The sequence below is a fragment of the Ruegeria sp. BHSC037 genome, from assembly GCF_059613045.1.
The window spans coordinates 54,003-107,128 of the sequence record NZ_JBXWRT010000014.1 but is presented as its reverse complement, the minus strand read 5'-3'; the positions used below and the strand labels follow the sequence as shown (position 1 = coordinate 107,128).

The 53,126-nt window shown below is 63.4% G+C and carries 58 protein-coding genes, 1 tRNA gene and 1 riboswitch (2 of these 60 cut by a window edge); of the genes, 21 read left to right on the top strand and 38 right to left on the bottom strand.

The genetic code is table 11. The annotated features are described in order from the left end of the window. The 4 genes in view from AC2FMN_RS14490 to cbiE are tightly spaced (each overlapping or abutting the next) and all read right to left on the bottom strand, a layout consistent with a single transcriptional unit that may run on beyond the window. Positions 1-425: the start of a cobyrinic acid a,c-diamide synthase CobB gene (locus AC2FMN_RS14490; protein ID WP_496688987.1), read on the bottom strand. The gene continues 892 nt to the left of window position 1, outside the view; 425 of the gene's 1,317 nt are visible here — the first part of the coding sequence; the start codon lies at positions 423-425; its stop codon lies off the left edge, out of view. Next, complete coding sequence (gene cobM, locus AC2FMN_RS14485) at positions 418-1,212, bottom strand: precorrin-4 C(11)-methyltransferase (RefSeq protein WP_496680192.1); 795 nt, start codon at positions 1,210-1,212, stop codon at positions 418-420. Before cobM ends, AC2FMN_RS14490 begins: the two co-directional genes overlap by 8 nt. Then, positions 1,209-1,577, bottom strand: coding sequence for a cobalamin biosynthesis protein (locus AC2FMN_RS14480; RefSeq protein WP_496689019.1), 369 nt, complete (start codon positions 1,575-1,577; stop codon positions 1,209-1,211). Before AC2FMN_RS14480 ends, cobM begins: the two co-directional genes overlap by 4 nt. After that, positions 1,574-2,773, bottom strand: coding sequence for a precorrin-6y C5,15-methyltransferase (decarboxylating) subunit CbiE (gene cbiE / locus AC2FMN_RS14475; protein WP_496688985.1), 1,200 nt, complete (start codon positions 2,771-2,773; stop codon positions 1,574-1,576). Before cbiE ends, AC2FMN_RS14480 begins: the two co-directional genes overlap by 4 nt. Here cbiE and AC2FMN_RS14470 point away from each other — a divergent pair. Then, the gene (locus tag AC2FMN_RS14470) at positions 2,772-3,521 is read left to right on the top strand and encodes a cobalt-precorrin-6A reductase (RefSeq protein ID WP_496688983.1); all 750 of its coding nucleotides are present in this window, start codon (positions 2,772-2,774) and stop codon (positions 3,519-3,521) included. The two genes, cbiE and AC2FMN_RS14470, sit on opposite strands and share 2 nt — an antisense overlap. Here the strand turns inward: AC2FMN_RS14470 and cobJ are convergent. From cobJ to AC2FMN_RS14430, 8 genes are all read right to left on the bottom strand, one after another. Then, positions 3,494-4,246 (bottom strand): precorrin-3B C(17)-methyltransferase, encoded by a 753-nt coding sequence (gene cobJ / locus AC2FMN_RS14465; RefSeq protein WP_496688981.1) that lies wholly within the window; start codon positions 4,244-4,246, stop codon positions 3,494-3,496. The two genes, AC2FMN_RS14470 and cobJ, sit on opposite strands and share 28 nt — an antisense overlap. Further along, the gene (locus tag AC2FMN_RS14460; RefSeq protein WP_496688980.1) at positions 4,243-4,971 is read right to left on the bottom strand and encodes a precorrin-2 C(20)-methyltransferase; all 729 of its coding nucleotides are present in this window, start codon (positions 4,969-4,971) and stop codon (positions 4,243-4,245) included. Before AC2FMN_RS14460 ends, cobJ begins: the two co-directional genes overlap by 4 nt. Then, entirely contained in the window at positions 4,968-5,597 is a 630-nt protein-coding gene (locus tag AC2FMN_RS14455; RefSeq protein WP_496688978.1) for a precorrin-8X methylmutase, read from the bottom strand. Before AC2FMN_RS14455 ends, AC2FMN_RS14460 begins: the two co-directional genes overlap by 4 nt. Then, positions 5,597-6,724, bottom strand: a complete 1,128-nt coding sequence (gene cobG / locus AC2FMN_RS14450) for a precorrin-3B synthase (protein ID WP_496688976.1) — start codon at positions 6,722-6,724, stop codon at positions 5,597-5,599. The genes AC2FMN_RS14455 and cobG overlap by 1 nt, the downstream gene beginning before the upstream one ends. Continuing rightward, a complete protein-coding gene (cobN, locus tag AC2FMN_RS14445) occupies positions 6,721-10,014 on the bottom strand; it encodes a cobaltochelatase subunit CobN (protein WP_496688974.1) in 3,294 nt (1,097 codons plus the stop codon). Before cobN ends, cobG begins: the two co-directional genes overlap by 4 nt. Positions 10,015-10,020: 6 nt before the next feature. Beyond that, positions 10,021-11,076 carry a cobalamin biosynthesis protein CobW gene (gene cobW, locus AC2FMN_RS14440; protein WP_496688972.1) on the bottom strand — a complete coding sequence of 352 codons (1,056 nt, stop codon included), beginning with the start codon at positions 11,074-11,076 and terminating at the stop codon, positions 10,021-10,023. 2 nt (positions 11,077-11,078) lie between these two features. Continuing rightward, positions 11,079-11,462, bottom strand: coding sequence for a DUF1636 family protein (locus AC2FMN_RS14435; RefSeq protein ID WP_496688970.1), 384 nt, complete (start codon positions 11,460-11,462; stop codon positions 11,079-11,081). A gap of 82 nt (positions 11,463-11,544) precedes the next feature. Next, a riboswitch (cobalamin riboswitch) is annotated at positions 11,545-11,749 on the bottom strand. Between the two features lie 72 nt (positions 11,750-11,821). Further along, positions 11,822-12,697 carry a LysR substrate-binding domain-containing protein gene (locus AC2FMN_RS14430; protein WP_496688969.1) on the bottom strand — a complete coding sequence of 292 codons (876 nt, stop codon included), beginning with the start codon at positions 12,695-12,697 and terminating at the stop codon, positions 11,822-11,824. A 108-nt stretch (positions 12,698-12,805) separates the two neighbouring features. On the opposite strand from AC2FMN_RS14430, the gene AC2FMN_RS14425 reads away from it, so the two are divergent. Continuing rightward, entirely contained in the window at positions 12,806-13,762 is a 957-nt protein-coding gene (locus tag AC2FMN_RS14425) for an NAD(P)-dependent oxidoreductase (RefSeq protein ID WP_496680206.1), read from the top strand. A gap of 142 nt (positions 13,763-13,904) precedes the next feature. Here AC2FMN_RS14425 and AC2FMN_RS14420 read toward each other — a convergent pair. Beyond that, positions 13,905-13,978 (bottom strand) — tRNA-Cys (locus AC2FMN_RS14420). A 226-nt stretch (positions 13,979-14,204) separates the two neighbouring features. Between AC2FMN_RS14420 and AC2FMN_RS14415 the strand changes: the two genes are divergently transcribed. The 3 genes from AC2FMN_RS14415 (at position 14,205) to AC2FMN_RS14405 (ending at position 17,256) form a co-directional block, all read left to right on the top strand. Then, entirely contained in the window at positions 14,205-14,858 is a 654-nt protein-coding gene (locus tag AC2FMN_RS14415; protein WP_496688965.1) for a protein-L-isoaspartate O-methyltransferase family protein, read from the top strand. A 95-nt stretch (positions 14,859-14,953) separates the two neighbouring features. Next, positions 14,954-16,372: a TolC family outer membrane protein gene (locus AC2FMN_RS14410; RefSeq protein ID WP_496688960.1), complete on the top strand. Its 1,419-nt coding sequence runs from the start codon at positions 14,954-14,956 to the stop codon at positions 16,370-16,372. 302 nt (positions 16,373-16,674) lie between these two features. Then, the gene (locus tag AC2FMN_RS14405) at positions 16,675-17,256 is read left to right on the top strand and encodes a hypothetical protein (protein ID WP_496688958.1); all 582 of its coding nucleotides are present in this window, start codon (positions 16,675-16,677) and stop codon (positions 17,254-17,256) included. Positions 17,257-17,259: 3 nt separating this feature from the next. Here AC2FMN_RS14405 and AC2FMN_RS14400 read toward each other — a convergent pair whose 3' ends face one another. Continuing rightward, positions 17,260-18,717, bottom strand: a complete 1,458-nt coding sequence (locus AC2FMN_RS14400) for a cobyric acid synthase (protein WP_496688956.1) — start codon at positions 18,715-18,717, stop codon at positions 17,260-17,262. 155 nt (positions 18,718-18,872) lie between these two features. After that, positions 18,873-19,193 (bottom strand): DUF6280 family protein, encoded by a 321-nt coding sequence (locus AC2FMN_RS14395; RefSeq protein ID WP_005982071.1) that lies wholly within the window; start codon positions 19,191-19,193, stop codon positions 18,873-18,875. Between the two features lie 216 nt (positions 19,194-19,409). On the opposite strand from AC2FMN_RS14395, the gene efp reads away from it, so the two are divergent. Then, complete coding sequence (efp, locus tag AC2FMN_RS14390; protein ID WP_490361604.1) at positions 19,410-19,973, top strand: elongation factor P; 564 nt, start codon at positions 19,410-19,412, stop codon at positions 19,971-19,973. A 73-nt stretch (positions 19,974-20,046) separates the two neighbouring features. Here the strand turns inward: efp and AC2FMN_RS14385 are convergent, their stop codons facing one another. From AC2FMN_RS14385 to AC2FMN_RS14355, 7 genes are all read right to left on the bottom strand, one after another. Continuing rightward, a complete protein-coding gene (locus tag AC2FMN_RS14385) occupies positions 20,047-20,973 on the bottom strand; it encodes an ABC transporter transmembrane domain-containing protein (protein WP_496688954.1) in 927 nt (308 codons plus the stop codon). Positions 20,974-21,079: 106 nt separating this feature from the next. Beyond that, positions 21,080-21,817 carry a CAF17-like 4Fe-4S cluster assembly/insertion protein YgfZ gene (ygfZ, locus tag AC2FMN_RS14380; RefSeq protein ID WP_496688952.1) on the bottom strand — a complete coding sequence of 246 codons (738 nt, stop codon included), beginning with the start codon at positions 21,815-21,817 and terminating at the stop codon, positions 21,080-21,082. An 86-nt stretch (positions 21,818-21,903) separates the two neighbouring features. Further along, on the bottom strand, positions 21,904-22,677 hold the full coding sequence (locus AC2FMN_RS14375) for a hypothetical protein (protein ID WP_496688950.1): 774 nt from the start codon (positions 22,675-22,677) through the stop codon (positions 21,904-21,906). Positions 22,678-22,855: 178 nt separating this feature from the next. After that, positions 22,856-23,323, bottom strand: coding sequence for a hypothetical protein (locus tag AC2FMN_RS14370; RefSeq protein ID WP_496688949.1), 468 nt, complete (start codon positions 23,321-23,323; stop codon positions 22,856-22,858). A gap of 42 nt (positions 23,324-23,365) precedes the next feature. Next, positions 23,366-23,791 (bottom strand): hypothetical protein, encoded by a 426-nt coding sequence (locus tag AC2FMN_RS14365; RefSeq protein ID WP_496688948.1) that lies wholly within the window; start codon positions 23,789-23,791, stop codon positions 23,366-23,368. Positions 23,792-23,794: 3 nt separating this feature from the next. Next, positions 23,795-25,753 carry a DNA topoisomerase IV subunit B gene (gene parE / locus AC2FMN_RS14360; protein ID WP_496688946.1) on the bottom strand — a complete coding sequence of 653 codons (1,959 nt, stop codon included), beginning with the start codon at positions 25,751-25,753 and terminating at the stop codon, positions 23,795-23,797. A gap of 166 nt (positions 25,754-25,919) precedes the next feature. Further along, a complete protein-coding gene (locus tag AC2FMN_RS14355) occupies positions 25,920-26,798 on the bottom strand; it encodes an alpha/beta fold hydrolase (protein ID WP_496688944.1) in 879 nt (292 codons plus the stop codon). 133 nt (positions 26,799-26,931) lie between these two features. On the opposite strand from AC2FMN_RS14355, the gene ppk2 reads away from it, so the two are divergent. Further along, complete coding sequence (ppk2, locus tag AC2FMN_RS14350; protein WP_496680221.1) at positions 26,932-27,861, top strand: polyphosphate kinase 2; 930 nt, start codon at positions 26,932-26,934, stop codon at positions 27,859-27,861. Between the two features lie 80 nt (positions 27,862-27,941). Next, positions 27,942-29,306 (top strand): MATE family efflux transporter, encoded by a 1,365-nt coding sequence (locus tag AC2FMN_RS14345; RefSeq protein WP_496688942.1) that lies wholly within the window; start codon positions 27,942-27,944, stop codon positions 29,304-29,306. A 4-nt stretch (positions 29,307-29,310) separates the two neighbouring features. On the opposite strand, the gene AC2FMN_RS14340 is transcribed toward AC2FMN_RS14345, so the two are convergent. Continuing rightward, positions 29,311-29,712, bottom strand: coding sequence for a hypothetical protein (locus AC2FMN_RS14340; RefSeq protein ID WP_496680225.1), 402 nt, complete (start codon positions 29,710-29,712; stop codon positions 29,311-29,313). A 13-nt stretch (positions 29,713-29,725) separates the two neighbouring features. Continuing rightward, on the bottom strand, positions 29,726-30,928 hold the full coding sequence (locus tag AC2FMN_RS14335) for a pyridoxal phosphate-dependent aminotransferase (protein ID WP_496688940.1): 1,203 nt from the start codon (positions 30,926-30,928) through the stop codon (positions 29,726-29,728). A 91-nt stretch (positions 30,929-31,019) separates the two neighbouring features. On the opposite strand from AC2FMN_RS14335, the gene AC2FMN_RS14330 reads away from it, so the two are divergent. The 3 genes from AC2FMN_RS14330 (at position 31,020) to AC2FMN_RS14320 (ending at position 32,239) form a co-directional block, all read left to right on the top strand. Beyond that, positions 31,020-31,409: a helix-turn-helix domain-containing protein gene (locus tag AC2FMN_RS14330; protein WP_496680228.1), complete on the top strand. Its 390-nt coding sequence runs from the start codon at positions 31,020-31,022 to the stop codon at positions 31,407-31,409. After that, positions 31,406-31,663 (top strand): succinate dehydrogenase assembly factor 2, encoded by a 258-nt coding sequence (locus AC2FMN_RS14325; protein WP_496680230.1) that lies wholly within the window; start codon positions 31,406-31,408, stop codon positions 31,661-31,663. Before AC2FMN_RS14330 ends, AC2FMN_RS14325 begins: the two co-directional genes overlap by 4 nt. A 78-nt stretch (positions 31,664-31,741) precedes the next feature. Next, positions 31,742-32,239 carry a MarR family winged helix-turn-helix transcriptional regulator gene (locus AC2FMN_RS14320; protein ID WP_496688938.1) on the top strand — a complete coding sequence of 166 codons (498 nt, stop codon included), beginning with the start codon at positions 31,742-31,744 and terminating at the stop codon, positions 32,237-32,239. Here AC2FMN_RS14320 and AC2FMN_RS14315 read toward each other — a convergent pair. The 3 genes from AC2FMN_RS14315 to AC2FMN_RS14305 are packed head-to-tail and all read right to left on the bottom strand — an operon-like array spanning position 32,233 to position 34,081. Then, positions 32,233-32,958, bottom strand: a complete 726-nt coding sequence (locus tag AC2FMN_RS14315; RefSeq protein WP_496688936.1) for a DUF1194 domain-containing protein — start codon at positions 32,956-32,958, stop codon at positions 32,233-32,235. The genes AC2FMN_RS14320 and AC2FMN_RS14315 overlap by 7 nt on opposite strands. Then, positions 32,955-33,656: a DUF1194 domain-containing protein gene (locus tag AC2FMN_RS14310; RefSeq protein WP_496680236.1), complete on the bottom strand. Its 702-nt coding sequence runs from the start codon at positions 33,654-33,656 to the stop codon at positions 32,955-32,957. The genes AC2FMN_RS14315 and AC2FMN_RS14310 overlap by 4 nt, the downstream gene beginning before the upstream one ends. After that, the gene (locus AC2FMN_RS14305; RefSeq protein WP_496688934.1) at positions 33,653-34,081 is read right to left on the bottom strand and encodes a VOC family protein; all 429 of its coding nucleotides are present in this window, start codon (positions 34,079-34,081) and stop codon (positions 33,653-33,655) included. Before AC2FMN_RS14305 ends, AC2FMN_RS14310 begins: the two co-directional genes overlap by 4 nt. Before the next feature lie 175 nt (positions 34,082-34,256). On the opposite strand from AC2FMN_RS14305, the gene thyX reads away from it, so the two are divergent. Continuing rightward, complete coding sequence (gene thyX, locus AC2FMN_RS14300; RefSeq protein ID WP_496688932.1) at positions 34,257-35,168, top strand: FAD-dependent thymidylate synthase; 912 nt, start codon at positions 34,257-34,259, stop codon at positions 35,166-35,168. 156 nt (positions 35,169-35,324) lie between these two features. Here thyX and AC2FMN_RS14295 read toward each other — a convergent pair whose 3' ends face one another. Then, entirely contained in the window at positions 35,325-35,531 is a 207-nt protein-coding gene (locus AC2FMN_RS14295; RefSeq protein WP_496680240.1) for a cold-shock protein, read from the bottom strand. A gap of 214 nt (positions 35,532-35,745) precedes the next feature. On the opposite strand from AC2FMN_RS14295, the gene AC2FMN_RS14290 reads away from it, so the two are divergent. Together AC2FMN_RS14290 and AC2FMN_RS14285 are read left to right on the top strand one after the other, a co-directional pair. Continuing rightward, positions 35,746-36,063: an ArsC/Spx/MgsR family protein gene (locus AC2FMN_RS14290; RefSeq protein ID WP_496688930.1), complete on the top strand. Its 318-nt coding sequence runs from the start codon at positions 35,746-35,748 to the stop codon at positions 36,061-36,063. 42 nt (positions 36,064-36,105) lie between these two features. Further along, positions 36,106-36,474, top strand: a complete 369-nt coding sequence (locus tag AC2FMN_RS14285; RefSeq protein WP_496688928.1) for a hypothetical protein — start codon at positions 36,106-36,108, stop codon at positions 36,472-36,474. 1 nt (position 36,475) lies between these two features. On the opposite strand, the gene AC2FMN_RS14280 is transcribed toward AC2FMN_RS14285, so the two are convergent. The 5 genes from AC2FMN_RS14280 to thrS all read right to left on the bottom strand — a co-directional run bounded on the left by AC2FMN_RS14280 (position 36,476) and on the right by thrS (position 41,176). Further along, a complete protein-coding gene (locus AC2FMN_RS14280; protein WP_496688926.1) occupies positions 36,476-37,003 on the bottom strand; it encodes a DoxX family protein in 528 nt (175 codons plus the stop codon). After that, positions 37,000-37,764, bottom strand: coding sequence for an HvfC/BufC family peptide modification chaperone (locus AC2FMN_RS14275; RefSeq protein WP_496688924.1), 765 nt, complete (start codon positions 37,762-37,764; stop codon positions 37,000-37,002). The genes AC2FMN_RS14280 and AC2FMN_RS14275 overlap by 4 nt, the downstream gene beginning before the upstream one ends. Continuing rightward, positions 37,761-38,597, bottom strand: coding sequence for an MNIO family bufferin maturase (bufB, locus tag AC2FMN_RS14270; protein ID WP_496689017.1), 837 nt, complete (start codon positions 38,595-38,597; stop codon positions 37,761-37,763). The genes AC2FMN_RS14275 and bufB overlap by 4 nt, the downstream gene beginning before the upstream one ends. A gap of 95 nt (positions 38,598-38,692) precedes the next feature. Continuing rightward, positions 38,693-38,995, bottom strand: a complete 303-nt coding sequence (locus tag AC2FMN_RS14265; protein WP_496680247.1) for a BufA1 family periplasmic bufferin-type metallophore — start codon at positions 38,993-38,995, stop codon at positions 38,693-38,695. A gap of 222 nt (positions 38,996-39,217) precedes the next feature. Further along, entirely contained in the window at positions 39,218-41,176 is a 1,959-nt protein-coding gene (gene thrS / locus AC2FMN_RS14260) for a threonine--tRNA ligase (protein ID WP_496688923.1), read from the bottom strand. 219 nt (positions 41,177-41,395) lie between these two features. Between thrS and AC2FMN_RS14255 the strand changes: the two genes are divergently transcribed. From AC2FMN_RS14255 to AC2FMN_RS14240, 4 genes are all read left to right on the top strand, one after another. Next, positions 41,396-42,145, top strand: a complete 750-nt coding sequence (locus AC2FMN_RS14255; protein ID WP_496688921.1) for an alpha/beta fold hydrolase — start codon at positions 41,396-41,398, stop codon at positions 42,143-42,145. After that, positions 42,145-43,137: an alpha/beta hydrolase gene (locus tag AC2FMN_RS14250; protein WP_496688919.1), complete on the top strand. Its 993-nt coding sequence runs from the start codon at positions 42,145-42,147 to the stop codon at positions 43,135-43,137. The genes AC2FMN_RS14255 and AC2FMN_RS14250 overlap by 1 nt, the downstream gene beginning before the upstream one ends. A gap of 46 nt (positions 43,138-43,183) precedes the next feature. Beyond that, positions 43,184-43,798 carry a hypothetical protein gene (locus tag AC2FMN_RS14245; protein ID WP_496689015.1) on the top strand — a complete coding sequence of 205 codons (615 nt, stop codon included), beginning with the start codon at positions 43,184-43,186 and terminating at the stop codon, positions 43,796-43,798. An 81-nt stretch (positions 43,799-43,879) separates the two neighbouring features. After that, the gene (locus AC2FMN_RS14240) at positions 43,880-44,590 is read left to right on the top strand and encodes an alpha/beta fold hydrolase (RefSeq protein ID WP_496688917.1); all 711 of its coding nucleotides are present in this window, start codon (positions 43,880-43,882) and stop codon (positions 44,588-44,590) included. Here AC2FMN_RS14240 and AC2FMN_RS14235 read toward each other — a convergent pair. Both AC2FMN_RS14235 and phaZ read right to left on the bottom strand, forming a co-directional pair. Continuing rightward, complete coding sequence (locus AC2FMN_RS14235; protein ID WP_496688915.1) at positions 44,587-45,174, bottom strand: DUF6151 family protein; 588 nt, start codon at positions 45,172-45,174, stop codon at positions 44,587-44,589. The two genes, AC2FMN_RS14240 and AC2FMN_RS14235, sit on opposite strands and share 4 nt — an antisense overlap. Then, positions 45,171-46,442, bottom strand: coding sequence for a polyhydroxyalkanoate depolymerase (phaZ, locus tag AC2FMN_RS14230; protein WP_496688913.1), 1,272 nt, complete (start codon positions 46,440-46,442; stop codon positions 45,171-45,173). The genes AC2FMN_RS14235 and phaZ overlap by 4 nt, the downstream gene beginning before the upstream one ends. A 111-nt stretch (positions 46,443-46,553) precedes the next feature. Between phaZ and AC2FMN_RS14225 the strand changes: the two genes are divergently transcribed. The 3 genes from AC2FMN_RS14225 to phaR all read left to right on the top strand — a co-directional run bounded on the left by AC2FMN_RS14225 (position 46,554) and on the right by phaR (position 49,623). Further along, on the top strand, positions 46,554-48,356 hold the full coding sequence (locus tag AC2FMN_RS14225) for a PHA/PHB synthase family protein (protein WP_496688911.1): 1,803 nt from the start codon (positions 46,554-46,556) through the stop codon (positions 48,354-48,356). 130 nt (positions 48,357-48,486) lie between these two features. Beyond that, positions 48,487-48,933 carry a phasin, PhaP gene (locus tag AC2FMN_RS14220; RefSeq protein WP_490361999.1) on the top strand — a complete coding sequence of 149 codons (447 nt, stop codon included), beginning with the start codon at positions 48,487-48,489 and terminating at the stop codon, positions 48,931-48,933. A 135-nt stretch (positions 48,934-49,068) separates the two neighbouring features. Further along, positions 49,069-49,623, top strand: a complete 555-nt coding sequence (gene phaR, locus AC2FMN_RS14215; protein WP_496680260.1) for a polyhydroxyalkanoate synthesis repressor PhaR — start codon at positions 49,069-49,071, stop codon at positions 49,621-49,623. Between the two features lie 48 nt (positions 49,624-49,671). Here phaR and AC2FMN_RS14210 read toward each other — a convergent pair whose 3' ends face one another. The 3 genes from AC2FMN_RS14210 to AC2FMN_RS14200 all read right to left on the bottom strand — a co-directional run. Further along, positions 49,672-50,886, bottom strand: coding sequence for a DegT/DnrJ/EryC1/StrS family aminotransferase (locus AC2FMN_RS14210; RefSeq protein ID WP_496688909.1), 1,215 nt, complete (start codon positions 50,884-50,886; stop codon positions 49,672-49,674). A gap of 111 nt (positions 50,887-50,997) precedes the next feature. Continuing rightward, positions 50,998-52,302 carry an NAD(P)/FAD-dependent oxidoreductase gene (locus AC2FMN_RS14205; RefSeq protein WP_496688907.1) on the bottom strand — a complete coding sequence of 435 codons (1,305 nt, stop codon included), beginning with the start codon at positions 52,300-52,302 and terminating at the stop codon, positions 50,998-51,000. Positions 52,303-52,314: 12 nt separating this feature from the next. Next, positions 52,315-53,126, bottom strand: the 3' portion of a protein-coding gene (locus AC2FMN_RS14200; protein ID WP_496688905.1) for a glutamine synthetase family protein. Its footprint extends 547 nt past the window's final position; only the last 812 of its 1,359 coding nucleotides appear in the window; its start codon lies beyond the right edge, outside the window — the gene reads right to left on this strand; its stop codon occupies positions 52,315-52,317.

Genomic DNA, 53,126 nt, shown 5'->3' with positions numbered 1-53,126 from the left:
TACATCCGAAACCCCAGCGCCGTGGCCGCAGCCGACTGAGCCTGACCGCCCACATCCAGCACCAGAATCACGGGCCAACCCATGCGCAGCGCGGTTTCGGCGCTGGACCCATGGCCCAGTTCGCCCGGCTTGGCGACGCCATCGAACAGGCCCATCGATCCTTCGGCGACAACGATGTCGGCGCCTTTGGCCTGCGCTGCAATCGCGCCTAGTAATGGCGCGCCCATCGCCCAGCTGTCCAGGTTGAACGAGGCCCGCCCCGCCGCCGCCCGGTGAAAGGCCGGGTCGATGTAGTCGGGACCGCTCTTGAAGGGTTGCACTGTCAGCCCGTCCTCGGCCAGCGCGCGCAGCAGGCCCAGCATCACCGTGGTCTTGCCCGTCCCCGAGGATGGGGCCGAGATCAGCAGTCCGGGCGGGTTAGTCATCTCCGTGACTCCAGCTCGACCACGGGCTGTCGGCGCTTTGTGGGCGGTAACGGCGGTCATAGGTCTTTGAATACAAACAGCTTTCGTCGAATCCTTCACCGGCCAGCGCCGGCCCGACCAGGATCAGCGCGGTGCGCGAGATGCGCTCGTCCAGCGATTCCTTCAACGTGCCCAGGGTGGCGCGGACGATCCGCTCGTCCGGCCAGCTGGCGCGGTACACCACGGCCACGGGGCAATCGGCGCCATATGCGGGGGTCAGGTCAGCCACTACCTTGTCCAGATTGCCGATCGACAGGTGGATGGCCAGTGTGGCGCCAGTGCGGGCGAAGTTTTCCAGCGTTTCGCCCTCGGGCATGGACGAGGCGCGCCCCGGGGTCCGCGTCAGCACCACCGATTGTGCCAGCCCGGGCAGGGTCAGTTCGGTGCCCAAAGCGGCCGCGGCAGCGGCAAATGACGGAACGCCGGGGGTCACGCTGACGGGAATGCCCATCTGTTTCAGGCGTCGGATCTGTTCGCCCATCGCCGACCAGACCGACAGGTCGCCCGAATGCAGGCGGGCCACGTCCTGACCGGCGTCATGGGCGGTTTTGATTTCAGCCATGATCTGATCCAGATCCATCGGCGCGGTGTTCACGATGCGCGCGCCTTCGGGGCAGTGCGCCAGGATCTCCTCGGGCACAAGCGACCCGGCATACAGGCACACCGGGCAAGCGGCGATGATGTCGCGTCCGCGCAGGGTCAGAAGGTCGGCGGCGCCCGGTCCGGCGCCGATGAAATGAACGGTCATGTCTGTCCTCCGATGGCGACCGCGCAGGTGGCAAGCCGGTCGTCCGAGATCTGTCGGGGTGAAAGCAGCCGCGCGCCCGGTCCGGCGGCGGCAAGGGCGGAAGCTTCGGCCACGCTGCCGGTGCCATGACTGGCGCGGCTGCGGGGCGAGCAGGTGAGCGTGCGTTGCCCGGCCAGATCGGCCGGGTTCGCGAAATGCAGGGGCAGGGCGCAGGCGGCGGCAAATTCGGCCAGCGCCGGATGGCCGGCCTTGTCAGCGGCGGTGGCCAGCGCGTCCACCGCCTGCCCGGCAGTGGCGCGGTCGAACGCGGCGCGCAGGCTGGCGCAGGTCGCGGTGGACGAAAACCCAAGCCCGGCCACGATCATAGGGTCACGCTCCACTGAACGACCGGATAGGCCGATTTCCAGCCACGCCGCGGGCCGAGGTCGCCGGCCTGCGCCAGCTCGATCCGCAGCAGGTCGCCGCCCAGCTTGGCGTGCCATCGGCTCAGCACTGCTTCGCTTTCCAATGTCACGGCGTTGGCCACCAGCCGGGTGCCCGAGGGCAGGTTGGCCGCAAGCCAGTCCAGCAGCGCGTCGCTCAGCCCGCCGCCGATGAACACCACGTCAGGCAAGGGTAGGCCGTCCAGCGCGTCAGGCGCCCGGCCATGGATGATCTGCAACCGATCCTGTCCCAGCGCGTCGGCATTGGTGCGGATGCGCGCGGCGCGGTCTGCGCGCGGCTCGATCGTGGTGGCGGTCAGGGACGGGTCGCACATCAGCCACTCGATGCCGATCGAGCCGCTGCCGCCGCCGATGTCCCACAGATGCTCGCCCCGAGCGGGCGCCAGCGCCGACAAGGTCAGCGCGCGCACCGGCCGTTTGGTGATCTGCCCATCGGTTTCGAAGATCTCGTCGGGTTTGCCCGAGGCCAACGGCAGCGCACGCCCGTCGCCCGAAACCTCGAGCGCAACGCAGACCGGATGCTCGAACGAACCCAGCAGGGCTTCGGTCAGGGACATGCTGCGCGCGCGTTCCCGAGGGCCGCCGAGGGCCTCCATCACGTGCATGGTCGTATCGCCGAATCCGGTCTCGGTCAGATAGCGGGCCAACTCGGCCACCGCGGCACCGTCGCGCAGCAGGATGATGGCGCGCAGGCCGCGGGACAGATGCGGACGCAGGCGGGTCAGGGGGGCGGCGTGCAGACCGAAGGTGGCAGTGCTTTCCAACGGCCAGCCCAACCGCGCGGCCGCCAGCGAGAAGGTCGACTGCCCCGGCCGTGCCACCCAGTCTTCGGGGGCGAAATTGCGCGCGATCACCGACCCGGAGCCAAACCAGAACGGATCACCCGAGGCCAGCACCACCGTGCGCCGGCCCTTCAGCCCCTGCAGAAAGGGCAGCCCGTCGGCGAACGGCACCGGCCATTCGATGCGTTCGGCTCCGGTTTCGGGAACCAGTGACAGGTGCCGGGGCGGGCCCATGATGACCTCGGCACGCTCCAACTCTTGACGGCTTGCGGCCGACAGGCCATCCAGTCCATCCTCGCCCAGGCCCAGGATGGTCAGCCACGGAGTTTCAGACATGCCCAACCTCCTGATCCTTGGCGGCACGACCGAGGCCAACGCATTGGCCCGCGCCGTGGCGGATTTGGGTGTGGCGGCAACCTATTCCTATGCGGGCCGGGTCGACAACCCGCGGCCGCAACCGCTGCCCACGCGCGTGGGTGGCTTTGGCGGGCCCGAGGGTCTGGCGCGTCATATCCGCGACACCGGCGTGACCCATGTGATCGACGCGACCCATCCCTTTGCCGCGCAGATGAGCCGCAATGCCATCGCCGCCTGCCAGCAGACGCAGACGCCGCTGGCCGCGCTGACCCGCGCGGAATGGACGGCCGCACCCGGCGACCGGTGGCAGCGCGTGCCCGACATCGCCAGCGCCGTTGCCGCGCTGGCCGGGCCGCCGCGTCGGGTGTTCCTTGCGGTCGGGCGCATGCATCTTGAGGATTTCGCGGCGCAGCCCCAGCATCACTATCTTCTGCGGCTGGTCGATGAACCCGGCCCGCTGCCCTTCGCCGATTGCGACGTGGTCGTGTCGCGCGGGCCGTTTTCGATTGACGACGACACGGCGCTGATGCGCTGGCACCGAACCGAACTGGTGGTGTCTAAGAACGCTGGCGGCACCGGGGCACGCGCCAAGCTGGACGCCGCGCGAGCGTTGGGCATCCCGGTGCTGATGATCGACCGGCCCAGGCTGCCCCGCCGGGTCGAGTTGACAAGCGTGCCGCAGGTTCTGGACTGGCTGGCTCATTCCGGCGTGGACCTTGGAGTATAGACGATGGGGCCGATGGGCCGGTCGATGACGCGGGTCAGCGACGAGCCGACGATCACCACCGTCTGCATGTCGGCCATGTCGGGCGTTGCCTCGGCCAGGGTCGCGATGCGGATTGCCTCATCTGGGCGCGATACGGCGCGAGCGAACAGGATCAGACGCTCGGGCTCGCATTCCTGCCGCAGGATTTCCAGCGTCTTTACAAAGCCTTCAGGCCGCGACTTCGAGCGCGGGTTGTAAAAGGCCATTGCGAAATCGGCCTGCGCGGCCAGCCGCAGGCGTTTCTCGATTACGGCCCAGGGCTTGAGGTTGTCGCTGAGGTTGATGGCGCAGAAATCATGGCCCAGGGGCGCGCCCGCCCGGGCTGCGGCGGCCAGCATGGCGGTGATGCCGGGCAGAACCTCGACAGGGATCTCGTGCCAGGTGTCGGGGCCGTTTTCCAGCGCCTCGAACACGGCGGCAGCCATGGCAAAAACGCCCGGGTCGCCCGACGAGACCACGACCACCCGCTTGCCCTCGGCCGCCATGCGCAGCGCGTGCTGCGAGCGGTCGATCTCGACCCGGTTGTCGCTGGCGTGCAGGGTCAGGCCCGGCCGTTCGGCCACCCGCGCGACGTAGGGAATATAGCCCACCACATCGGTCGCATCGGCCAAGGCGGCGGTCACCTCGGGGGTCACCAGCGCCTCGTTTCCGGGGCCAAGCCCGGCGATCTTGACCCAGCCGTTCATGGCCGCCGCCCCTGTCCGTGCACGATGATGATCGAGAAATAGGGCGTGACCTCGGTGCAGGCGTCGCTCAGCTTGCGAACGGTCTGGTTGGGCATCTGCGCGTATTCCACGATCCAGGCCCGGTCGAACAGGCCCGCCGTTTTCAGCGCGCGTTTCACCTTGTCGATGTTGCGGCCGATCTTCATCACCACCAGCGCGTCGGTGCGCGCCATGCGGTCGGCCAGAACCTCTTCGGGCAGGGTGCCCATCAGCACCGTGAGGATGTCGTCGCCCCAGGTGATCGGATCACCCGAGGCCGTCCAAGCGCCCGACATGCCGGTGATCGCCGGCACCACCTCGACGGGCACCACGTCGCGCAGGCGGCTGTAGAGATGCATGAACGAGCCATAAAAGAACGGGTCTCCCTCGCACAACACCACCACGTCCTCGCCCTGATCGGCCAGTTCTTTCAAGCGCGCGGTGCAGCGTTCGTAGAACTCGGCCAGAAGCGCGTTGTAGCGCGGATCGGTGACCGGGATCTCGGTTGTGACTGGGTATTCCATGGGAAACTCGACCGCATCGTTGCGGATCATCCCGTTGACGATCTTGCGCGCCTGCCCGCTTCGGCCGGGCTTGCGGAAATAGGCCACGTGTTTCGCGTTGCGCAACAGGCGGTCGGCCCGGACGCTCATCAAATCGGGATCGCCTGGGCCGAGGCCCACGCCATAGATCGTGCCCATGGTCATTCCGCCCGGCTTGCGATGGCGTTGATCGCGGCGACGGTGATGGCGCTGCCGCCCAAGCGGCCCTTGACGATGCAGCAGGGCACCGGCTGCGCCTCCCACAGGGCGTCCTTGCTTTCGACTGCGCCGACAAAGCCCACGGGGCAGCCGATGATGGCGGCGGGCCGCGGGCAGTCGGGGTCCTCGAGCATGTTCAGCAGGTGAAACAGCGCCGTGGGCGCGTTGCCGATGGCCACCAGCGCGCCCTCAAGGTGCGGGCGCCACAGTTCCAGCGCGGCGGCGGATCGGGTGTTGCCCATCTTCTCGGCCAGCGGGCGCACGCGCTCGTCCTGCAGGGTGCAGATCACCTCGTTCTCGGCGGGCAGGCGAAAGCGGGTGACGCCTTCGGACACCATCCGCGCGTCGCACAGGATCGGCGCGCCGTTCTCCAGCGCCGCGCGCGCGGTGCGCACGAAGCCGGGTGAGAAATGGATGAACTCTTCCAGACCGACCATCCCGGCGGCATGGATCATGCGGACGGCGACCTGCTCTTCGTCGGGGTCGAAACGGGCCAGATCGGCCTCGGCCCGGATCGTGGCGAAGGATTGCTTGTAGATCGCCGCGCCGTCGGTTTCGTATTCATAGGGCATCAAGTCAGGTCCATGGTCTTCAGTGTTTCGGGGTCCAGCCCGCGCTGCAGGGGCTCATCTCCCGCGCGGCCGTGTTTTACAAGATCAAAGCGCCCGTCGCGGCCCACCAGCGTCAGATCGGCTGCCCCCATGCGCGCGCAGCCTTTTGCGCAGCCCGAGACATGCAGGCTGCCGGACACACGCGGGGCCAGCGCGCGGGCGATGGCGCGGGTCTCGGCCTGCGCCTGCGGGCAGAATGGCGCGCCGGGGCAGGCGTCGGTGGTAAGCAGAGGGTCGGCGCCGTCGGTCACGAAGGCCGGGGCGGGGATCGCCGCCCCGCCTTCCAGCAAGAACAACCGCCAGGGTGTTACGCGCAGGGCGGTGGCGCCCGAGGCCTCGACCAACGCGCGCAGGTCGTCGGCGGGCAGTTGCCCGAAGGCCGCGCCGTAGATCGGGCCGATTGCGCTATTGCCGGGTTGCAGCGGGTGGGCCGTGGGTCCGGGGGCGTGGCCCTGCCATTCCTTGGGCAGCTCCTGCGCTGCGATCAGACGGGTCATGCGGCGGGTGTCAGAAGTGAAGCGCTCGGCGAACCACTGGGCCAGTTCGATCACGCAGTCGATCGCCGCGTCCTCGGTCACCAAACGGCCGGTCTCGGCCCCGTTGGCGCGAAGGATCAGGCCCGAAGGTCCTCGCTCCAGCCGAATATCGGCCGAGTCCCCGGCCAGCAGCCGCGCCTGGTCGGTATCCACCGCAAAGCCGAACTTGGCGGGCAGGGCGGGCAGGTCGCCCAGCCGGTCGACCAATGCCTGTGTCAGGCGCGTGGTCAGGTCGCCCGGTTGATACAGCGGAGCCACAAGGATGTTGCGCCGGGTCTCAAGCCCCGGTTCAGGATCCAGAAGGTTCAGCGCCGACAGCTCGGCCAGCAGCGCATGATGGTCCGTCTCGGCCACGCCGCGCAGTTGCAGGTTGGCGCGGTTGGTCAGGTCGATGGTCCCGTTGCCGAACCGCAGGGCCAGATCACACAGCCCCAGCGTCTGCGCGGCGCTCAGCCGGGCCAGACGCGGGCGCACCCGCACGACCAGCCCGTCTCCGGACATCATCGGGCGATGCGCGCCGGGGCACCAGCCCTGAACGACCGGGGCGCTCATCCCAGCCCCTCCAGATCGGCGCGGATCGAGTTGCGGCGGGTGTTCCACAGCCCGGCCTCGTACAGCGCGCGGAACCGGTCCTTCATGGCTTGATGGGCCTGCGGATTGGCCTGCTGCAGGAACGCGTCCACCTCGGGGTTGCCCAGGGTCGCATCGTGGTAGAGGTCGAACAGATGCGGGGCGACGCTGCCTGACAAATGCGCGAAAGACGCCATGTGGTCGAGCGTTGCCGCGATCTCGGCTGCGCCGCGGAAGCCGTGGCTCTGCATCCCGGCGATCCAGTCAGGATTGGCGGCGCGCGCATGGACCACGCGGCTGATTTCCTCGGGCAGAGTGCGGGCGCGGGGTGTTTCAGGGCGCGTATTGTCCAGATGATACAACTGCGCCTGCCCGCCGGTCAGCTTTTTAGCGGCGGCAAATCCGGCCTCGTGCGTGGCATAGTCGTTTGCCAACAAAAGGTCGGTCTCGGTCAGGTCCTGCAGGTGCACGAAGCTGTCGGCCTGCGCCACTCGCTGGGTGATCCCGTCGGGGTCGTGGGCGATGTGCTCGCCCTCGAAGGCAAAGGCGCTGGCGTCCAGCCAGGCCTGACCGGCCTGCGCGCGCGCCTCGTCTGTATAGGTTTCCGACAGGTGGGTCATGTTCAGCCCATAGCTGCCTGGCGCCGGGCCATAGACGCGGGCGGTGGGCGGCTGACCCGCATAGGGGTTCCAGTCGGGCGCCTCGTCGCGTTCCGACAGCGCCCGGACCGCCTGTCCGAACAGCGCCGAGAGGGTGGGGAACACGTCGCGGAACAGGCCCGAGACGCGCAGGGTCACGTCCAGCCGGGGGCGCTCCAGATCGGTGATCGGCAGAACCTCGATCCCGCTCACGCGCTCCGACCCCGGATCCCAGACCGGTTTGACGCCCAGCAGGTGCAGCGCCATGGCGAATTCCTCGCCCGCCGTACGCATCGTGGCAGAGCCCCACAGATCGACGATCAGGCCCTTGGGATAGTCGCCTTCCTCCTGCAGGTGGCGGCGCACCAGTTCTTCGGCCAGTTTCACCCCCTGCGCATAGGCCGCGCGGGTCGGGACGGAGCGCGGATCGGTGGTGAACAGGTTGCGGCCCGTGGGCAGCACGTCGGTGCGCCCGCGATAGGGCGAGCCGGACGGCCCGGCCTCGATCCGTTTGCCGGCCAAAGCATCCAGCAGGGCTTGCCGTTCGGCCTGTGCCGACGCGGCAGTGTCGAAATTGCCCGCACTCTGCGGCGCGCGGCCAAAGACATGCAGCCCGTCGCCGAACTGGCTTTCCTTGATGTCACAGACGAAACGGTCGATGCGGGTAATCGCCTCGGCGGTGCTGGTGGCCTGATCCAGCCCCAGATCGGCCTCGAGCCCGATGGCGCGGGCCTCGTCACGGATATCGGCCTGCAGCCGGTCGCGCCGCTTGGGGTCCAGCCCGTCGGCGTTCGAGAACTCGTCCAGCAGCGATTCCAACCGCACCATGCGGTCGGGCGTGCTGCTCTGCTTCATCGGCGGCGGGATGTGGCCCAGCGTGACGGCCCCGATCCGGCGCTTGGCCTGCGCGGCTTCGCCCGGATCGTTCACGATGAACGGGTAGATCACCGGCAGATCGCCGATCAGCGCCTCGGGCCAGCATTCCGCCGAGAGCGCCACCGATTTGCCCGGCAGCCATTCCAACGTTCCGTGTGCGCCGATATGAATCAGCGCATCCGTCCCCAACCCGTGCCTCAGCCACAGGTAAAAGGCCACATAGCCGTGCCGGGGCGTGCGCGACAGGTCGTGATATTCGTCGTCCCGCAATTCCGGCGTGCCGCGTTCGGGCTGCAGCGCCACCAGCGCCTTGCCGCGCCGAAGCGCGGTGAAGTGGAAGGCCCCATCGGCGCAGCCCGGGTCATCCTCGGGCGCACCCCAGGCGGTTTCCAGATCGGCGCGCAACGCTTCTGGCAGTTGCGCAAGTGCGGCGCGGTATGCCGAGACCGGCCATGAAATCCGGGCGTCCAGCAGCGTGTCGGCAATCGGCTCGGCGGGGGCGGTGTCATACCCTGCGCCCTGCAGGTCGGACAGGATCGCCTCGGCCGAGGCCAGCGCGTCCAGCCCCACCGCATGGGCCATCTGCCAGTCCTTGCCGGGATAGGTGGACAGGACCAGTGCGGGGACCTGTTGCGCCTTTGGTTTCTCGGCCAGGTTCACCCAGGCCATCGCCCGGTCGACGATGGCGGCAATCCGGTCGGGCTCGGGGCGGTGGGCGAAGCGGGAATATTCCAAGTGTGGGTCGCGCCTGCCCGGTTCCTTGAACGAGGCGACACCGGCCGAGATGCGCCCGTCCACCTCGGGCAGCACAACATGCATGGCCAGATCGGCAGGCGACAGGCCGCGCTCGGCCTCAGCCCAGGCCTTGCGGCGCGAAGTGGCCAGAGCGACCTGAAACACCGGCACGCCCGCCACGTCCAAGGGCGATGTGCCCGACGCGCCCTTGCCCGAAAACGAGGTGGCATTGATGATGGCAGAGGGCGCCATCGCTGGGATATTCTCAGCCAGCCATTGCGCCGCCGCAGGCGCCTTGAGCGAGGGTGCGAACAGCCCAACTGCCTGATGGCCTCGCGCGCGGACTTCCCGGATCAGGGCCGCGACCGACGCGGTATCGGCCGAAGTCAGATAGGCGCGGTAGAAGGTTACGATAATGCGCCGGCCTTCGCCTGCGAACGCGTCCTCGGGCGCGATTACGCCGCGATCCGGGCACCACGCTCCGCATTCGGGCAGGGTCTTGGCCCCCATCACGGGCCCGGCATAGAGCCCCGCCGCCAGCGCCATCTGCGCCAGTGCGGCTTGGGCCGCGACCTCGCCACCGGTGTCGCACAGATGCGCCAGTCGCCGTAGGGTCGAGACCGGCAGGGTCGAATAATCGTCCAGCCGCGTATCCTCGCGCCCGTCGGCGGGCAGCACCGCCAGCGCGATGCCCTTGGCCTGCGCCAGCGCCAGCACCTGCTGCAACCCGTAGGACCAGTAGGGCACGCCGCCGATCAGGCGGATCAGGATACCCTTGGCGCCCTCCAGCGTCTGCTCGACATAGGTATCGACCGATAGTGGATGTTTCAGCGCCGTCAGGTTCGCCAGCCGCAACGAGGGCATCCGCCCCTCGGGCCCGCCGCCGCGATGCCAGCCGGCCGCGAAAGCACCCAGATCGCTATCCGAAAAGGACAACACCACCAGATCCGCCGGGCTCTGGCCCAGATCGGTCGGGGTCTCGGTTTCTTCGAGCCCGTGGCTTTCGCGGAAGACGACGTGCATCGGTGCTTACTCGGCGGCCTCGGTGACACCGGTCAGGATGCCGCGGATCGCGGCTTCGTCGATGTCGTCATGCTCGGCGATGACCACAAGGCGCGAGCGGCGCTCTTCGTCCGGTTTCCACGGGCGGTCATACTGGTGCCGGACCCGCGCGCCGACCGCCTGAACCAGCAGGCGCATCGGCTTGCCCTGAACGGCGGCATAGCCCTTGACCCGCAGGATGTTCAGCTCGTTCGCCAGACGTTCGATATTGGCGACCAACTGCGCCGGGTCGGTCTGTTCGGGCAGTTCGACCACGATGCTTTCGAAATCGTCATGTTCATGGTCGTCATGGCCATCGTGATGCGAGGGGCGGGCGTCCATGTCGTCCTCGGCCGCGGCGCCTAGCCCCAGCACCACGCGCACGTCTACCGCACCTTCGGCCACTTCGACCACGGGCAGGGGGCGGGGCGCCTCGGCGGCGATGATCTCGCGCGCTTTGGCCACGCCTTCGGGGCCGGCCAGGTCGGGCTTGGTCAGCAGGATGATGTCGGCGCACGAGATCTGGTCCTCGAACACCTCGGACAGGGGTGTTTCGTGGTCGATCGAGTCATCGGCCATGCGCTGGGCGTCCACCGCCGCGACATTCGGGGCAAAGCGGCCTGCGGCCACGGCCTCGGCATCGGCCAGGGCGATCACGCCGTCCACGGTGATCTTGGAACGGATATCGGGCCAGTCGAACGCCTTGAGCAGCGGTTTCGGCAAGGCCAGACCGCTGGTTTCGATCAGGATGTGATCAGGGCGCGGGTCCAGCGCCATCAGCGCCTCGATCGTGGGGATGAAGTCATCGGCCACGGTGCAGCAGATGCAGCCATTGGCCAGTTCCATGATGTTTTCCGCCGGGCATTCGGGGATGGCGCAGCTCTTCAGGATTTCGCCATCGACACCCACATCGCCGAATTCGTTGACCACCACGGCCAGGCGCTTGCCCTGCGGGTTCTGCATCAGGTGGCGGATCAGCGTGGTCTTGCCCGAGCCGAGAAAGCCGGTGATGACGGTGACGGGAAGTTTTTCGAGGGTGCTCATGCTCAGGCTCCAATCGGGGGAATGCGGGCGGCGCAGTTCTTGCGGAAATGTTCAGGGCGGTCACGCCATCTCACAAGGCCATCTTCGGTGGCCAGGTACTTGGTGGCGCCTTCGACGATGATTTCGACATGGTCGGATTCGTTCAGGTTCTCATAGACGAAGGTCCAGCGAGACGGCCCGCCTCGCAAAACGATCGAGCAGCCCTGATCGCAGTTTGACAGGCATTCGACCGGCTTCAGGTTGATGCCTTCGGGCAGGTCGGCTGCGGCCAGCGCCTTGTGCAGCAGCGTGCCGGGGCGCTGGGCGTCATCCTCGATGGGCAGCCCGCGTCGGCAGGTGGTGCAGACCAGCAGCTCGACTGGTGCGGTCTCGGTCACGTCTCTCATCCCCCCTCAATTGGTTGTCGGGGGACGGGGTATGCGCGGGCCACGTTGCCGACATGGGCCCGACACCGGAACACCCCGTCCGGTTTGTCTTCGGGCGTTGGCAGGTCTCCCGGCTTGCGGATGTCAGAGCGGTGCTCTGTCGGATGTCCCGCCTTCCCGGCCTGCGGCCAGTGGCATTTGGGCACCCTCTCCGGTCACGGTCGCGGGGGCGGCTGCGTTTGACGGAAAACCGCTGACGCATTCCCTTTTCATCTGCTTGCACAGACACCAACTCAAGCGACATGCGGCACGGGCAGGGGGGTTGTCAAGCGCGCGGGGCCAAGTGCCTTGCCTCGGATCGAAAAAGCGACTTGCCGGGATCAATCCGCGGCATCGCTGGCCAGGCAGTCGCGCAGCCAGGCCAGGAACAACTGGGCAGGGATGGACGGAGGCGCCGCGCTGACGCTGCGGATCAGGTAATGCGACTGGGCAAAGGGAATCGCCGGCCCCGCAATCCGGATCGGCGCACCCTGGGCGATGGCGTTGCGCGCGAACCGCTCCAGAACGGTGGCGTAGCCCGCGCCGGCCATCACCAGTTGCAGCGCCGTGACGGTCGTATCCGCCGAATGGCGCGCGGGGCGGTCGGGCAGGTCGATGCCCGTGGCCTCGAAGTACCGCGCCCAGTTGTCCTCGTACCCCAGAATGTGGATCAACGGGCCGTTTTGCAGGTCTGGCGCCGAGTCCTGCGCCCGGCAGACGGGCACCAGCCGTTCCGAGCACAGCCGGTCCGCCGCAACACCGGGCCAGTCGCCATAGCCCAGCCGGATTTCCACGTCTACATCCGCGGGCGCGGCCGAGTCGTTCCAGATATGCGAAACCAGCCGCACCGGGATCTCGGGGTGCTGGGCGCTGAACGCGGGCAGCTCGGCCGCGATCCAGTAGGTCATCGTCGATATCGCCGCCCGGATGGTCAGCGCCTGTCGCGAGGCGGGGCCGAACAAGCTGTTGGTGGACAGCGCGATATCCGACAGCGCCCGGCGCACGGTCAGCGCATAGGACTGGCCCAGCTCGGTCAGCGACAGGTGTCGCGCGTTGCGGGCAAAAAGCGGCTGCCCGAGGTCCGCCTCGAGCGAGCGGATATGCAGCGATACCGCCGTCTGGGTCAGGCCCAATTCTTGCGCGGCGGTGGTGAAATTCAGGTGGCGGGCGGCGGCCTCGAAGCTACGCAGCCACGCCGGATTGGGCAGGCGGTCCATTTAGCACCAAAATAATTTTTGTATAGATAGCTTTATTATTCGTTTCTTTTGTCGATGGGCAACGGAAATAATCGGGCCAACGAAAACGCGCCTGCGGGAGGGCAGAACATGAAGGTCGGGTTCATCGGTTTGGGCAATGTGGGGGGCAAGCTGTCGGGGTCGCTGCTGCGCAACGGTATCGACCTGACGGTGTACGACCTGAACCCCGATCTTGTGGCGGAATTCGCGGCCAAGGGGGCCAAGGCCGGCGAAAGCCCGGCCCAGATGATGCGCGATTGCGATGCGGTCATCACCTGCCTGCCGTCGCCCGCTGCCTCGGACGCGGTGATGCAGCAGATGCTGCCCGAGGTGAGCCAGGGCAAGATCTGGATGGAGATGTCCACCACCGATGAGGCCGAGGTCAAACGGCTTGGGGCCATGGTGATCGAACGCGGCGGCGCGGCGGTGGACTGCCCGGTTTCGGGCGGGTGCCACCGGGCGGCCACGGGCAATATCTCGATCTTCGCGGGCTGCGACCGGGCCACGTTCGAGCGGATTCTGCCGTTCCTGACGACGATGGGCCGGCGCATCCTGCATACCGGCGATCTGGGCACTGCCTCGGTTCTGAAGGTGTTGACCAACTATCTGGCCACAGCCAACCTGATCACCTGCGCCGAGGCGCTGGTGACCGCCAAGGCCGCCGGGATGGACCTGAACACCACCTACGAGGCGATCAAGATCTCGTCCGGTACGTCCTTCGTGCATGAGACCGAAAGCCAAGTGATCCTGAACGGCTCGCGCGACATTTCCTTCACCATGGACCTGGTGAAAAAGGATATCGGCCTGTTCCAGGAGGTCGCAGACCGCGCCGGCGTGCCGTTGGAGATGAACCCGTTGATGATCAAGATTTTCGACGACGCCATCGCCCGCTATGGCGCGCGCGAGCTGTCGCCCAACGTCATTCGACGGCTCGAGGATGCAACCGGGCTGAGCATTACCGCGCCCGGTTTTCCGGCCGAGATGCAGGATGATGAACCGGAAGAGCCGGGGTACGAGGTGATTCCGCAAGGCCGAAGCACGGTCTGAACCGACGGTCAGCAAAACGGCGGCCTTCGGGGGGCGTCTTGCGTGAAACCCAAGGTGGCGGTGTCCCCTTGCGCGGCCAAGAACAGTTCGAGCTGGATTTCGACCAATCGGAAGGCAGCGACGCGGAACCAAGTCGGAGCAGTGGAGGCGAGTACCGGAATCGAACCGGTGTACACGGATTTGCAATCCGCTGCGTCACCACTCCGCCAACTCGCCTTTTCAAGCAATATCAATTACTTGCCGTGGTGCAGCAGCGGTTCTAGCAGCTTTCCCGCGCGGCGTCCAGAGGGCGCGCAAAGAATCTGCACGGGAAATGGCCGTCACCGGTATTCGAGACGCAACGCCAATTGTCGCGGGCCGGAATTTGCGTGCAAGGGCCGTTGCCGGGGCGCGTGCATTGTGGCAAAAGCCATCCGAACCAGGGAAATGATTGAGCGGTCACATGACGGATTTCGCAGCCCGACGCCAAACGATGGTCGATACCCAGATTCGGCCGTCCGATGTCACAAAGTTTCCGATTATCGATGCCATGCTGAAAATCCGGCGGGAAGATTTCGTGCCGGATTCCCAGCGCGAGGTGGCCTATGTCGGCGATTTGATCGATCTGGGGGGCGGTCGGTGCCTGCTGGAGCCGCGGACCCTGGCCAAAATGCTGGACGCGCTGAATATTTCCAATGACGAGGTCGTGCTGGATATCGGTCCGGCCTATGGCTATTCGACGGCCGTCGCCGCGCGCATGGCGCAACTGGTGGTGGGCGTCGAGGAAGACGAGTCAACGGCCGCCGAGGCGCAGGCCAATCTCAGCCAGGCCGATATTGACAATGCGATCATCCATGTCGGCCCATTGGTGCAAGGGGCCGCCGAGCATGGCCCCTATGACGTGATCATGGTTCAGGGCGGGGTTGAACGGGTTCTGGACGCGTTGCTGGACCAGCTCAAGGAACATGGCCGCATTGCCTGCCTGTTCGTTGATGGCAATCTGGGCACCGTCCGGATCGGTCGCAAGGTCGGCGGGCGCGTGACTTGGCGCCACGCGTTCAATGCCGCGGCGCCGGTCTTGCCGGGATTTGCGAAAGAACGGGCATTTTCGCTATAGTTCGGAAACACTTTTCCGTTCCCTATTGATTAGTTGAGAATCTGGCCGCAAACTGTTCCGAAATCAGAACAAATTTTGGTTTACGGGGTTGGATTATGCGTGGGACATCAGCAGCGAAACTGATCAAGGGGTTGGTGTTTTCAGCCTGCCTTGCACTGAATGTAGCGTCCGAGCGGACGGCTTGGGCAGACAACCTGACCGATGCGTTCATCGGGGCCTACAACTCCAGCGGCCTGCTGGAGCAGAACCGCGCGCTTTTGCGGGCCGCTGATGAAGACGTCGCGATCGCGCTTTCGGCCCTGCGCCCGATCATCAACTGGACCGTTCGGGTCAGTCAGGATTACACCAAGAACCGGATCAGAACGACGGTAACATCGGTCGAACCCTCGCGATTCTTTTCGGGGATAACGCTCAGCCAACTGCTGTACGACGGCGGCGCATCCTTGCTGGGCAAGCAGTCGGCGCAGGAAACCGTTCTGGCCACCCGGCAGGCGCTGATCGATATCGAGCAGCAGGTGCTGTTCCGAGCCGCAACGGCCTATCTGGGTGTTTTGTTGGAAGAAGAGCGGGTCCGAATCCGGCAAAACAACGTAAACCTGTCGGGTGAGGAGCTTCGCGCGACCCAGGACCGCTTCGAGGTGGGTGAAGTGACCCGCACGGACGTGGCCCTGTCCGAGTCGCAACTGGCCAGCTCGCAGGCCGATCTTGCCGATGCGCGCGGCAACCTCAGCACGGCGCAGGCTGAATATGTCAATGCGGTGGGCAAGACTCCGGGTCGCACTGCGGGGCAGCCCAGTCTGCCGGCACTGCCGCGATCTGCGGACGAGGCTATCAGCCTGGCCATGCGGAACCACCCGGCCATTCTGTCCGCACAGCATCAGGTGCGCGCCCTCGATCTGGTGGTTCAGCAGCAACGCGCGGGTCTTGGCCCGAATGTCAGCCTGAATGCCGATGTCGGGATTACCGAGAGCTACGACAACGACGACTACACCAACGACGCGTCGATCTCTCTGAATCTGAACCAGCCCATCTATGCGGGCGGCCGTCTGGCGGCAAACGTTCGCCGCGCCATGGCGCAGCGGGATGCCGCGCGGGCCAATCTGCTGAACGTGCAGAAAGACATCACGCAGGGGGTGACCAACGCCTATGTCCGCTTCCAGACCGCGACGGCCAGCCTGCGCGCGTCCGAAGAGCGGGTCCGGGCCTCTCAGGTCGCCTTTGACGGCATCCGCGAAGAGGCCACCTTGGGCGCGCGCACCACGCTGGATGTTCTGACCGCACAGCAAGACCTGCTCGATGCGCAACTGGCCGAGATCGCATCGCGGACCGAACGCTCGCTGGCCGCCTACCAGTTGCTTCAGGCGCAGGGGCTTTTGACCGCTGAACGTCTTGGTTTGGCCGTCCAGATCTATGACCCGACGCTATACTACAACCTGGTCAAGAAAGCTCCGGCGCAGATCAGCAAGCAAAGCCGGGATCTGGATCGTGTGCTCAAGGCGTTGCGTCGCGAGTGATCGCGCGCACTATCTGTTGTTCCGCACCGATTGTTTGGTTACACTTGATCAAAAGGCCAGATCGGTAGAGAGCCATGTCGGATAGCAGTGTCACAGCAGGTGTCGAGGACGTTTTAGCGTCGATCAAGCGACTTGTCGGCGATCAGGGGCGCAAGGCTGAGCCAGGCGCCGGCTCCCGGCCGAAACCGGGGCGGCTGGTTTTGTCCCAGTCGCTGCGAGTCTCGGACGCACCCGATCCGCCTTCGCAGAGTGGGACCGGGTTGTCGAGCCTTGCACGGGACTTCTCGGTTGACGCCTTTCTGATGAAGGACGCCGAGTTCGCGAGCATTCATCCCGCAAACCAGAAGCCCGAGCCGATGGTTCTCAGTGCGTCCGACCGGGTCTATCCGACCGCCACCGAAACGACGGCAGAAAAGGCTGGCGCTCTGCCAAAAGAGAATCAGACCGGTCCACGGGATCTTGCCGGCAGTCTGAGTGCCAAGATTGAAGCCTTGGAGGCGGCAATCGCTCGGACAGAAGATCAATGGGAACCCGATGGAAACAGTGGCGACGAATATGCGGGAACCCGCACTCGGCGCATCCACTGGGATCTCGAAGCCGGCGGGGGCGCCACAACGGCAGCCGAGACCGAACGCGACGAGTCTTTGCAAGCGCAGCAGCCGCAGACGACTGCGCAATTCGTGCGGGATCGCGGGGCGGTCGAGCCCGTCGCGACCGATGCAGAGGCCACCGCGACGATGGAGGTCGATGAACTGAAGGCGTTGATCGCCCAGGTCGTGCGCGAAGAACTGCAAGGCGCACTGGGCGAGCGGATCACCCGAAACATTCGCAAGCTGGTCCGGCGCGAAATCAACCGCGCATTGGATGCAAGAGAGCTCGAGTAGTCCTTAGCCGCGCTGCGGTTTCGCCGCCAATGACAGCAGAAAATCCAGATCCATGTGCTCTTCAAGGTGATCGGCCAGGGCATCGAGGGTCTGTTCGACGCCGTCCTCATAGGCCAGGTCGGATTTGACGCCCAACTGCCGCAGATAGCGCGCCCGAAAGGCATCCGAGGAAAATACCCCATGCAGATAGCTGCCGCGGACCCGGTCGCTGGCGTTGGCTGCGCCTTCGGCACGGCCCTCGACCTCGAGCCAGGCGCGTGCGCAATCGGGGCCGTCGGTGCGCCCCATGTGGATTTCATATCCGCTGACGGGTTCGCCGCCGGGCCGTGCTTTGGCCCTGCGCAGGCGGACTTGCTTGTCCTTGGCCATGACCGTTTCGACATCCAGCAGGCCCAGGCCTTCGACCGTACCCGGCCGCCCGTCGACGCCGTCGGGGTCCGAGATGGTCTTTCCCAGCATCTGATAACCGCCGCACAGGCCCAGAACATGGCCGCCGCGGCGCACATGCGCGTACAGGTCGATATCCCAACCCTGACGGCGCAAGAATGCAAGATCGCCGATGGTGGATTTGCTGCCCGGCAGCAGCACCAGATCGGCATCGCCAGGCAGGGCGCGGCCGGCGGGAACGATTTCGACCGTGACACCGGGTTCGGCTGACAGCGGATCGAGATCGTCGAAATTCGCCATCCGCTCAAGCTGTGGCACGGCCACTTTGACCGCTCCGCCCGGGGCCGAACGGATGTCCATCATGTCCTCGGCGGGCAGTTTCCACGCGTCGTCGAACCAGGGCACCACGCCCAGACAGGGCCACCCGGTGCGGGCCACGATGTCATCGCGGCCATCATCGAACAGGCTGACGTCTCCCTTGAAGCGATTGACCGCAAAGCCCCGGATCATCGCCAGATCGCCCGCTTCCAGAACCGCCTGCGTTCCCACGATCTGCGCGATCACGCCGCCCCGGTGGATGTCGCCCACCAGGATCACGGGAACACCGGCGGCACAGGCAAAGCCCATATTGGCGATGTCGCCACTCCGCAGATTGGTCTCGGCCGGGCTGCCCGCGCCTTCCACCAGAACCAGATCGGCATCGGCGCACAGTCTGTCAAAGCTCTCAAGCGCGGCGGCCAGCAAGCGCGACTTGTCTTTGCGGTAATCCTTGGCCCGCATAGTTCCGGCGCGCTGGCCCTGTACGATGACCTGGGCGCCGGTGTCGGTCTCTGGCTTCAGCAAGATCGGGTTCATGTCGGTATGTGGGGCGCGGCCTGCGGCGCGGGCTTGAAGGGCCTGTGCGCGGCCGATTTCGCCGCCGTCTTCGGTGACGGCCGCGTTGTTCGACATGTTCTGCGGCTTGAACGGCGCCACCCGAAGGCCGCGCCGGGCAAAGGCCCGCGCCATGCCGGCCACCAGAACCGATTTCCCGACATTGCTGCCGGTGCCTTGAATCATGATCGCGCGCACCATTCATGCCTCCTGCGGTTGGTGGCAGATGAGCTTATTTGAGCGGCCAAGGAAAGCGCGGAACGGGCGAATGGCGCGCTGAATCCGACATCAGGTGTCCGGGCAACAAAAAAGCGCGCCGCAATCGCGGGCGCGCCTTTTTGAGATACCGCAAAGCCTCAGGCGGCTTCGGCCTGCTGTGCAGCGTTGCGACGCTCGCTTTCTTCGCGCGACAGGGCAACCGAGGTCCGCACACCGCGGCCCACGAATTCCATCAGGCCTTTGACGACACGTTCGTTCGGGTCGATACCGGCACAGGTCAGCACCTCACGACCATCGCGCGAGCGGGCCCAGCGGGCAATCTGTTCCGGGCCGTTGCCGTATTTCTTGTCATCGGCAATGGCGTCGTCCAGGGCAGCCAGTACAACAGCCGCGAAAAGTTTGCGGGCACGGTTGCCTTGTTCATTGTTAAAGGCGGTGCCGTCAACGAAATCTCTCATCTCGTCTTCCTTGTTCTTGCTCTTGTAATTTTCGGCGTGGCGGTCCTTATGACCGATTTAGTGCGATTCGGATACACCTATTTTGCATGGTTGCGTTGCGTCATTTGCATAGCTCTCTGCGGGTGCAGCACTAGGTTTCGTTGTCTTGCATGGAATGTTCCCGCCAGATATAGGGACGGCAACGAACGCATCAACCTTGTGTGAAGGATTTATCTCATGCCCAAGATCAACGGGAACGAAATTCGTCCGGGCAACGTGCTGGAGCACAACGGCGGCCTGTGGGCAGCGGTCAAGGTCGAGCATGTCAAACCCGGCAAGGGCGGCGCCTTTGCTCAGGTCGAACTGCGCAACCTGCGCAACGGCACCAAGCTGAACGAACGGTTCCGCTCGGCGGACAAGGTCGAGCGGGTGCGGCTGGAACAGAAGGACCAGCAATTCCTGTACGAGAACGACGGCATGCTGGTATTCATGGATGCCGAAACCTATGAACAGATTGAATTGCCTGCCGATTTGCTGGGCGAGCGCCGGCCGTTTCTACAGGACGGCATGACCATCGTCGTCGAATTTTATGAAAACGAGGCGTTGAACGCGACGCTGCCGCAAAAGGTCACTTGCAAGGTCGTCGAGACCGAGCCGGTCGTCAAGGGCCAGACAGCGGCGAACTCGTTCAAGCCGGCGGTTCTGGACAATGGCGTCAAGGTCATGGTTCCGCCCTTTATCGCGCAGGACGAGATGATCGTGGTGAATACCGAAACCATGGAATATTCCGAGCGCGCGTAACGTCGCGTCACGGATACGGATCAGGGCCGCGCCGGAAGACCCGGGGCGGCCTGTTTCATGCCCGTGCATCGGGCTAGCGGTATCGCTCGCGGTCGGGGCCGAACAGTTCCAGCATCAGTTCGAATTTGATGCGATTGGCGCTGACCTGCCGATAGAAGGCGATCAGGAACGCGGTGGGGCCCTGGATGCGGGCCAGCCCGCTGGTGGCCGCCACCACGGTGCCCACGTCGGTTTTTCCGTTCAGGACAAGCCATCCCCCCAGCATCAGTACGGCCACCGTACCTGCGCCGTTGATCACGCTCAGGGCAAATTTGGCGGACAGTTTCCACAAAAACATGCGGCGCCGCGTCTCATAGATGGCGTCGAACTGGTCGTGGATGTCCTGGGTGACCCGTTGCAGGTCGTCGCTGGTCAGATGGTCGGTGGCGTTTCGCAGGATGCGCACGCGCTCGGCGACGAAGCGGTTTACCTTGCGCTGGGAAATCAGCACGATGGCGATCTGCGGTGCGATCATCGACAAGGCGATCAGACCCAGCCAGGGCTGGGTGGACGAAATGTAGGCGATCACACTGACCAATGTGCCGATCTGCACGACCGGATCGGTGAAGGCGCCGCCGGCAAATTTGCCAAGCTCTTCGGCCTCGGCGGAAATGGCCGTTGTCAGCGTGCCTTTCCCGACATCCTCGTCGGCCTCGTCAACATCTTTTGCGCGCGCCAGAAGCAAGCGGCGGATCCGGCGGATCATGTCCTCGCCCAGCGTGCCAGCGCGATATCCAAGCAACCATTTCAGGGCGAGGCTCAGCAGGATGACGCCCATCATGCCGGCACTCATCCAGATCAGTTGGGCCTTTTCGACCGCATCCGAGGTCAGGTGGTTGATGATGTCACGCTGAAATTCCAGCGGCGCAGCGGCCAGCGCAGCAACTGCAAGAGACAGCAGGATCAGTATGACCTGCCGCTTGGCGCTGGCGCGCCAGATGGTTGCGTACAGTCTCAGCATCCCTCGGCCCGTTCAATTCGTGCCTGCCTGTTCTACTCCGGGTACCGCACCAGAGGAATGCCCTGCGCAAGCCCCGTGCAGGGTCGTGCCGGTTGAGCAACAGAGGTCAGTCGATCAGCCACAGCCGCGCATCCGCGGCCTGCATGTCCGCGCCTGCGCGGTCCAGCCGCAAATGAGCGATGGCCTTGCCCCCCGATTGAGTGAACAGGGTGCCCGCTGGTTTGCCTTCGGACGTGATCTGGGTGCCGACCGGGGCGGCGCCTTCGATTCCAACCACCTGCAATCCCTTGCGCAGCTGGGTCTTGTGCTTCATGCGGGCGGTGACTTCCTGTCCGACATAGCAGCCTTTTTTGAAATCCACGCCGTGCAGCCGCTCGAACCCGGCCTCGAGGATATAGGTGTCGGGTGTCAGTTCGATCCCGCTTTCGGGAATGCAATGGGCGACTCGGATCGCGTCCCAGTCGGTTCCGTCATCGGCCTCGGCGGCGGGCGAATAGGCGCGCCATCCCAAATCCGGATGACGCGGGTCGGACAGGGCGCCTTGGGGCGCCGGGCCGGTTCCGCGCTGCAGATGCAGCTCGGTTTCGCCGATCGTCACGTCCGCGCGCAGTTTGTACATGCTCAGCCGTTTGATCAGCATGTCTGCCAGATCCTCGGCCACGTCCAGCAGAACGCTGTCGCCATCGCGTTTCAGGAAAAAGTCCGCGATGTATTTTCCCTGCGGCGTCAGCAACGCGGCATAGACCAGCCCGTTGTCCAGCCCGCGGATGTCATTGGTGACCAGACCTTGCAGAAAGCTGTCGGTATCCGCGCCGGTCAGGCGCACAATGCGGCGGGTGCTCATCTTTGGGTCCTCGTGCAATCGGTGCGGCTGTTCATATAAGCGAATGGACCGGCAAAGCCAGAGGTTTCGCTACGGGGCGCATGCGGTCAGGCACTCAGGCTGCTGCGCAGCTCGACCACCGATTTTCCCAGACGGAACGGGGCGGCAAAACTGACAAGGCACAGCGCGATGATCTGCAGAACCAGAATATGCGCGTTGGCCTGCAGGTATTCCCATTCATCCTTCAGCTTCCCCACCTGTTCGATCAGGTCGTCATAGCTTTGGGCCAGAATGATGTAGTCGCCGGCGATGGCCGGAACCTTGCGGCGCATGTTGTCGATCGCCTCCTGAGTTTTGTCGTCAAGCGTGGTGAAGACGAGGAACTGCTCGATGTCGAAGGCATCGGCCCGGGCGGCCTTTTCGTGCATCTCGTCCATCTGCGCGCGACTGCGGCCGCCCAGCAGAAAGTGCAGGCCCTGCAGCGGCGCGACCTCGTTGGTGACCGCGATGAACAGGGGCAGGTCGGCATTGTTGGCGGTCGAGGCCGAGAGGAACTCGACCTTTTCGCACAGCACGGCGGTGTCGGGGTCATAGGGCGGGTCACAAAAGCGCAGCCGGAACCGCGCGGCGTCGCGGTCAAAGGCCCGAGAGGCGGCATAGGCCACGTCGATCTGCCGATCCAGGCGCGAGCTGTCGGTGGTGTAGAGCCCCGCCAGCACGGCCACCAGCGCGCCCAGCCCGCCCAGCACGACCCAGACCAGATCGGCCAGCTTCCACGCCCGGTGCCCGGCGGGTTTGCGGAACAGAAAGGCGGTGCCCACCAGCCCGGCGGCAAAGAACAGCAACAGCAACAGAAGCTGTTGGTCAGTAATGAAACTCATGCCGGGAGTTTAAGGGGCCGGGTGGCGCAGGCAATGGGGCTCACGAAGATGTAGGGTGGGGTGATTTGGGGAGGGGCGCGCCCACCGGCAGCGCGGGGTTTGTGGTTGGGGTAGGGTGGGGTTTTACCCCACTGTTGCGAGGTGATTTGTCGGAGGGGAGGTGGGTTGGAAACCCACCCTACGGCTTGCTGAAGTCCCAATCAGATTTGCGAAGATCGCCGGTTTGGTGAAAGTGCCGCACGACTTTGATGTATTGACGGAAATCAGAATTTTCCTGCACTAGTCTGTCGGCGCTGAGCCAATCGACCGACTGTCTCTCTCTGGCAGGGATCAAAATTTGGCTGTCGCTGGGCGATGAAGGGTTCAACTCCATCACTCCGATACCGTGCACTCCGGATAGGGTCCGAAGTTCCTGCATGGTCAATCTGCCTTCAATCTCAGCAGCCACAAGGTATCCAAGGTTGGCCCACGACGAATTACTCACGGTTTGGAAATATGCTTCCCTTACATTGGTTGAATTAAGATGAAGCTTCACCTCGAAAGACCAAAGCTTGGCCCTCGTGTCCCCAAACTCTTTCACGCAGTCTTTGGTTTCGCGGTCCCACGTGGCGCTTAGATCCTCAAGTCCCACAAGATCGGGAAACAACCACCGATTTCCATTTTGCCCTCTGCGATTGGTGGCGCGTTTTTAATCGATGCGCACCGAAAAAACATCCAATTCATCTCTAAGGTAATTGGACAATAGAGGGTAAAGATCGGACTCTCGGATTTGGTTCGATGCCAAGGTGGTCTTGTCAGACAGATTGGCCGAGCCGACTTCATCGTCCTCGCTTAGTTCAGAATAATAGAATTTCCGGGGTCGACCTTCTGTCGCGCGAATTTTCGGGTTTCGCGTAATCGACCGCCTCTGCGATCCAATTTCAGCAACGAGTTGTTGGATGAGTGCGTCATCCGTGTCCAAGGGGATTTTCTTCGCCCTGCTGCGTGCACGTTTTTCTTCACAGTCTTGGCGGTAGTTTTCGAATATCCACGTCGCGATCTCTCGCGCCGTGAAGCGCTTTTCTGGATTGCTCGAAAGGAATTCTGGAACGACCTTAGTGATGCTCAGGGCCATACGTCAAACATCCAACTCCTCCACAAACCGCGCGTTCTCCTGAATGTACTGGAACCGCAGTTCGGGTTTCTTGCCCATCAGGCGCTCGACCAGGTCTCCGGTCTCGCCGGGTTCGTCCTCGTCGATGGTCACGCGGATCAGTTTGCGCGACTTGGGGTCCATCGTGGTTTCCTTGAGGTCCTTGGCGTCCATCTCGCCCAGACCCTTGAAGCGGCTGACGTCGATCTTGCCTTTACCGCCCAGGCCTTTCTCCAGCCACATGTCGCGTTCGGCCTCGTCCAGGCAGTAGACGCGTTTCGCGCCTTGGGTCAGGCGGTAGAGGGGCGGGCAGGCCAGGTACAGGTGGCCCGCGTCGATCATTGGGCGCATCTGGGTGAAGAAGAAGGTCATCAAGAGCGAGGCGATATGCGCGCCGTCCACGTCGGCGTCGGTCATGATGATGACCTTGTCATAGCGCAGATCGTCGAGGTTGAACTTGCTGCCCAGCCCCACGCCAAGCGCCTGCGTCAGGTCGTTGATCTCGGCGTTCGAGCCCAGTTTCGATGAGGCCGCGCCCAGCACGTTCAGGATCTTGCCGCGCAGGGGCAGCAGGGCCTGGGTTTTGCGGTCGCGGGCCATCTTGGCGGACCCGCCGGCCGAGTCGCCCTCGACGATGAACAGCTCGGTGCCCTCGCGGTTGGTGGCCGAGCAATCGACCAGCTTGCCGGGCAGGCGCAGTTTCTTGGTGGCGGTCTTGCGGGCGGTTTCCTTTTCCTGCCGACGGCGCAGGCGTTCCTCGGCCCGCAGGATCAGGAAGTCGAGGATGGCGCCGGCGGATTTGGTGTCGGCGGCCAGCCAGTTGTCGAAATGGTCGCGGACCGAGTTTTCGACCAGCCGCTGCGCCTCGACCGTGGCGAGGCGGTCCTTGGTCTGGCCGACGAATTCCGGCTCGCGAATGAAGCACGAGACCAGCGCGCAGCCCCCGGTGATGAGGTCTTCGCGGGTGATCTGGGCGGCCTTCTTGTTGTTGATCAACTCGCCGTAAGCCTTGATGCCCTTGAGGATCGCCGCCCAGAAGCCCGCCACATGGGTGCCGCCCTCGGGCGTCGGCACGGTGTTGCAGTAGGACTGGATGAACCCGTCGCGCGAGGGCGTCCAGTTGATCGCCCATTCGACCTTGCCCGGGGTGCCGAACTTCTCGTTGAAATCGACGGTGCCGGCAAAGGGCTGGTCGGCATAGGTCGAGGAGCCGTTCATCGTCTCTTTGAGATAGTCCGACAGGCCGCCGGGGAAGTGGAAGGTGGCCTCGGTGGGGGTTTCGCCGTCGTCGATGGCGGATTTCCAGCGAATCTCGACGCCCGAGAACAGGTAGGCCTTGGAGCGGATCGACTTGAACAGGCGCGCGGGTTTGAACCGGTGGTGGCCGAAGATCTGGTCGTCGGCGTGGAAGGTGACGGTGGTGCCGCGCCGGTTGGGGGCGGCACCGACTTTCTCGACCGGGCCCAGCGGGATGCCGCGCGAGAATCGCTGTTCGTAGAGTTCCTTGTTGCGGGCCACCTGCACGACCATCGAATCCGACAGCGCGTTGACCACCGAGGCACCCACGCCGTGCAGGCCGCCCGAGGTCTGGTAGGCCTTGCCCGAGAACTTGCCGCCCGCGTGCAGGGTGCACAGGATCACCTCGAGCGCGGATTTGTCGGGGAATTTCGGGTGCGGGTCGATCGGGATGCCGCGGCCGTTGTCGCGGATGGTGACCGCGTAATCCTCGTGCAGTTCCACCTCGATACGGTTGGCGTGGCCGGCGACGGCCTCGTCCATCGAGTTGTCGAGGATCTCGGCCACCATGTGGTGCAGCGCCCGTTCGTCGGTGCCGCCGATATACATGCCCGGTCGCTTGCGGACGGGCTCCAGACCTTCGAGGACCTCGATCGAGGAGGCGTCGTAGGTGGTGGCGGATTCGGGCGTCAACAGGTCGTCGGGCATGGGGGCTGCTCTTGTTCTTGGGTTTGGGCCCATTATGGCAGGTGATGTGGGTCTGGGAAAGAGGGGGGCGAGGTGTTGTGGGTAAAGTCGGGGGCGGGCGTTGTGCGAGCGAGGGGCGCTGCCCCTCGCGCTCCCCGGGATATTTGAGGCCAGATGAAGGGTCGGGTCAGGTCTTGTCGGTCCAGTCGAGGATGGCTTGCGCGACCTTCTGGGGGTGCTGGTGGTGCAGCCAGTGGTCGGCGCCGGGGATGGTGACGCGGGTGAGGTCGGGGGCGAAATCCTCGAGCCCTTCGGTGGTTTCCGGCAGCAGGGCCTTGTCCTCGGGGCCCCAGATCAGCAGGTGCGGGCAGGTTACGCGCAGCCGCTCGGTCGGCAGTTGCGGTGGGTCGGCCAGCGGCTTGCCGGGGTCGGCGACCTGCAGGGGAGAGGCGCGGTACCAGTTCAGCATGGCGTCGAGGCGGCCGGGGCGGGCCCATTCCGTGCGATAGGATTGCATCTGGTCGGGCGTCAGCCAGTCGGTGCCCATGCCGTGCCGGAAGAACTGTTCGAGTTTGGCGAAATTGTCCGCGGACAGCCAGTCGGCCGAGTTGGGTGCGCGGAGCTGGTTGATGTATTGCGAGGCTTGGGATTGCGCGCCGCCCTTGGCCATCTCGCGCTGGAAGGGGTAGGGGTGGACGCCATTGGCGATGATCAGGCGGCTGACGAGTCCAGGGCGGAACATTGCGAGGCCGTATGCCACCGATGCCCCCCAGTCGTGGCCCAGAACGGTGATCGGCGCGCCGATCTGTTCGATCAGGGCGGCCATGTCCGAGACGAGCTGTGAGAGGACGTAATGCTCGGTGCCTTCGGGCGCCCAGCTTTGGCCACAGCCGCGCTGGTCGGGGGCGATGCAGTGGAAATGGTCCGCCAGGTGCGGGGCAAGGTCGGACCAGGCACCCCCGTATTCCGGGAAGCCGTGCAGCATCAGCAATGGTGGAAGGTCTGCATTGCCCCAGCGACGGACGAAGAACGGCTGGCCGTTCAGGTCGAGATATTCGGTTTTCATGCACAATTCCTGGGTGATGCCGCTTGGCCCAGCATTTTCGGACCTGAGAGCGAAGTCAACTTGATACGGATCAACGCGAAAAAGATACAAATTTGCTAGGTGTTTCGGTGAACAGCAAAACCGGAGTGATCGCATGGATGCAGTGACCCAGCAGAAACCGAACTCAACGCCCGAGGCCGCCGCGGCCAAGCCGAAGGCGGATCCGGAGGCGCCGACCCGCGAAAAGATCCGGCAGGCTTTCGAAAGCGGCGAATACCCCTATCGCACCAAGCTGTCCCGCTCGGTCTATGAAAAGCAAAAGGCCCAATTGCAGGCCGAGTTGCTGAAGGTGCAGCTGTGGGCACAGGAGACCGGGCAGAAGTTCGTTCTGCTGTTCGAGGGTCGTGATGCCGCTGGAAAGGGCGGCACGATCAAGCGGTTCATGGAGCATCTGAACCCACGTCAGGCCCGCGTGGTCGCGCTGAACAAACCGACCTGGGAGGAGAAGGGCCAGTGGTATTATCAGCGCTACATTCAGGAATTGCCCACGGTCGGCGAAATGGTGTTCTACGATCGATCCTGGTACAACCGGGCTGGAGTCGAGCGGGTGATGGGGTTCTGCACCCCCAACGAATACCTCGAGTTCATGCGCCAGACGCCCGAGTTGGAGCGCATGTTGGTGCGGTCCGGGATCCAACTTTACAAGTATTGGTTCTCGGTCACGCGGGACGAACAGCTTCGCCGTTTCAAGAGCCGCGAGACCGACCCGCTGAAGCAGTGGAAGCTGTCGCCCATCGACAAGGCCAGTCTGGACAAATGGGACGACTACACCGAGGCGAAAGAGGCAATGTTCTTCTATACCGACACCGCCGACGCGCCCTGGACCATCGTCAAGTCGAACGACAAGAAACGCGCCCGGCTGAACTGCATGCGGCATTTCCTGTCGACGCTGGATTATCCGGACAAGGATCATGACGTCGTGGGCCAGCCCGATCCGTTGATCGTGGGTCAGGCGCATCATGTGGTCCACCGGTCGGATCACATCCTGGGCACGGCCCTGCATCCTGATGCCCGGGCGAGCTGATCGGCGGGCAGCTGGTCTCGGATCGAGATTTTCCAGATGAGCCCTTGCCCCGTGTCGGGGCCGGGCATAAGGCTGGCGGGATGAGCAAGGTGATGACTTATCCTGCCCATGTCCGGGCGATTGCGGTGCTGGGGCTGCCCTTGATCGGTGGTCATCTGGCCCAGTTTGCCATCGGCCTGACCGATACGATCATGTTGGGCCGGTACGATGTCGAGGCGCTGGCCGCGGTGACGCTGGCCGGCAGTTTCTATTTCGTGCTGTTCCTGTTCGGGGGCGGATTCGGCTTGGCGGTGATGCCGATGGTTGCCACCTCGGCTGCCGAGGAGGATGAAACCAGCATTCGCCGCAGCACCCGCATGGGTCTGTGGTTGTCGCTGCTGTATGGCATGCTGGTGATGCCGCTGCTGTGGTGGTCCTACCCGATTCTGATCGCCACGGATCAGGATCCGCAAGTGGCGCAGACCGCGTCCGAGTATCTGAGGGTCGCCGGCTGGGGTCTGTTTCCGGCGCTGGTGGTGATGGTGCTGAAATCCTATCTGGCCGCGCTTGAGCGCACGCAGATCGTGCTGTGGATCACCGTCGCGGCGGCAGTGGTCAACGGCCTGACCAACTATGCGCTGATCTTCGGCAATTGGGGCGCGCCGGAACTGGGCGTGATGGGGGCGGCGATCGCCTCGGTGGTGACCCAGACCGTGTCCCTGGTGGCGGTCATCATCTACGCGGTGAAGGTCCTGCCGGAACACAGTCTGTTCCAGCGGTTCTGGCGCCCGGACTGGGAGATGTTCTTCAGCGTGCTGAAGCTTGGCGTGCCGATTGGTCTGACCCTTCTGGCAGAGGTGTCGCTGTTTGCGACCTCGGCCTTCATGATGGGCTGGATCGGGCAGGTGCCGCTGGCGGCGCATGGGATCGCGCTGAACCTGGCCTCGGCCACCTTTATGGTGCATCTGGGCCTGTCCAACGCGGCGACGATCCGGGCCGGCAATGCGCTGGGCCGGAAGGACCGCGCGCATCTGGAAAAAGGCGCAATCGCGGTCACGGGCATGTCGCTGGTGGTTTCGGTGATGACGATCATCCTGTTCCTGACCTGCGCCGAGCCGCTGATCTCGGTATTCGTCGAATCGGACGACCCGCAGCGCCCGCAGATCCTGGCGATCGGGGCCGGGCTGTTGGCTATGGCCGCGCTGTTCCAACTGGTGGATGGGGCGCAGGTAATCGCGCTGGGCCTGCTGCGCGGGCTGCAGGACGCCAAGGTGCCGATGGTGATGGCCGGGCTCAGCTATTGGGTCGTGGGGATCCCGGCTTCGTACTATTTCGGCTTCATCCGCGGGATGGACGGTATCGGAGTCTGGTTGGGGCTGGTGCTGGGGCTGGCTTCGGCCGCCGTCCTGCTGATGACACGGTTCTGGACGCGCTCGGTCAAGGCGGTGGGCGTGCCGGCCGAATAGCCTCTCAGCTCTTGGGCTGGCGGTCGGCCTTCTTGCGCACCAAGACCGAACGCAAGTCATGCATCGCCAGCAGCAGCCGGTCGGTGACCTGTTCCAACTGGTTGTCAGTCGCCTTGGACTGGGCCCATTGCGCCGTCAGGTTCAGATGGTCGATGGTTCGGTGGATGTCGTCGATGTCACGCTGCGCCAACAGCGCCTTGCGGTCCTCCATCCAGCGGGCGATCTCGGCCTTGTCGGCCTCGGTCAGAGTGCGCTGGCCGTGTGGCTTGACCTCGCCATTGCGGATGTTGACGACCGCGATCTGATCCATCTCGATCCGGCGCTGTCGGTTTTCCGTGTCGATCCGATAGACTGCGGCGCCGTTCTCGCGGACGCGGAAATAGTATTCGGGTAGGGTCGCGGACATGGGGGTCTCGGGTTTATTTCAGGGAAGCGCAGAACCGCTGGATGCGGGTGCAGGCCTCGGTCAAGGCCTCGTCCGAGGTCGCGTAGCTGACGCGGAAATTCGGCGACAGGCCGAAAGCCGCGCCAAACACCACGGCCACATCGGCCTCTTCCAGCAAGGCCGTTGCAAATGCCTCGTCGCTGTCGATGACCGTCCCGGCGGGCGTGGTCTTGCCGATCAGCCCGGCGATCGAGGGGTAGACGTAGAACGCGCCCTCGGGGGTGGGGCAGGTGATGCCCTCGATCTGGTTCAGCATGTCCACGACCAGATCGCGGCGGCGTTTGAACATCCCGTTATTCGGCGCAAGAAATTCCTGCGTGCCGTTCAGTGCCTCGACCGCGGCCCACTGGCTGATCGAGCAGGGGTTCGAGGTCGATTGCGACTGGATCTTGCGCATCGCCGCGATCAGCTCGACGGGGCCCGCGGCATAGCCGATGCGCCAGCCGGTCATGGCATAGGCCTTAGAGACCCCATTGCAGGTGAGCGTGCGGTCATAGAGCCCCGGTTCGACCTGCGCGGGCGTGCAGAACTGAAACCCGTCATAGGCCAGATGTTCGTACATGTCGTCGGACATGACCCAGACATGGGGGTGACGCATCAGAACATCAGTCAGTGCCTTGAGCTCGTCCCACGAATAGCCCGCGCCGGTGGGGTTCGAGGGCGAGTTGAAGATGAACCACTTGGTCTTGGGCGTGATCGCGGCCTCGAGCTGTTCGGCGGTCAGCTTGAAGCGGTTTTCCAGCGTGGTTTCCACCGGCACCGGGGTGCCCCCGGCCAGCAGCACCATGTCGGGATAGCTGACCCAGTAGGGGGCGGGGATGATCACCTCGTCGCCCGGGTTCAGCGTGGCCATCAGCGCGTTGTAGAGCGTCTGCTTGCCGCCCGTGCCGACCGAGACCTGCGCGGGCGTGTAGTCCAGCCCATTGTCGCGCTTGAATTTGGCGCAGATGGCCTGTTTCAACTCGGGGATGCCGTCGGGGGCGGTGTATTTGGTCTTGCCCGCGGCGATGGCGGCGACGGCGGCGTCCTTGATGTTCTGCGGGGTGTCGAAATCGGGCTCGCCCGCGCTCAGGCCGATGACGTCGCGCCCGGCGGCCCGCAACTCGGCGGCCTTGGCCGTCATGGCGATGGTGGGCGAAGGTTTGACGCGCGACAGTGTCGCAGACAGAAAGCTCATGGACGGCCCCGTTTGTATGTTGGTCCCGACTGTCATAGGGTGCGCCCGAAACACGATCAAGCGATATGCATTTGCAGAACTGGAGAGTTTGATGAGCGACGAAACCGACTGGTTCGGACCCGAGGCGGCGACGTTCGGAGATCGTCTGGCCGGCGCACGCGAAGCCGCCGGCATGACCCAAGCCCAACTGGCGCGGAGATTGGGTGTCAAGAAGGCCACCGTGGTCGGGTGGGAAAACGACATGTCCGAGCCGCGGGCAAACAAGCTGTCGATGATGGCGGGGATGCTGAACGTGTCGATCATGTGGTTGCTGACCGGCGAAGGCGAGGGCGCGGGCGTGCCCGATCTTGTAGAAGGAGATGCCGAGCTGGCTCCGCTGGTTGCCGAGCTGCGTGCGATCCGCGGTGAGATGCGCGCCAGTTCCGAGCGGCTAGCGCGGGTGGAAAAGGCCTTGCGTTTGAAGCTGGAGAAAGGCGAATGACCGAAACGCGCGAAACCCGGATCAAACGGATGAAGATGCGGTCGATGCGACGTGGCATCAAAGAGATGGACATCATCCTGCAGGCCTATGCCGAGCGCAATCTGGATGCGATGGACGATGCTGGGCTGGACCGGTACGACGCGCTGCTGCATGAGAACGATCAGGATCTCTATCAGTGGGTTACCGGACAGGTTGCGCCGCCCGCTCCGTTTGAGGATTTGATCTCGGAAATCGCGCAAACCTTTCAAAAATGAGGAAAATCCGGATTTAACCGATTATTCGGGATTTCGCGCCAAAGTTTCGAGAACAGCGCGACTGAATCGGAGGATCGGATGAGTTTGGAAATGCAGGTCTCCGCGCCGGGGGCCAAGGGGTTCATGTCCAGCTATCTGGAGGCGCTGGCCCTGGTCGAACGCCTGCATCGGCTGCTGCTGGATGTCATCAAGGACGAGTTCGAGCGGGTCGGTGTGCTGGAGATCAACGCCGTACAGGCTCTACTGTTGTTCAACATCGGCGATCACGAGGTGACAGCGGGTGAACTCAAAAGCCGCGGCTATTACCAAGGCAGCAATGTCAGCTACAACCTCAAGAAACTGGTCGAGATGGGGTATATGCACCATCAGCGTTGCGAGATCGATCGGCGCTCGGTCCGGGTTCGGCTGACCGAACGCGGGCGCGAGATTCGCGATATCGTGGCCGACCTGTTTGCACGCCACGCGGACGGGCTGCAGAGCAAAGGTGTCTTGGGCGCGGACGGAATCGAAGACATCACCAGCGCGCTGCGCCGGGTTGAGCGGTACTGGACGGACCAGATCCGCTATATCTACTGATCGGTGGCGGGCAGGCCCTGCGACATCACCAGCGCGTCAAGCTCGCGGATCAGCTTACGGGTCATGGCGTCCTCGTAGGCTTCGAACCCCAGCGCCGTTTCTACGAACGCGCCGGGGCCCAGGATGACCCAGGCATTGTAATAGGCTGAAAGCTCTCCGATCTGGACAAAGCGAGCGTCGCCGTTGCCGGGATCGTCGGCGCCGATCACCAAACCGTTGATCGTGAGGCCAGCGCTGCGCAGCGCTGACTTGGCCGTTCGCGGATGTGGGCCGACATTGTGCTTGCCGTCCCCCGACAGATCAAGCGTGCGCTTCCAGCAATCCGCTTGCCCAGCCAGAAGCCCGGCGCCGAACTGCATCGCAGCCCCCACCGCGGTGCCTTGTGGCGCCGACGAGCGGCGGGTGGCTTTCAGGCGTTCGGCGATGGCCTGCAGGTCGGATGAACTGCGCAGAGTGGTCCAGTCGATGAGCACGCGTTGAAAGCTGGTTTCGCTCCATTCGAAGACGGCAAGCCGGATCGGTGTGCTCGGGTCCGAAAGGATGAGGTCTTGCACTTCGGGCCGCTGCAGGGCTGCCGCCAGCCCGTCCAGTTGCAATCGGTACTCACGGCTGTCGACCGAGCCCGAAACATCCAGCCCCAGCGCCAGTGCCTGTCGGCATTGGGCGGCAAGCGGGGTCGCGACCAGGCACATCAACAACGCCAGCGCTCGGACGATCATCGGACGGCCCTCTCCAGCGCGCCGATCTGCAGGCTGGTCAACTCGCGCTCCAGTTTGCGGCGCATGGCGCGTTCGAAGTCCTCGAATCCCTGGGCGATTTCCAGAAAGGCTCCGGGGCCGTGCAGGACGTTGTTTTCAAAGAACGGGATCAGGAACAGCTCGCCTTCGAAATCTGCGGCGTTGATGACCAACCCGTTGACCGTGACGTTTTCAAAGGGGAAATGGCGATAGGCGATCTGCGGGCCGTAGCCGTCATTGTTCGATCCGTCCCCCGACAGATCAATGGTCTGGAACAGGCAGGGCGGGGCTTGGCGCATCAAGGTTGCACCGTACCCCAGCGCGTGGCCCATGGCTGTGGCGGACCCGGCATCGGAGCGGGTGGAACGACCGATGCGCCGGGCCACATCAAGCAGATCGGCCCGGGTTTCGATCATCTGCCAGGGCAGGATGACATGCTGCGTGTTTCGCCCGCTCCACTCATAGGCGGCCAAGGCCACGGGCATGGGCGACGAAAAGAACGCCCGTTCAACCTCGGGCGCAACCAGAGCGGCGGCCAAGCCCTGACGCTGCAGCGCGTCCTCGGTTGCATCGACCGATACCGAGATGTCGAGTGCAAGCAGCAGTGCCAGGCGGCATTGCTCGGCCTGAACGGGGCCGGCCAAGGCGGCCAACCCCAGGGCTGTCAACCAGCGGATCACCAGTGGCCGGTGTTTTCCATGCTGACCCACGGCTCGGCCGGGGGCAGCGGTTCGCCGTTCTGCAACAGTTCGATCGAGATGTTGTCCGGTGAGCGCACAAAGGCCATGCGCCCGTCGCGCGGCGGGCGGTTGATGACGACGCCGTTGTCGGCGAGGTGCTGGCAGGTTTCATAGATATTGTCGACGCTATAGGCGATGTGCCCGAAATGGCGGCTGTCGCTGGGCAGACCATCATCGCCGTCCCAGTTGTAGGTCAGTTCAATCGGTGCGTCCTCCTGCCCCGGAGGTGCCATGAAAATCAACGAGAACCGCCCCTCTTCGCTGTCATAACGGCGGGTTTCCTGCAACCCCAGCAGCTTGTAGAACGCCATGGATTTGTCCAGGTCCTTCACCCGAACCATCGTGTGGAGGTATTTCAGCCCCATCGTGTTTTCCTTTTTTCAAGATAATCTGCGTCAGCTTAGCGCGCTGTCGGTGGGTGTCGAGGGGCGGGCAGGGCTCCATCCGAAAAATGCACAAAGCGCCGTACATATCGCGGTTTCGATGCCAGTGCTGCCGATATATAGTGTTAGACGACTCAATGCTGGAGAGGGAAATTTCATGCCGCTGTCTGCCGAACAACTGGCCGAAATCGAAGAACAACGCGCCCAGACGCAGCCGACCCGTCGAGTCGTGGCGCCCGGCATGGAAGAGCATCTGTACACCGCACACTCGGTTCTGGACCACGGTTTCGTGCGGGTGATCGACTATATGGGCGACGACGCGGCGATCTGCCAGGCGGCGCGGGTCTCGTACGGCAAGGGCACCAAATCGGTGCAGAATGACGAGGGGTTGATCCGCTATCTGATGCGGCACTGGCACTCGACCCCGTTCGAGATGTGCGAGGTCAAGCTGCATGTCAAACTGCCGGTCTTCGTAGCACGACAGTGGATCCGGCACCGCACGGCGAATGTAAATGAATACTCCGCCCGCTATTCGATCCTTGACCGGGAATTCTACATCCCCGCGCCGGATCAATTGGCGGCGCAGTCGGCGGTCAACAATCAGGGCCGGGGAGAGGCGTTGCAGGGTGAAGAAGCTGCCCGCGTGCTGGACATTCTCAAGGCCGACAGCGCCCGCTGCTACGACAATTACGAAGCGATGATCAGTCAGGACGGCCAGCAGGGGCTGGCGCGCGAACTGGCGCGGATGAACCTGCCGGCCAACATCTATACGCAGTGGTACTGGAAGGTGGACTTGCATAACTTGTTCCATTTCCTGCGGTTGCGGGCCGACCCGCATGCGCAATACGAAATCCGGGTCTATGCCGAAACCATGTGCAAAATCGTGGCTGACTGGGTTCCGTTCGCCTACAAGGCGTTCGAGGACTACCGCCTGGGTGCGGTCAACTTGTCAGCGCAGATGGTCGAAGCACTGCGGCGCATGCTGCAAGGTGAGGCGGTGACACAGGAGAACTCGGGCATGACCGCGCGCGAGTGGCGGGAGTTCGAGGCGGTGATCCGCAACACCTAGCCACGCAGCCTGTCTGGGCAACGTCATGACCGCTTCTCAAACAGCCGACCCGGTCAAAAACCGGCGCAGGGGATAGGGGGCGGTAGGGGAGCGGTCGACGGCCCGCAAATTGGCCGTCGACCTTGTTTCAGGGCGCCACCCGGACGGGCGGACCGATTACATGGGCTTCAAATCACCCGCCATTTGGCGGCCGTCGCGTCCGTCCTGCAACTCGTACGAGACTTTCTGATTGTCGGCGAGTCCGGTCAGGCCGGATCGTTCTACGGCCGAGATATGAACAAACACATCCTTGCCACCCTCATCAGGGGCAATAAAACCATAGCCTTTGGTCGTATTGAACCACTTCACGGTGCCGGTAGGCATAATTCCGTGTCTCCTTCTCCTTGCGCGTCACCCTGCGAAATGACAGGGCATAGTCAAAGCGACCACCAATCGACGCAGTTCCGAGCGAACGAGACGGCGTAAATTATGTGTTTCGCCTTTTTCAACATTGCACGGTGCGGTAAAAAATCAAGGAATACTGGGCCAGGCACTGCGTTTTGCCCGAAATTGGATCAAAAACCAAAGAGGACCGGCCATGCGCCTTTATGGTCTCAAGACCTGTGACACTTGCCGCAAGGCGTTGAAATCGCTTCCGGATGCCGAGTTTGTAGATGTGCGCTCGCAAGGCGTGCCGGCCGATGTACTGGCGCGGGCATTTGCGCGTTTCGGCGACACCTTGCTCAACACCCGTTCAACGACCTGGCGCGGATTGGACGCGGCCGCGCGCGCGCGTCCGGTTCTGGAACTGCTGGCTGACCACCCCACACTGATGAAGCGGCCGCTGATCGAAAACGGGGCCGAGATGTATCTGGGCTGGACCCCGCAGACCCAAGCCGGCCTTGGCATTGTCTGAAAGGGTGCCTATCTGTCACGACGCAATAGCAAGGAAGACAGCATGCGAAACGCAGCCATGATCCTGGGGGTCATCGCCGGGCTGGTCGGAATGATCGTCGGGTTTTTCGGATACGGGTTCGTCGAATTGGTGAATCGCTATGGCGAGATTGAAGGTCTGGCCGAGCAGGTGGAGAACCCGGAACTGATCAAGACGGCCTCGATCTTTGCGCCGATGCTGGCGATTGCCGGGGGTGCGATGGCGCACGCCCGGGCTTTGGTGGCGGGGGTCTTGCTGCTGATTTCCGCGGCGGGAATGTACTACGCCTTTGGCTTTGGCGTGTTTACCATGTTCCCCATTGCCTTCGCCGGCGTCGCGGGGCTGCTTGGGATCGCCGCGGGCAAGCCGGACGAACCCAAGGCGCATTTCTAGGTCATTTCAGGCGCAGAACCCGATCGAGCGAGAGCGGGCCCGCGCCGTTGATCACGATAACCACGAACAGGAAGGTCCACATAACCCGCTGATCCATCAGGGTGATGGTGTTGTCGAACAGACTGCCCAGCTTGACCCCATGCCCGGTGACATCGGTGAATGTCTGCACCCAGACGAACCCGATCATGCCCAGGGCGGCAAGGCGAGTGAACAGCCCCACCAGCAGCAATGCTGGCAGGATGAACTCGGCCCACGTGCCGGCGACGGCAACGGGCCAGGTAAAGAACCCAAGCTGCGAGCTGTCATAGCCGACGGCCTCCATCGCCTTGGGGAAGATCTGCACATAGGCCCCGTCCGAAGGGAAAAGGAACCCCAAAAAGCCGCTGCCCAGCTTGGTCATGGCCGAGTTCCAGTAATAGACCAGAAGAACCGCAGCAAAGGTCAGCCGCGCCACTGTCGGCGTCAGCCAGCTCGAGGCGTGGTCCAGCTTACCGAATGCGGAATTGTGCAGAGAAATCAGGGCAGTCATGTTTCCGGCCTTTCGATGGTGACAGAAGTGATCGCATTGCCCTGCAGCAGCAGTGCCAGGGTGGCACCCAGGTCGAATGCGGGCGTCCGAGCGGTGGTTGCCTCGAAGGCCTGGCCAATGGTCCGGCCGGCCTGAATGGCGGTGATCCAGTCGAGCCCGCCGGGGGGCAGCAGGTGCGGCGACGGGTCGAATTCAGCGCGCGTGATCAGCACGTCCTGCGCACCGGGCTCGGGCTTTGGCGCGCCGTCTTCGGTGTTGAACAACCAGATGGCGTAAATGGGCCAGTCGGACCGGATCAGCTGCATGGCCGGGGCAATTCCCAGCCGGGCCTGCATCAAGTCCTGGGGCGGCAGGGTGGCCAGCACGTCGGGCGCGATCGGCTGGCTGTCGGCGGCGTGGTACGACCGGCGCAGGGCGAGCTCCAGCCGCGCCACGTCAGGCAGATAGCCCAGATGCGCCAGTTGCTTGGTGTCGGCGAGAAATTCGGGGAAGCTCTCGCCATAGAACATCATCAGCGGGGAGGTCGGCGGGTGCTGACGCAGATAGATCCCGGCCAGACCGTCCATGTTCTGCGGACCCAGCAGCTTGGTTATGACCGGAAATGCCTGGTGCATGGCTTCGGTCAGCGACACGGCTACGTTGTTGCGATAGACGTTGAAGCGGCGTCCGGCGGGGCGGGCCTGGTCGTCCAGCAACCCGTCGGGCACGGGGGCTGCCGGGTCCAGCAAGGCCGCCCGGAATTCCGATTGCGAAACGCTCATGCCGGGATCCGGTCCAGCGCGGATTGCGCGCGTTCAGCCTCGGCGCGCAGGGTGGGCCAGTCGGGCACGTCATTGTCCCATTCGATCAGCACGGGTTTGGGGCCTGATTGGTCGAGCACATAATCCAGCAAAGCCCAAACCGGGTCGACGACGGCGCGGCCGTGGCTGTCGATCAGCAGGGGTTTCCCATGGTCGTCCTCGTCCTCGTCGTGGCCACCCAGGTGGATCTCGCCAACCTGGTCCACAGGGTAGGCGTCGATATAGGCCTGCAGGCTGCAATTCAGATTGGTGGCCGAGACGAAAACATTGTTGACGTCCAGCAGCAGGCCACATCCGGTCCGGCGTGCGACCTCGCGCAAGAAGTCGGGTTCAGACCGAGTGCTTTCGGCAAAAGCGAGATAGCTGGACGGATTTTCCAGCAGCATCTGCCGGCCCACCGTCTCTTGTACCTGATCGATATGATCGCAGATGCGCGCCAGTGTGGCGTCTGTATAGGGCAGGGGCAGCAGATCGTTCAGGAACTGGCTGTCATGGGTGGACCATGCCAGATGTTCTGAAAAGCTGGCCGGGTTCAGCCAGCCCACAAGGTGTTTCAATCGCTCCAGGTGCTCGGCGTCCAGCGGTCCTTCGCCGCCGATCGACAGGCCCACGCCATGCACCGAGATGGGAAACCGTTCGGCAAGGTGACGCAGTTGCGCCAGGGGGCGACCGCCGTCGCCCATGTAGTTTTCGGCGTGAATTTCCAGCCAGCCGACTGGGCCGGACTGCGCCAGAAGGTCGGCAAAGTGCTGAGGCTTGTAGCCAACACCCGGCGCGGCGGGCAAATGGTTTATTTTACGGGCGTCATCTAACAAGGGCCTGATCCTTTCCGGCAAAAAAGAGGGCGGGCAATTTGAAAACGCCCGCCCTTGTAAACCGTCAGGCAGTCTTATGCGGGCAGGTCACGCTCGAGCGGTTCCAGTGAGCCCTTGCGGGGTGTTCCGTCCGCAGCTTTTGGCAGTTCGATATCGGTGCAGGTGCCTGCATCGACCAGCGTCCAGGCATTGCCCTGGTAATCGACGGTCGAGGTGCCGGCGCAAGTGGTGCCCGGACCAGCGGCACAGTCATTCTGACCGGCCTTCGAGATGCCATAGCACTTTTCCTTGGCCTGTGCGGCTGCGGTGGTGGCAGTGCCGGCAACGGCTGCTGCAACGGCGCTTGCGATTACGAGGGTTTTGGCGGTGTTCGACATCTCAGGTAATCCTTTTCGTGATTGCGTATGTCTGCTTGTGACATTGACAAAGGTAACGGCTGACACCTCTCTGTTGAATTCACGAGCCCGTGTCTCACGGCTGTGTCAGGGAACGTTAATGCCCCTTGCAAGTTAACGCACTGTAATAAATTAGGAAATCCAAAAATGTTTCAGTCCGGCCCCGTGCTGAGGGCCGGATTTTCTGCAAGGCGGAGCCGATTGTTACAGAAGATCGGGCGGCGTGGCCGCGCGCGCCAGCTCTTTTGTTACATCCTCGAGCGACTGGACACGGGTCTGCTTCTCGCCCAGGCGGCGGACGCTGACGGTACGCTCTTCGACCTCGCGGTGGCCCACGGCCAGGATCACCGGGACCTTGCCGACCGAATGCTCGCGGACCTTGTAGTTGATCTTCTCGTTGCGGATGTCGGCCTCGGCGCGGACACCGGCGGCCTTGAGCGTTTTGACCACTTCCAGAACGTAGTCATCGGCCTCGGAGGTGATCGAGGCGACGACGACCTGCCGGGGCGCCAGCCAGAAGGGCAGCTTGCCGGCGTGTTCCTCGATCAGGATGCCGATGAACCGTTCGAACGAACCCAAACAGGCGCGGTGCAGCATCACCGGACGGTGCTTGGCCCCGTCGGCGCCGATATAGGTCGCGTCCAGCCGTTCGGGCAGCACGAAATCGACCTGGAAGGTGCCGCATTGCCAATCACGCCCGATCGCGTCGGTCAGCACGAATTCCAGCTTCGGCCCATAGAAGGCACCTTCGCCGGGGTTCAGTTCCGGCTCGACCCCTGCGGCGCGCGTGGCGGTCAGAAGGGCCTCTTCGGCCTTGTCCCAGACCTCGTCCGAGCCGGCGCGCTGTTCGGGGCGATCCGAGAATTTGACCTTGAAACTGTCAAAGCCCAGATCCTTGTAGACATCGGTTAGAAATCCGATAAAGCGGGCACATTCGTCGCCAATCTGGTCCTCGGTCGCGAAGATATGGGCGTCGTCCTGGGCAAACCCGCGGACCCGCATGATGCCATGCAACGCGCCCGAGGGTTCGTAGCGTGCGCAGGATCCGAACTCGGCCATGCGCAGCGGCAGGTCGCGATAGGATTTCAGACCCTGCTTGAAGATTTCCACGTGGCAGGGGCAGTTCATCGGCTTGAGCGCGTTCACGGCCTTTTCGCGGGCGTGTTCCTCGTCGACTTCGACGATGAACATGTTTTCCTGGTACTTGTCCCAGTGGCCCGAGCGTTCCCACAACTTGCGGTCGACCACCTGCGGGGTGTTGACCTCGACATAGCCGCCGCGGTGCTGGGCACGCCGCATATAATCTTGAAGCTGGGTGTAGATCGTCCAGCCGTTGGGGTGCCAGAAGATCTGGCCCGGGGCCTCTTCCTGCATGTGGAACAGGTCCATCTCGCGGCCCAGCTTGCGGTGGTCGCGTTTGGCGGCCTCTTCCAGCATGTGCAGGTGCGCCTTGAGCTTTTCCTTGCCGGTGAAGGCCACGCCATAGATACGCTGCAGCATCGGGCGGTTGCTGTCGCCGCGCCAGTAGGCGCCGGCGATGGACATCAGCTTGAACGCGTCGCCGGGCAGTTGGCCGGTATGCTGCAGGTGCGGGCCGCGGCAGAGGTCCTGCCAGTGGCCGTGCCAGTACATGCGCACCGGTTCGTCACCAGGGATCGCCTCGACCAGTTCGACCTTGTAGGGCTCGTTGTTGGCCTTGTAGAATTCGATGGCGCGCTCGCGCTCCCAGATCTCGGTGGTGACCGGGTCGCGCTTGTTGATGATCTCTTTCATCTTTTTCTCGATGAGGCCGAGATCTTCGGGCGTGAAGGGTTCTTCGCGGTCGAAGTCGTAGTACCAGCCGTTTTCGATGACCGGGCCGATTGTGACCTTGGTGGCGGGCCAGATTTCCTGCACCGCGCGGGCCATCACGTGGGCAAAGTCGTGGCGGATCAGTTCGTTGGCCTGGGCCTCGTCCTTCATCGTGTGGATGGCGATTTCGGCATCCTGTTCGATGGGCCACTGCAGGTCCCAGTGCTGGCCGTTGACGGTGGCCGAGATGGCCTTTTTCGCCAGCGAGGTGGAGATGTCGGCAGCGACCTCGGCCGGCGTCACGCCTGCCGCGTAGGATCGGGAATTGCCATCTGGGAAGGTAAGAGAGACGGATTTTGAATCCAGGGCCATGATCTGGCTCTCCTCGTCGGTTTGGCGCCCACAGAACGCCCGGTTGCGGGTTATGGTGTCGGGCCCGTGTGGCAGGTGGTGGTGTCTGTGTCAAGGGTGAGGGGCGAGGGGCGCTGCCCCTCGCGCTCCCCGGGATATTTGAGGCCAGATGAAGAGGGGGCGGGGAATTGCACTTGGGCGCGGTGCGTGCATGATGCTGGAAAAGCAAGTGAGGGTTTCATGGCAGCGACGACATTTCTGGAAACGCCGAAGGGGCGGCGGCTGGCCTATCACAAGAGCGAAGGGGTGGGGCCCACGGTCGTTTTTCTGGGTGGTCTGAAGTCGGACATGGAGGGCACCAAGGCGGTGCATCTGGAGGACTGGGCGCGGGCGCGTGGGCAGGCCTATCTGCGGTTCGACTACTCCGGGCATGGCGAAAGTTCCGGCCGGTTCGAGGAGGGCTGTATCGGGGATTGGCACGAGGACACGGTTGCGGCGGTTTCAGCGCTGACCAAGGGGCCACTGATCGTAGTGGGTTCGTCCATGGGCGGGTGGCAGGCGCTATTGCTGGCCAAGGCCATGCCCGAGCGGATCGCCGGCATGGTCACGATCGCGGCGGCGCCGGATTTCACCGAGGACGGTTATTGGGCCTCGTTCAGCGACGAACAGAAACAGGCGCTGGAGACGGAGGGGCATGTTGAGTTGCCCTCGGATTACATGGAGCCCTACATCATCACCAAGCGGATGATCGAGGATGGCCGGACGCGGCTGGTGTTGCGGTCGCCATTGAACCTGCCGTTTCCGGTGCGGTTCCTGCAGGGCACGGCTGATACGGCGGTTTCGGTCGACACCGCTGTACGGTTGCTCGACCATGCCAGCGGGCCGGACATGCGGCTGTTGCTGGTCAAGGATGCGGATCACCGGTTCTCGGACGGGCCGTGCCTGGGGCTGATCGAGGATGCGGTTCGCGACGTGATGGGGGCCAATTGATGTGGCGGCTGGGGCGGTTTCTCGGGCGGGCCTTGCTGGCGTTGGTGGTGGTCGGCGGGCTGATCTACTGGTTCGGCCCGCGCGAAGAGGTAGATCTGCACCCGCGGTTCGATCCGCGCAAGTTCGGCGAGGGGGTTCAGGTCTATTTCGAAAGCATCGAGTCCGCCTATGACGACATCGTGCCGGGTGTCGAAAAGCGGGTGATCTGGCAGGACAGATTCAAGGAACGGCGCACGCCCTATTCGGTGCTTTATGTGCACGGGTTTTCGGCCTCGTCCGAGGAAATCCGCCCGGTGCCCGACAGGATCGCCGACGCGCTGGGGGCCAATCTGGTCTATACGCGCCTGCAGGGGCACGGGCGCGGGTCGGATGCGATGGCCGAGGGGACGGCCTCGGGCTGGATGCGGGACATGGCCGAAGGTCTGGCCGCCGCCCGCGCCGTGGGCGAGGAGGTCATCGTGATCTCGACCTCGACCGGGGGGACCCTGGCGGCAGCCGCGGCGTTGGACCCCGAGCTGAGCAAGGACGTGGTCGGGATGGTGTTCATATCGCCCAATTTCGGGGTGCAGGCGGCCGGATCCTGGATACCGTCACTGCCTTGGGCGCGCAGTTGGCTGCCGTTGCTGATGGGGGAAACCCGCGACGTGTCGGGCGACGATGCCAAACGGAACACGTACTGGACATTGGTCTATCCGTGGGAGGCCGTGGTACCGATGTCGGTGCTGGTCGACCGGGTGCGGGCGCTGGATTTCTCCAGGGCGTTGCTGCCGGCGCTGTTCTGGTTTTCGGATGAGGACAAGATCGTGCGGCCGGACCTAACGCGCAAAGTCGCCGCCGCATGGGGCGTGCCTGCAACCGTGCACACAGTGACAATGGGGCCGGGTGACGACCCCTATTCGCATGTGGTTGCGGGGCGGCTGACCTCGCCCGGGCAGGACGCGGCCACGGTGCAGGGTATTCTGGACTGGCTCGGGGCGCTGGGGGTCGAATAGGCCATTGGCCAGCGGACAGAGGTGGAGAATGCGCAAGCCGGGCAGCATGTGGAGCCTTGAGACGCTGGGCCGGGTGCGGCTGTCGCGGCATTTCTTCATGCGCGATTTCCTGTATTCCGAGATCGGGAATTTTCACGCCCGGCAGAACATTCCCGAGGATCCCGACCTTGCAATCGAAACGGGGCGGGCGTTGTGCGAAACCTTGCTGGACCCGCTCGAGGAGACCTTTGGCCGGGTTGCCGTGCGCTCGGGCTATCGCTCGCCCTCGCTGAACCGCTTCGGCAACGAGAACAAGCTGAACTGCGCCCGCAACGATCATCCGTTGGAATGCCACATCTGGGACCGGGGACGGGGGGATGCGCGGATCGCGGGGGCGTCGGTAGTGATCCCATGGTTCGCGGACCGGTACGCGCAGGGCCGCGATTGGCGCGATCTGGCGTGGTGGATGCACGATCATCTGGATTATTCCGAGATCTGGTTCTTTCCCAAGCTTTGCGCGTTCAACCTCGTGTGGCGGCCCGTTCCGCTGCGCCGGATCGACAGTTACATCGCTCCGCGCGGCAGCCTGTTGCGGGCCGGAGCGGAGCCGGACGAGCCACCCGACGCACGGCGTGCGCGGTATGCCGATTTCCCGCCGTTCCGGGGTATTTGCTACCCGTGATTTTTGGCCTTGCCCGGCGATGCGCAACCTTTCATCCTGACGAAAACGCCGACGCATTCGGCAGACAAAAGGAGGCCCCGCGTGATCGAGCCGCTGGTGCTTTTGCCCGGTCTGATGTGTGATGCCCGACTGTTTCAGCCGCAGATCGCCCAGTTGTCGCGGGATCGGGCGGTGACGGTCGCGCCCATCGGCGGCGGGGATCGGATCGAGGAAATCGCCTCGGGGTTACTGGACCAGTTGCCTCACCGCTTTGCGCTAGCCGGGCTGAGCATGGGCGGCGTTGTCGCGCTGGAATTGGTGCGGCGGGCGCCCGACCGGGTGACGCGGCTGTGCTTGATGGCCACCGATGCGCAGGCCGACACCCCCCAGATCGCCGCGAACCGCGAAGAGTTGATCGTTGGGGCGCAGGCCGGACGCCTGCAGGAAGTGATGCGCAAGGTCATCGGAACAAACATCTTGGCGCCGGGGCCGCAGCGCCTTCCCATACTGGACGACATGCTGCAGATGGCGACCGAACTGGGGCCGGACCTGTTCGTGCGCCAGATGCGCGCGCTTCAACGGCGCCCGGATCAGCAGGGTACCCTGCGCCGGATCAAGGTGCCGACGCTGGTTTTGTGCGGGGCGCATGACACGCTGACGCCGGTACGCAAGCACAGCTTTATGGCCGAACTGATCCCCGAAGCCGTCTTGCACGTTGTGAATGACGCCGGGCATCTGCCCACGCTTGAGGCGCCCGAGGAAACGACTGCCGCGCTGATCGACTGGTTGAATATTCCGTTGCGGATTTTCTAGTCGTAGAGGGCCGCGCGTTCTTCGCGGGTGATCACATGCGGCAGCGCGACCGGTTCGCCTGTCTCGGTATCGAAAAACGGGGTCTGCCGCCAACGACCGGATAGGCGCGCGCCCAGCACGCGCCGGATCATGCCCAGAACGGCCGGGCCCGGTTTTTCATGTTTCCACTTGCCGTTGCTCTGCGGAACATAAGCGCGGGTCTTTACCGGACCCAGCGGTTCAGGGTCGGCAAACCGGGCCACGTCAAAGCCGGCAAACGGAAGTTTCGGGCTGCTGGTGGTGGTAGCCAGCGGGGCGTTGCAGCATTTAGCGTACCAGCGAAACAACCCTTTGGGGCCAAGGCGCATCACCGCCAGGTTCTCGGCCCCCTTGGAGATGTGTATGTATTCTGGAGACATCTGGAATATGTCCACCGGGCCGGGCGCGGGATCGGGCTGGCCGAAATTCAGCTGCCCGGCCCGGCAATCGGGGCAATAGCAGACGACATGGGTGCCCGTGGCCAAGCCTTTGGCGCTGACCTCGCCGCTCAGCCCGCCGCAGGTGCAGGCGAAGGTCAGCGACGTGGCTGTGGCGCCGGGTATCACGCGACCTTGTTGCTGTTGGCGGCGCGGCGTTTCGGCTTGCGGCTGTTTTCGTTCATGAACTCAATGACCAGCGGGCGGATGTTGTCGCGCCAGCTGCGCCCGGCGAAGATGCCGTAATGCCCGGCGCCGGGTTCGACATGGCTGGCCTTCTTGCTGTCGGGCAGGCCGGTGCACAGATCCAGCGCCGCGATGCACTGACCGGGCGCCGAGATGTCGTCATTGGCGCCTTCCACCGTTTTGACCGCTACATCGGTGATTTTGCCGATATCCACCTTGTGGCCATCCACGACGAACTCGTTCCGCGCGATTTCGCGGTTCTTGAAAACACGCTCGACTGTGGAAAGGTAGAATTCGGCGGTCATGTCCATCACGGCGAGATATTCATCATAAAACCGGTTGTGGGCGTCGTGGTCCGATGCTTCGTCACGCATCACGCGGTGGATCTGGTCCGAGAAAGCCTTGCCATGGCGCTCGGCATTCATCGACATGAAAGATGCCAGCTGCAACAGGCCGGGATAAACCATCCGGCCGACGCCTTTGTATTTAAAGCCCACGCGCTGGATCATCGTTTCCTCAAGCTGGCCCATGGTCACGCGGCGGCCGAAATCGGTGACTTCGGTCGGCGTGGCGTCAGGATCGACGGGGCCGCCGATCAAGGTCAGGGTGCTGGGCTGCGCCTTGGGGTCCTTCTCGGCGAGGTAGGCGGTGGCGGCCAAGGTCAGCGGCGCGGGTTGGCAGACGGCCACCACATGGGTGTCGGGCCCGAGCTCCTTCATGAAATCGACAAGGTAGAGGGTGTAGTCCTCGATATCGAACTTGCCTTCGGACACGGGGATGTCGCGCGCGTTATGCCAATCGGTGATGTAGACTTCGCAATTGACCAGCAGGCTTTTGACGGTCGAGCGCAGCAGCGTGGCGTAGTGCCCCGACATCGGCGCAACCAAAAGCACCTTGCGCGGTTGCTCTTCGCGGCCATTCACGCGAAAGTGGATGAGATCGCCGAAGGGGCGTTCAAGCACGGAGGTGACTTCCACCAGATGATCTTTGCCGTCCTCGCAGGTAAATGTTCGGATGCCCCAGTCGGGCTTGGCGACCATGCGTTTGAAGGTGCGTTCCGTGACTTCACCCCAGGCCGCCATCCAGTTGAACACCGGATTGGGAACCATCGCAAAGGCGGGGTAGGAGGCAAATGTGCTTGCGGTTGCACCAAGCCATTGATTGGTGTTCCGCATCGACTCCATCAGGTCGTAGGTCATCATATAGCGCATGGATTTGGCCTCCTGAATGTCAGCCTGAAAGTTCGGACCATTCGCCGCTTTGCCCCCCGGTTCCCACGACGATATTCTGCACAGCAGCGAGGTTAGGGGGGATTTGTTTAAATGACAACAAGCGAAGGCAAGATGCCGGAAATGACCGACGAACACCTTGAACGGCTTCAAGAAAACATGATGAAAGTCGAGGCGCTGTCGAAGCGACTGGTCGAGGTTATGGCGTCCAGAAAACCTCATAATCCCGCGCTGGATGTCCCGAATCACGAAGTTTTGGCAAAGGCGGCAACGGCTTACTGGACCGAGGCGCTGCAGAACCCGGCCAAGCTGCTGGAACAGCAGATCGAATACTGGGGCAAGTCCGTTTTGAATTTTGCTGCAGCGCAGCAAGCGTTGCTGAACGGAGACGACGACGTGGAAACCGGCGCGCCGCGTGACAAGCGGTTTGCGAATCCGCTGTGGGACAAGAACCCCTATTTCCGTCTGGTGCTTCAGCAATACCTGACCAATGCCGAGGCGATCGCACAGGCCGTCGATTCCGTCGAGGATCTGGACGAAAAAGACAAGCGACGCCTGCGCTTCATGGCGCAGCAGATCGTCGACATGATGTCGCCCACCAATTTCCTGCCGACCAACCCAGACGCCCTGCAAAAGGCGATCGAGACCGACGGCCAGTCGTTGATTCAGGGGCTTGAGAACCTGGTGGCCGATCTCGAGGCCAATGACGGCGCGCTGGTGGTGAAACTGGCCGACGAAAAAGCATTCGAGGTGGGGGGCAACCTGGCAACCACACCGGGCCAGGTAGTGTATCGCAACCGGATGATGGAGTTGATCCAATATGCGCCAGCCACCGAAACGGTGCACGAGATCCCGATCGTTCTGTTCCCGCCGTGGATCAATAAGTTCTACATTCTGGACATGAAACCCGAAAACAGCCTGATCAAATGGATCACCGAGCAGGGTTATACCCTGTTCGTGGTTAGTTGGGTCAATCCCGATGCCAGCTATGCCGAAACCGGCATGGAGGACTATATTCAGGACGGCTACCTGACCGCGATCGAAGAGGCTAAGAAGATCTGCAAGGTCAAGCAAGTGAACGCTGTCGGCTATTGCATTGCGGGCACCACGCTGGGCCTGACTTTGTCGCTGCTGAAACAGCGGGGTGACAAATCGATAAAATCCGCAACCTTCTTTACCGCGCTGACGGATTTTTCCGATCAGGGCGAGTTCACGCCGTTCCTGCAGGAGGACTTCATTGAAGAGATCGAGGAGGAGGTGAACCGCATCGGCGTTTTGCGGTCATGGATCATGGCGCGGACCATGTCCTTTCTGCGGGCGCGTGATCTGGTCTATGCCCCTGCGGTGCGCAGTTACATGATGGGGGAAACGCCGCCGGCATTCGACCTGCTGTATTGGAACGGCGATGGGGCCAACCTGCCGGCCAAGATGGTGGTGCAGTATCTGCGGGGCCTGTGTCAGCGCAACGAGTTCGTCACCGACGGGTTCGAGTTGATGGGCCACAAGCTGCATGTGCGCGACTTGGATGTGCCGCTGATGGCAATCACCTGCGAGACCGACCACATCGCCGCTTGGAAGGATTGCTACCGGGGGGTCCAGCAGATGGGGTCTCGGTCGAAGAGCTTCGTGGTGTCCGAATCCGGCCATATCGCGGGCATCGTGAACCCGCCCAGCAAGAAGAAATACGGTCACTACACCAATGACGACCTGAAGGCGGATGCCGACACCTGGATGAAAGAAGCCTCCTTCCACGAGGGCTCGTGGTGGCCGCGCTGGGAGGCGTGGTTGAAAAAGCGTTCAGGCAAGCAGGTTCCCGCGCGTACGCCTGCTGATTCGGGCCATCCACCGCTGGCCCCGGCGCCCGGCACCTATGTCGTGGCCAAGCCAAAGGTCTGATTTCATTCTGAAACCTAAAATATTTCTGCAACGCAGCAAAAAATGCTTGAAATGCTGCGTTGCGGCATTCATATTGTCCTCAAGCTGAAGAACCCGGGGTGGGCCCGGACTGGCTGAAAGGATTAGACCAATGGCAAAGACCCAAGACTTTACCGCGACCCTGAAGGAAATGATGGGTGCTTTCCCGGTGGATACCACCGCAATGGAAAACGCGTTCAAATCGACCGCGACCCTGAACGAGAAACTGTCCGGCGTTGCGCTGGAAGCCGCCGAGAAATCGGCCGAGATCTCGAGCAAGTGGACCAAGGACACCCTGGCCAAGCTGGCCGAGATGTCGAAAGCCAAGGCCGAGCCGGCTGACTACGCAAAAGCCGCAACCGACTTCGCCAGCGCTTCGGCCGAAGTCGCGGCTGAGAACCTGGCCGCTTTCGCTGAAATCGCCAAGAAGCTGCAGTCGGAAACCGTCGAGCTTCTGATGGCTGCCGGCAAGGAAGCTGCGGAAGAAACCACCGCAGCCGTCAAGAAAGCCACCAACGAAGTGACCGCTGCCGCTAAGAAAGCAACGGCCGCCAAGTAAGCAAGACCCGCGAAACGCACCCATCCCTCCCAACCGGTGCAATCGCTAGGGGCAGGTCCTGTGACCTGCCCTTTCTTTTTGTGCTGCGGTCGCATAACCTCTGCTGCAACGCATCATCCTTGGGGAGGGCAAACGGTGTCGGACAAAGAAAAACCTCTGCTGATCAAGCGCTATGCCAGCCGTCGGCTGTATAACACCGAGACCAGTGACTATGTCACGCTCGAGGACATCGCGGGATTCATCCGCGACGGGCGCGAGGTGCAGATCATCGACCTGAAGACCGGGGATGACCTGACCCGCCAGTATCTGCTTCAGATAATTGCCGAACATGAAAGCCGCGGCGAAAACGTGCTGCCGGTAAACGTGCTGAACGATCTGGTGCGCAGCTACATGCTGCCGGGCGGGGGCATGATGCCGCAATTCCTGCAATCCAGCTTTGAGATGCTTCGCGAAAGTCAGACCAAGATGATGGAGAACATGAACGCCATGAACCCCATGAGCAACATGCCGGGGTTCGAGGCGCTTCAGGCGCAGCAGCAGGCGTTTCTGAAGGCCATGACAGGCGGTTTGTCAGGCGGATGGTCGGGGCCTGAAAAGGACGAGAACGCCAAGCCCGAGTCCAAAGAAGACTTGGACGACATCAAGAAACAACTGGCCGAGCTGCAGCAGAAACTGTCCAAGCTCAGCTGATACCAGACAGGCCCGGATGACCCGGGCCTTTTGTCTCTGGCGTTGAGCTCAGGTGCCGAAGGCCACTTCGGGCGCGGTAACTTCGCCGACCGAGGCCAGGATGATGTCGGCGATTACATCCAGTTCCGCGCGGGTTAGGCGCACGGGAAGGCGCACATCACAGGCCGACATCAGCATTGCGCGCGTTCGAGGCAGCTCGACCTGCTCGGGCAGAAACTGCCAATTCCAGAAGGCGCGGGCATTGTCCTCGCTCAGACCAAAGACCTGCACCTTGACGCCACGGCCCTCGGCTGCAGCGGCAAATGCCTTTATCTGGTCTTTGTTCAGGTCGACCAGGTTGAATTGGATCGAATCCGGCGCACGTCGTTCCGGTGTCAGCGGGTCGGGTACGTGAATATGCGGCGAGCTGTTCAGGCGCTGCGCCACATAGTCGTGGTTGGCCAGCCCGTCGCGCACCCGCCGCGCCAATTCGGGCAACTGCGGCCGGATCACTGCCGCGCTGAGGTTGCTCATACGCAGATTGTAAAGCGGCAGCTTGTTCTGCCATCGGGCAAAAGCCTGCTCCAGATCGGGCGTATTCTGGCCATGCGGGCCTTTGTGTTTCTTCCAATTGTGCTCGTAGGCGCCCGACATGATCACGGCGCGGGCGACGAGGTCGGCGTCGTCGGTGACAAGGATGCCGCCTTCGCCCGCGTTGATCATCTTGTAGGACTGGAACGAGAAACAGCCCACCTTGCCGATTGTGCCGATGTTGCGGCCATGCCAGGTCGTGCCCAGCGAGTGGGCTGCGTCCTCTATCACCGGGATGTCGCGCATGTCGCACAGCGCCATGATCGCGTCCATGTCCGAGGTATGGCCGCGCATGTGGCTGATGATAGCCGCCTGAACGCCGTCGAGCTTGGTCGCAAAATCGTCGATGTCGATGCGGTAATTTTCACCCACCTCGCACAGGACCGGAATGCAGTCGGCATGCACCACCGACGAGGGCACCGCCGCAAAGGTAAAGCCGGGGATCAGCACCCGCGCGTCCCGCGGCAGCCCCAGCGCCTTGAGCGACAGGAACAGTGCGGCCGAACAGGACGACACAGCCAGCGCGTATTTGCTGCCGAGCAATTCGGCGAACTCTGACTCGAGCAGGGCAACCGGCGCGTCCTGCGGCGCGGTATAGCGGAACAGGTCCCCGGATTGCATCAGGGATTCGATCGCGTCTTTGGCAGCGGCAGGGATGGGTTCGGCGTCGTGGACGTTGGGTGGCAGCGTCATATTTGAAAATTCCAAAGGTTATCTGTGGAAAAGATAAAATGAAAGATCGCGCAAACCAAGCTTTCATTCGCCTGTTGGGCGAAATTTCACCGAACTGTCACAAGTCTCGGGTCAAAGGGCCAGCCGATCACGCAGGGCATACCATGTCATTGCCAGCACCAGCAGAGGGCTGCGCAGGGCCGAGCCGCCGGGAAAAGGCAGAGCGGGCACGCGGGCCATCGTGTCGAACCCTTCGGTCTGACCCTGGATGGCCAGCGCCATCAACTGACCGGCATGGGTTGCAGTGCCGACCCCGTGACCGGAATAGCCCGAGGCAGACAGGATGTTCGGCGCCAGGCGTGTCAGGTAGGGCATCCGCCGCATTGTGATGGCCAGCGTGCCGCCCCAGGCATAGTCGATCCGAACGTCGCGCAGATGCGGAAAGATCTCGGTCATCGGTTTGCGGACTTTGGCGGCGATGTCGGATGGAAAGCGATAGCCATAGCTCTCGCCACCGCCGAACAACAGCCGCCCATCGGCGCTGAGCCGGAAATAGTTCACCACGAATTTCGTGTCGGCAACCGCTACGTCCTGCGTCAGAATCTTTGCAGCCTCGGCGCCCAGGGGCTCTGTTGCGGCGATGAAATTGTTGATCGGCATGACCCGCGCCGCGACCTTGCGGTTCAGGTTGCCCAGATAGCCATTGCAGGCCAGAACCAGATGGTCGGCCGTCACCGAACCCTGTTCGGTGCGAACGGTGACGCGCGGGCCTTCTTCGATGCCCAGAACCTCGGTGTTTTCGTGCAGCATCAGACCGGCGGCCAAGGCGGCCTCGGCCAGGCCAAGCGCAAAGTTCAGCGGGTGCAGATGGGCCGCGCCCCTGTCCAGATAGCCGCCCGCATAGGCCGGCGAGGGGCAGAGCGCGCGCCCGGATTCGGCATCCAGAAGCTCGATCTGGTCATAGCCATAGGCGGTTTTCAGGTGCTTGGCGTGGGCGTGCAATTCGCCCCGTTCGCCGTCGCTGAAGCCTAGCGTGGCGATGCCCGGTTTCAGGTCGCAATCGATGCCGTGGCGTTCGATCAAGGATTTGACCAGCGTCTTGGCGTCTTCGGCCAGATCCCACAGCTTGGCCGCGTCGTCGCGCCCGACCAGTTTTTCCAGATCTTCCTGATCCATGCGCTGGGCGCTGCCCAGTTGCCCGCCGTTGCGCCCCGAAGCGCCGAAACCCACGCGATGCGCCTCAAGCAAGACCACCCTGAACCCGGCCTCGGCCAGATGCAGCGCGGTCGACAGACCCGTATACCCTCCACCGACGATGCACACGTCGGCTGTGACATCGCCGCGCAGCGACTCGGTTGGGGTTCGCGGGTGCGCGGTGGCGGCATACCAACTGGGTGGGTAAGTGCCGCGTTTGTCATTGCTGTACAGCAGATTCATGGCGCACATGGCTCAGACGTTCAGCAGCAGGTGTTCACGCTCCCACGGCGAAATCACCTGCAGGAATTCCTCGTACTCGGCGCGTTTCACGATGCTGTAGACGCGGGCGAACTCGGGGCCCAGAACCTGATGCAAGGCTTCGGCCTCGTCGAACAGATCCAGCGCGTTGCCCATGACCTGCGGGATGTCGCCGTCACCTTCGTAGGCGTCGCCATAGAACTGACGGCGCGGCCGGTCTTGATTGACAAGGCCAAGATAGCCGCAGGCCAGCGACACGGCGATGCCCAGATAGGGGTTGCAGTCCATCCCGGCAATGCGGTTTTCCACCCGGCGGCTGTCGGGACCCGACAGCGGCACGCGGATCCCCGTGGTGCGGTTGTCGCGCGCCCATTCCAGGTTGATCGGGGCGGCGTGGTCCTTGACGTAGCGTCGGTACGAGTTGACGTAGGGTGCCATCACCGCCAGCCCGGCGGGCAGGTGCAGTTGCAGACCGGCGATGAAGTTGTAGAACGCGTCCGTCTCGCCGCCCTGAGGCCCCGAGAACAGGTTCTTGCCCGTCTCCATGTCGATGATCGAGTGATGGATATGCATGGCCGATCCCGGCTCATCCTCGATCGGTTTGGCCATGAAGGTGGCAAAGCAGTTGTGGCGCAGCGCAGCCTCGCGGATGAGGCGTTTGAAATAGAACACCTCGTCGGCCAGCTTGACCGGGTCGCCGTGGCGCAGGTTGATCTCAAGCTGACCAGCGCCGCCCTCCTGGGTGATGCCGTCGATCTCGAACCCTTGCGCCTCGGCGAAATCGTAGATGTCGTCGATCACGGGGC

Excerpts from the sequence above, each read along its gene's own strand:
- AC2FMN_RS14460 (WP_496688980.1), bottom strand. The coding sequence starts at position 4,971 with ATGACCATGGGCACGATCTATGGCGTGGGCCTCGGCCCAGGCGATCCC.
- AC2FMN_RS14255 (WP_496688921.1), top strand. The coding sequence starts at position 41,396 with ATGGCAGCGACGACATTTCTGGAAACGCCGAAGGGGCGGCGGCTGGCC.
- AC2FMN_RS14430 (WP_496688969.1), bottom strand. The coding sequence starts at position 12,697 with ATGGACCGCCTGCCCAATCCGGCGTGGCTGCGTAGCTTCGAGGCCGCC.
- AC2FMN_RS14290 (WP_496688930.1), top strand. The coding sequence starts at position 35,746 with ATGCGCCTTTATGGTCTCAAGACCTGTGACACTTGCCGCAAGGCGTTG.
- cbiE (WP_496688985.1), bottom strand. The coding sequence starts at position 2,773 with ATGTCTGAAACTCCGTGGCTGACCATCCTGGGCCTGGGCGAGGATGGA.
- AC2FMN_RS14455 (WP_496688978.1), bottom strand. The coding sequence starts at position 5,597 with ATGCCCTATGAATACGAAACCGACGGCGCGGCGATCTACAAGCAATCC.
- AC2FMN_RS14205 (WP_496688907.1), bottom strand. The coding sequence starts at position 52,302 with ATGAATCTGCTGTACAGCAATGACAAACGCGGCACTTACCCACCCAGT.
- AC2FMN_RS14220 (WP_490361999.1), top strand. The coding sequence starts at position 48,487 with ATGGCAAAGACCCAAGACTTTACCGCGACCCTGAAGGAAATGATGGGT.
- AC2FMN_RS14340 (WP_496680225.1), bottom strand. The coding sequence starts at position 29,712 with ATGTCCGCGACCCTACCCGAATACTATTTCCGCGTCCGCGAGAACGGC.
- AC2FMN_RS14395 (WP_005982071.1), bottom strand. The coding sequence starts at position 19,193 with ATGAGAGATTTCGTTGACGGCACCGCCTTTAACAATGAACAAGGCAAC.
- cobM (WP_496680192.1), bottom strand. The coding sequence starts at position 1,212 with ATGACCGTTCATTTCATCGGCGCCGGACCGGGCGCCGCCGACCTTCTG.
- parE (WP_496688946.1), bottom strand. The coding sequence starts at position 25,753 with ATGCCCGACGACCTGTTGACGCCCGAATCCGCCACCACCTACGACGCC.
- AC2FMN_RS14410 (WP_496688960.1), top strand. The coding sequence starts at position 14,954 with ATGCGTGGGACATCAGCAGCGAAACTGATCAAGGGGTTGGTGTTTTCA.
- AC2FMN_RS14425 (WP_496680206.1), top strand. The coding sequence starts at position 12,806 with ATGAAGGTCGGGTTCATCGGTTTGGGCAATGTGGGGGGCAAGCTGTCG.
- AC2FMN_RS14345 (WP_496688942.1), top strand. The coding sequence starts at position 27,942 with ATGAGCAAGGTGATGACTTATCCTGCCCATGTCCGGGCGATTGCGGTG.
- AC2FMN_RS14285 (WP_496688928.1), top strand. The coding sequence starts at position 36,106 with ATGCGAAACGCAGCCATGATCCTGGGGGTCATCGCCGGGCTGGTCGGA.
- AC2FMN_RS14375 (WP_496688950.1), bottom strand. The coding sequence starts at position 22,677 with ATGAGTTTCATTACTGACCAACAGCTTCTGTTGCTGTTGCTGTTCTTT.
- thyX (WP_496688932.1), top strand. The coding sequence starts at position 34,257 with ATGCCGCTGTCTGCCGAACAACTGGCCGAAATCGAAGAACAACGCGCC.
- AC2FMN_RS14365 (WP_496688948.1), bottom strand. The coding sequence starts at position 23,791 with ATGGCCCTGAGCATCACTAAGGTCGTTCCAGAATTCCTTTCGAGCAAT.
- thrS (WP_496688923.1), bottom strand. The coding sequence starts at position 41,176 with ATGGCCCTGGATTCAAAATCCGTCTCTCTTACCTTCCCAGATGGCAAT.
- cobG (WP_496688976.1), bottom strand. The coding sequence starts at position 6,724 with ATGAGCGCCCCGGTCGTTCAGGGCTGGTGCCCCGGCGCGCATCGCCCG.
- AC2FMN_RS14265 (WP_496680247.1), bottom strand. The coding sequence starts at position 38,995 with ATGTCGAACACCGCCAAAACCCTCGTAATCGCAAGCGCCGTTGCAGCA.
- AC2FMN_RS14325 (WP_496680230.1), top strand. The coding sequence starts at position 31,406 with ATGACCGAAACGCGCGAAACCCGGATCAAACGGATGAAGATGCGGTCG.
- AC2FMN_RS14245 (WP_496689015.1), top strand. The coding sequence starts at position 43,184 with ATGTGGAGCCTTGAGACGCTGGGCCGGGTGCGGCTGTCGCGGCATTTC.
- cobJ (WP_496688981.1), bottom strand. The coding sequence starts at position 4,246 with ATGAACGGCTGGGTCAAGATCGCCGGGCTTGGCCCCGGAAACGAGGCG.
- AC2FMN_RS14435 (WP_496688970.1), bottom strand. The coding sequence starts at position 11,462 with ATGAGAGACGTGACCGAGACCGCACCAGTCGAGCTGCTGGTCTGCACC.
- AC2FMN_RS14280 (WP_496688926.1), bottom strand. The coding sequence starts at position 37,003 with ATGACTGCCCTGATTTCTCTGCACAATTCCGCATTCGGTAAGCTGGAC.
- cobW (WP_496688972.1), bottom strand. The coding sequence starts at position 11,076 with ATGAGCACCCTCGAAAAACTTCCCGTCACCGTCATCACCGGCTTTCTC.
- ygfZ (WP_496688952.1), bottom strand. The coding sequence starts at position 21,817 with ATGAGCACCCGCCGCATTGTGCGCCTGACCGGCGCGGATACCGACAGC.
- AC2FMN_RS14250 (WP_496688919.1), top strand. The coding sequence starts at position 42,145 with ATGTGGCGGCTGGGGCGGTTTCTCGGGCGGGCCTTGCTGGCGTTGGTG.
- AC2FMN_RS14315 (WP_496688936.1), bottom strand. The coding sequence starts at position 32,958 with ATGATCGTCCGAGCGCTGGCGTTGTTGATGTGCCTGGTCGCGACCCCG.
- AC2FMN_RS14405 (WP_496688958.1), top strand. The coding sequence starts at position 16,675 with ATGAAGGACGCCGAGTTCGCGAGCATTCATCCCGCAAACCAGAAGCCC.
- efp (WP_490361604.1), top strand. The coding sequence starts at position 19,410 with ATGCCCAAGATCAACGGGAACGAAATTCGTCCGGGCAACGTGCTGGAG.
- AC2FMN_RS14320 (WP_496688938.1), top strand. The coding sequence starts at position 31,742 with ATGAGTTTGGAAATGCAGGTCTCCGCGCCGGGGGCCAAGGGGTTCATG.
- AC2FMN_RS14470 (WP_496688983.1), top strand. The coding sequence starts at position 2,772 with ATGCCCAACCTCCTGATCCTTGGCGGCACGACCGAGGCCAACGCATTG.
- AC2FMN_RS14355 (WP_496688944.1), bottom strand. The coding sequence starts at position 26,798 with ATGAAAACCGAATATCTCGACCTGAACGGCCAGCCGTTCTTCGTCCGT.
- AC2FMN_RS14305 (WP_496688934.1), bottom strand. The coding sequence starts at position 34,081 with ATGGGGCTGAAATACCTCCACACGATGGTTCGGGTGAAGGACCTGGAC.
- AC2FMN_RS14295 (WP_496680240.1), bottom strand. The coding sequence starts at position 35,531 with ATGCCTACCGGCACCGTGAAGTGGTTCAATACGACCAAAGGCTATGGT.
- cobN (WP_496688974.1), bottom strand. The coding sequence starts at position 10,014 with ATGCACGTCGTCTTCCGCGAAAGCCACGGGCTCGAAGAAACCGAGACC.
- AC2FMN_RS14210 (WP_496688909.1), bottom strand. The coding sequence starts at position 50,886 with ATGACGCTGCCACCCAACGTCCACGACGCCGAACCCATCCCTGCCGCT.
- AC2FMN_RS14480 (WP_496689019.1), bottom strand. The coding sequence starts at position 1,577 with ATGATCGTGGCCGGGCTTGGGTTTTCGTCCACCGCGACCTGCGCCAGC.
- AC2FMN_RS14330 (WP_496680228.1), top strand. The coding sequence starts at position 31,020 with ATGAGCGACGAAACCGACTGGTTCGGACCCGAGGCGGCGACGTTCGGA.
- AC2FMN_RS14400 (WP_496688956.1), bottom strand. The coding sequence starts at position 18,717 with ATGGTGCGCGCGATCATGATTCAAGGCACCGGCAGCAATGTCGGGAAA.
- AC2FMN_RS14335 (WP_496688940.1), bottom strand. The coding sequence starts at position 30,928 with ATGAGCTTTCTGTCTGCGACACTGTCGCGCGTCAAACCTTCGCCCACC.
- AC2FMN_RS14415 (WP_496688965.1), top strand. The coding sequence starts at position 14,205 with ATGACGGATTTCGCAGCCCGACGCCAAACGATGGTCGATACCCAGATT.
- ppk2 (WP_496680221.1), top strand. The coding sequence starts at position 26,932 with ATGGATGCAGTGACCCAGCAGAAACCGAACTCAACGCCCGAGGCCGCC.
- AC2FMN_RS14225 (WP_496688911.1), top strand. The coding sequence starts at position 46,554 with ATGACAACAAGCGAAGGCAAGATGCCGGAAATGACCGACGAACACCTT.
- phaZ (WP_496688913.1), bottom strand. The coding sequence starts at position 46,442 with ATGCGCTATATGATGACCTACGACCTGATGGAGTCGATGCGGAACACC.
- AC2FMN_RS14275 (WP_496688924.1), bottom strand. The coding sequence starts at position 37,764 with ATGAGCGTTTCGCAATCGGAATTCCGGGCGGCCTTGCTGGACCCGGCA.
- AC2FMN_RS14385 (WP_496688954.1), bottom strand. The coding sequence starts at position 20,973 with ATGCTGAGACTGTACGCAACCATCTGGCGCGCCAGCGCCAAGCGGCAG.